Source organism: Thermus sp. NEB1569 (assembly GCF_022385295.1).
GTDB lineage: Bacteria > Deinococcota > Deinococci > Deinococcales > Thermaceae > Thermus > Thermus scotoductus.
Window position 1 is genome coordinate 2,007,236 of record NZ_CP092445.1, and the last position, 55,003, is coordinate 2,062,238.

A 55,003-nucleotide genomic window follows, 5' to 3' on the forward strand; every position below is an offset into this window, starting at 1 on the left:
GGTGGAGGGGTTCCTGGCGGATCGGGAGTTCATAGGGGAGGCGTGGTTCCGGTACCTGGAGGAGAAGGGCATCCCCCGGTGCATCCGAATCAAGGCCAACACCCGGATGTGGCGGTTGGGCTCGGGCCCTCGGGCCTGGGAGCTCTTTGCCTCCCTGAAGGTGGGAGAGAGCCGGGTGCCCAGGCGGCGGTACTGGGTCTACGGGCGGCGCATGTGGGTGGTGGGGTTGCGCCTTGGGGTCCGGGAGTGGCTGATTGTGGCTACGGACCTGGACCCTCACCGGGTGCTGGAGGTGTACGGGCTCAGGTGGGGGATAGAGCGGCTCTTTGGGGCCCTGAAGGGGCGGGGATTTGACCTGGAGGCCACGCACGTGACGCGGGGGGAGAGGCTTTCGCGGCTTTTGGTCCCCTTGAGCCTGGCCTTCGTGTGGGCGTTTCGGACGGGGCTTGTGCTGCACCGGGTGCGTCCGGTGAGGCCCAAGAAGCACGGGAGGCTGGGACAGAGCCTCTTCCGGGCGGGGCTGGACCTGCTCACCCTTTGGGCGCTTGCCCTCTGGGGTGCAGGGGGAGGAAGGCGCGGAAGTCCCTTGGGGTTATGCCCTATGGAGGTTTTGACGTGTACATAGGACTGGGCCAAAAGCTGCGCTGGCCGCTACGCCGATACCTGCCTTCTTCAAGAAGTCACGCCGCTTCATTGTTGACCTCCTTAGCGGTCCGGGGGGATTATACCCCACCTAGGAGTGGAAAGCGCAAGCCCCCTTGTAAGTTTTTGCGGTCAGCGTATGTAGAAGTAGGTCTCTGCCACCTGGTAACGGCGGGCTCCAGAGGTTTCCAAATAGACCCTTAGCCGGGCATCCCAGTCGGTGTATACTCCTTCCAAGCGCAGGCTCCCGGGATGGGTATCCGTGTAGATGGCCCGCACCCGCTGAAGCCCTCGAGGGGGCGTGACCGTATAGCGGTAGGCCCCCGGGGGAAGCACATGGGTGCCCCGGCCCAGGTAAAAACGGTCAAACTCGTAGGTACGCCCGTCGGGATCTATGGCCACCAGGCTTATCCAACCGGGATCCGCCAGGGTGAGGAAGAAGCGCACCTCCTCCCCCACGTAGTAGGTGGCCCCCGCTCCCCGATCCGGCTCGAAGCGCAGGATGGCCGGAGTGAAGTCCAGGCGGTAGCTTACCGTCACCCCCTCGAGGGTCACGGTGCAGGCGGAAAGTAGCCCCGCCAAAAGAATCCCCAAAAGCCGCATACCCACCTCCTTCTCCTCAAGCTTATCTCCAAGGGGACCTACTCCCCTTCAGGAAACCTTAAGGGAGCCTGGGCCACCGGGGAAAAGCGCCTACGGTGCACGGGGGATGGCCCCAGGGCCTGGAGGGCCCTTTGGTGCTCTGGGGTGCCATAGCCCTTGTGCCGAGCAAAACCGTAGCCCGGGTAAAGGCGGTCCAGCTCCTCCATGAGCCGGTCCCGGTGCACCTTGGCCAGGATGCTGGCAGCAGCCACGCTGGGGCTTTTTTGGTCCGCCTTGGGAGGGGCCAGGAGGGGCAAGAAAGTGGCCACCTGGAGGTAATCGGTGACCAGGGCCTCAGGGGGTGGATCCAGAAGGTCCAAAGCCCTTTGCGCCGCCAGAAGGGTGGCCTTCAAAACCCCAAGCCGGTCCACCTCCCCTACCTCCGCCACCCCCAGGGCATGGGCTAAGGCCACCCGCCGCACTTCCTCCGCCAGGCGCTCGCGTTCCTTTGGCCTTAAGAGCTTGGAATCCCGGAAAGGGTAGCGCCCAGGACGCAGGATCACCGCCCCCACCACGATGGGGCCGGCCCAGGCTCCCCGGCCCGCCTCGTCTATCCCGGCCACCCTAAGCCCCAAGGACCAGAAGGGGGCCTCGAGGTCCATCCCTGCATCCTGCCTAGCCAACCTAGGCCCTTCGGGCCCCTTATCCTCCCCCATCCCCTGGCATTATGCCCCAAGCCCAGGGTTGGCACTCCCGTATATACTCTGGATAGAGTTTGTTTATGCGCCCCCTCGCCCTCCTTAAGGTATCCACACTAGCCCTAGGCCTCGCCCTGGCCCAGGAGGTTGTGGTCCAGACCCCCTTGGGCCTGGCTTTGGGCCAGGTGGAGAAGGGAGCCATTGCCTTCTACGGCCTGCCCTATGCGGAGGCGGGCCGCTTCCAAGCTCCAAAGCCCGTGGCCTCCTGGCCCAAAGGGGTGGGCAGGGAAAGGGTGGCCTGTCCCCAGACTCCAGGAACCACCGCCCGGCTAGGGGGGTACATCCCCCCGCAAAAGGAGGACTGCCTGGTCCTAAACCTCTTCCTGCCCCTAAGGCCCCCGCCCCCAGGGGGGTTTCCCGTCATGGTCTTTCTGCACGGGGGAGGCTTCACCTCAGGAAGTGCCGCCGAGCCCATCTACGGGGGGCACCTCTTGGCCCAGGAAGGGGTGGTGGTCTCGGTGGACTACCGCCTAGGGCCCCTGGGATTTTTAGCCCTCCCCGCTTTGGCCCAGGAAGACCCCAAGGCCGTGGGCAACTACGGGCTTTTAGATGTGATTGAGGCCCTTCGCTTTGTCCAGCGCCATATCGCTTACTTCGGCGGCGACCCGCAAAACGTCACCCTCTTTGGGGAATCGGCAGGGGGCATGCTGGTCTGCACCCTCCTCGCCACACCGGAAGCCCAGGGGCTTTTCCACAGGGCCATCCTCCAGTCGGGTGGATGCCACCAGGTGCGCCCCTTGGAGAAAGACTTCCCTTCCGGGGAACGGTGGGCCAAAGATCTAGGCTGCCCCCCTGAAGACCTCGCCTGCCTTAGGCGTCTTCCCCTAGAACGCCTCTTCCCACCTGGGGAGGCTAAAGGTCTACCCGACATCACCGCTGCAACTCTAAGTTTTCCCCACGCTCCCTTCAAGCCTCACCTGGGAGTCCTCCTTCCAGAAATCCCCTCGGAAGCCCTGAGCCAAGGCAAGGCCCGAGGTATCCCCCTCCTGGTGGGGGCCAACCTCGAGGAGCTTGCCTTTCCCACCCTGGCCTGGCTCCTGGGGCCCAGGACCTGGGAGGAGTTCAGCGGAAGGCTTGCCGCCCAGGGTATTCCCCCAAAGGAGCGGGAGGCTTTAACGAAGGTCTACCAAAAGCGTTTTCCCGACCCCCGAAAGGCCTGGGGAGAGGTCCAGACGGACCTACAACTCCTCTGCCCCTCCCTGAAGGCCGCCAGGCTCCAGGCTCCCTTCGCCCCCACCTACGCCTACCTCTTCACCTTCCGTGTCCCCGGCTTTGAAGGTCTAGGCGCTTTCCACGGTCTGGAGCTCGCCCCCCTATTCGGCCAGCTCCAGGAGATGCCCTTCTTCCCCCTTTTCCTTAGCGCTGAAGCCCGGGAAAAGGCCGAAGCCTTGGGCAAGCGGATGCGCCGCTATTGGACCTCCTTTGCCCGGGAGGGGGAACCCAAGGGCTGGCCCCGCTGGCCCACCTACGAGGAAGGCTACCTCCTCCGGCTGGACGAGCCCCCGGGCCTCCTTCCCGATCCCTATGAGGAGAGGTGCGGTGTCCTCGAGGCCCTGGGGCTACTATAGGGGCATGAAGGCCCGCGCCACCTGCCCCCTGGACTGCCCGGATGCCTGTAGCCTCCTCCTCACCCTGGAGGAAGGAAGGCTTACCCGGGTGGAGGGCGACCCCCGCCACCCCGTCACCCGAGGCTATGCCTGCGCCAAAACCTACCGCTACCCGGAAAGGGTAAGGGAGCGCCTCCTTTACCCCATGCGCCGGGTGGGCAGGAAGGGCGAAGGCCGATTTGAACGGGTTTCCTGGGAGGAGGCCCTGGGGGGGATCGCGGAAAGGCTAAGGACCATCCTGGACACCCACGGGGGGGAGGCCGTCCTCCCCTACCACTACGCGGGCACCATGGGCCTTATTGAAAACCAACATCCCCTGGCCTTCTTCCGGGCCATCGGGGCCAGCGAGCTAGAGGAAACCATCTGCGCCACCGCGGGAAGCGCCGCCTGGGAGATGACCTACGGGGTGAAGCTGGGTCCGGACCCCGAGGAGGTGCCCGAGGCCCGCTACATCCTCCTTTGGGGCATCAACAGCCTCTCCACCAACAGCCACCTCACTCCCTTTCTCAAGGAGGCGAGAAGGCGGGGGGCCAAGGTGGTCCACATCGACCCCTACGAGAACCATACCAGCCGCTTTGCCGACTGGCACATTAAGCTCCGCCCGGGCACCGACGCCGCCTTGGCCTACGCCCTGGCCCACGTGCTCTTCCGGGAAAACCTAGTGGACTGGGAATACCTCAAGGAGGCCGCCACGGGGTTGGAAGCCTTCCAGGAGGAGGCCCGGAAGTGGCCCCCAGAAAGGGCCGAGGCCCTCACCGGGGTGCCCAAGGAAGCCATGGAGCGGCTGGCCCGGGAACTCGGGGAAGCCAAACGGGTCTTCCTCCGGGTGGGCTACGGGATGACCCGGCACCCCGGTGGGGGGAATGCCTTAAGGGCGGTGATCCTCCTCCCCGCCCTCCTGGGAGCCTGGCGCTACCCGGGGTGCGGGGCGCTTCTTTCCACCAGCGGCGCCTTTGCCCTAAACAAGCGTTTCCTTGGGGGAAGGCACCTCCTGGAAGGAAAACACCCCCATGAGGGCTACTTCCGGCCCAACCCCCAGGTGCGACGGGTGAACATGAACCAGCTGGCCAGCGCCCTTACCCGGCTCGACCCCCCCATCCGGGCCCTTTTCGTCTTCAACTCCAACCCCCTGGTGGTGGCCCCCAACACGGCTGGGGTTAAGGAGGGGCTCTTGCGGGAGGACCTCTTCACCGTGGTGCTGGAGCAGGTCTTCACGGAAACCGCCCTTTACGCCGACTACCTCCTTCCCGCCACCTTCTTTTACGAGCACCCCGACCTCTACACCAGCTATGGCCACTACTACCTCTCCTGGAACGAGCCCCTAACCGAGCCCGAAGGGGAGGCCAGGCCCAACACCTGGGTCTTCCGGGAACTGGCCAGGAGGCTTGGCCTAAAGGAACCCACCCTCTACTGGACCGCGGAGGAGGTGGCAGAAAGCCTCCTGGATGTGGACCACCCCTACCTTGCGGGCATCAACCTGAAGAGGCTTAAGGAGGAGGGGTTTGTGAAGCTCAACCTCCCCAAGCCCTTCCTGCCCTTCAGAAACGGCCCCGTACGCTTTAGCCCACCCCCTGAGGTCATCCCCACCCAAACCCTCCCCGGCTACCCCTTGATCCTCCTCACCCCCCCGGCCCACCGCTTCCTGAACACCACCTACGGGAACGTCCAGGCCCTGGTGGAGGCGGAAGGAGGCGAGCCCAGGCTTCTCATCCACCCCAAGGACGCCGAGGAGCGGGGGATCACCGAGGGCATGCTGGTCTACATCCACTCCCCCCAAGGCAGGGTGGTGCGCAAGGCCAAGGTGACGGAGGCCCCCATGCCGGGGACGGTGGTCCTCGAGGGCACCTGGTGGGAAAAGTGGGCCCCCGATGGCAAGGGCATCAACCACCTCACCGCGGAAACCCTCACCGACTTAGGGGGCGGAAGCACCTTCCACAGTACCCCGGTGGAGGTGGAACCCCTCCGCCTGGCCTGATTTGCGCCTGGGCTAGGGTTTTGCTAGGCTGGTTGGGTGCAGACGGCCAAGCCCCTTAAGCGCGCGGTGGCCCTGGCCGCCTGGAGCGAGGAAGGGCTTCTCTTGGTGAAGCGGCCCGAGGAGGACCCCGAGTTCGCCGGGGCCTGGGGCCTGCCGGCGGTGAGCTTAGAGGAAGGGGAAAGCGTGGAGGAAGGGGCCATGAGGGTAGGCGAGGAAAAGCTGGGGGCCGGGGTGGAGGTCCTCCGGCCCGTGGCCTTCGGGGTGGAGGAGCGGACCGCGTACACCCTGGAGCTTTGGGTGGTGGAGGCCAGGCTTCTCGCCAGGCCTGAGCTTCCCGAGCCCAAGCCCGGCAAGACCTACTACCGGGCCTACCGCTTTGGCCGGCCCGAGGAGCTTAGGGAAGCCGCCCGGCAAGGCTCCTTATGCAGCCGCCTTTACCTGGCGGTGAAAGGTCTCTGCCCGTGACCATGGAAACCCTGGTTCTGGTCAACCTGTTCCACGAGCTGGCCCTGAAAGGGGAAAACCGCCCCTTTTTCCTGAGGAAGGCCAAGGCCCATGTAAGGGAGGCCCTTAAGGGCACGGCGGCCCGGTTGGAGGCGGAGTGGCCCATGGCCCTCCTCTTCCGCCTGCCCCAGGAAGCCTGGCCCGAGGCCAAGGAACGCCTGAAGGACACCCTGGGGGTGGAGGGCTTTGCCCGGGTCCTGCGCACTCCCCCGGATCTAAAGGCCCTCGAGGCCGCCCTGGAGGAAACCCTTGCGAGGGAACGCTTCGGAAGCTTCCGCATCACCGCCAAGCGCTCCGATAAGGCCTTTCCCCTCACCTCCCCGGAGATAGAGCGCCTCCTTGGGGCCTTCGTGAAGGAGAAGACGGGAGCCAGGGTGCAGCTCAAGGGAGCGGAAAGGGAGTTCGTGGTGCGCATCCTGCCCCAAGCCGCCCTCCTGGAGGTGGAGCGCCACCCGGGACCGGGAGGGCTTCCCCCCGGGGTTTCCGGAAAGGTGGTGGCCCTCCTTTCCGGGGGGATTGACTCCCCCGTGGCCGTCTACCGCCTCATGCGCCGGGGAGCGGAGGTGGTCTTAGTGCACTTCCACCCCTTCCCCCTTCTCTCGGGCCAGAGCCGGGAAAAGGCCAAGGCCATCGCCGAACGCCTGGCCCGCTTCCAACACCGCATCACCCTCCACCTGGTTCCCTTCAGCGAGGTGCAGCGGCAGATCATCCTCGAGGCCCCCAAGGCCTACCGGGTGGTCCTCTACCGCCGCTACATGCTCCGCATCGCCGAGGCCATCGCCAAGGAGGAAGGGGCCCTGGCCTTGGCCACCGGGGACAGCCTGGGCCAGGTGGCCTCGCAGACCCTGGAGAACCTCCATGTGGTCAACCAGGCGGCCACCCTTCCCGTCTTCCGGCCCTTGATCGGCTTTGACAAGGTGGAGATCAAGGCGGAGGCGGAGCGCATCGGCACCTACGCCATCTCCATCCTCCCCGACGAGGAGTGCTGCACCCTTTTCGCCCCCAAGCACCCCGTGACCCGGGCCCAGCTTTCCGTGGCCTTGGAAACGGAAAGCCGTTTGGATACGGAAAGGCTCATCGCCTTGGCCCTCGAGGGCCGGGAGGTGGTGCGCTACACCTGGCCGGGGCAAAAACCCTTACCAGAGGCTCAGGAGAAGGCCCCTATAATGGAGCATGGACCTCTTGACGGCTAAAGCCCTCCTGGAAAGGGGCGAAACCACTCCCTTGGCCCTTTTGGAGGAAGCCCTGGAAAGGGCCCGGGCCTTCCAGGACCGCAACGCCTTGGCCTACCTGGACGAGGAGGGAGCCAAGGAGGAAGCCCAGCGGCTTACGGAGGAGCTAAGGCAGGGGTACATCCGCGGACCCCTACACGGCATCCCCCTCACGGTAAAGGACCTCTTCCCGGTCAAGGGCATGCCCACCCGGGCAGGAACCCGGGCCCCCCTCCCTCCCCTTCCCGAGGAGGCCCAGGCAGTAAGGCGCCTGAGGGAAGCCGGAGCCCTCATCTTCGCCAAAACCAACATGCACGAGGTGGCCCTGGGCATCACCGGGGAAAACCCTTGGACGGGCCCGGTGCGCAACGCCTTGGACGCAAGCCGCCAAGCCGGGGGAAGCAGCAGCGGAAGCGCCGTGGCCGTGGCCCTGGGGATCGGCCTCGCCTCCCTGGGCTCGGACACGGGAGGGTCCATCCGCATCCCTGCCGCCTTCAACGGGGTGGTGGGCTTCAAGCCCTCCTACGGCCGGGTAAGCCTGGAGGGCGCCTTGCCCCTCTCCCGCTCCACCGATCATGCGGGGCCCATCGCCAAGACGGTGCGGGACGCCCACTTCCTCACGGAGATCCTGGCCGGGGAAAGCATCCCCCTCGAGGGCCCGCAAAACCCCACCTTCGGCGTACCCCTGGACTTCCTGGAGGGCCGTCTGGGGGTGGAGGTGCGCAGGGCTTTCCAGAGGCTTCTAGAGGAACTCCCCTCCTTGAGGGCTGAGGTAAGGGAGGTATCCTTACCCCTACCCGGGGTCTATGAGGTCTACACCCGGCTGGTGCGCTACGAGGCCGCCCGCATCCACGAAAAAGCCTTAAGGGAACATCCAGAAGGCTTCTCTCCCCAGGTGCGGGAGGCCCTTATGGCCGGGCTTTCCCTCACGGAGAAGGATTACCGGGATGCGGTGGCGGAAAGGGAGGCCCTGCGCCTCCAGTTGGTGAAGGCCTTAAGGGGGGTGGACGCCCTCCTCCTCCCCGCCCAGCCCCTTCCTGCCCCCCCCTTGGGCACGGAGGAGGTGGAGTTGGAGTCGGGGAAGAAGAGCCACCGGGAGGCCTTCATCACCCTTACCCTGTCCTTCAGCCTCCTCGGGGTGCCCACCCTCACCCTCCCCTTCGCCCGGGTGGAGGGGATGCCCGTGGGGCTCCAGGTGGTGGGGCCCTACGCGGAGGATGGCCGGGTGCTGGCCATTGGAGGCTGGCTCGAGGCCCGGCTAAAGTAGCGCGTAGAGCAGGCCCAGGGTCAAGAGGGTAAGGGGTAGCCCCAGCCGAAGGTGCTCCATGAATCCTATCCTCACCCCCTCCCTTCCTGCTCCCTCGGCCACGATGAGGTTGGCCACGCTGGCCAAGAGGGTCAGGTTCCCCGCCAAGGTGCTTCCCCCAGCCAGAAGAAGCCAGTCCCTGGGCTCCTGCACCAGGGGCGCCAGGAGCAACACCGCAGGCACATTGGAGATGAGAAGGGAAAGGAGGGTGGCGGCCAGAAGAAGCCCTAAAGGCGTGGTGGCCAAGGGCACAAGAAACTCCGCCAGGCCCAGCCTTCGTACCCCCTCGGTGACCATGAAGAGGGCGGCGAACATCACCAGTAGCTCCCAGTCCACCTGCAAGAAGTAGCGCTCGGAGCGTAGACGGCGGGTGAAAAGGAGGATTCCTGCGGCCACTAAGGCTCCCTGAGCCATGGGGTAGCCCAGGAGGAAGGCCAGGAAAAGCCCAAAGGCCACCCAAAGCCCCTTGGCCAGAAGGGGGCGGTGGAGCCGGTAGCGCAAGGGGGGGATGGGGGGAAGGAGCTTTAAGGAGCGTACCTCGGGGTAGAGGAGGGCCAGGAGAACCACCTGGAGCCCCAGGCCCAGCAGGGCCACGGGCCAGAGGGCCGAAACAAACCCCAGGTAGGAGATGCCGGATAGGCTCGCCACCACGATGTTCTGGGGGTTCCCCGTGGGGGTCATGAGGCTTCCCGTGTTCACCGCCGCCATGAGGGCAAGGAGGTAGGGCACGGGGTTCAGGCCCAGGCTCCAGGTTAGGGAGAGGACCAAGGGGGTAAGGAGAAGGGCCATGGTGTCGTTCAGAAAAAGGGCGGAAAGGAACCCGCTTCCAAAGGTAAGAAGGAGGAGAAGGGCCAAGGGAGTCCTGGCCAGACCCAAAAGCCTCTCCACCGCAAGGCCAAAGAAGCCCGCATAGCCCAGATGGGCGTTCAGGACCATGATGCCGAAGAGGAAGGTGAGGGTTTGGGCGTCCAGGGCCTGCCAGGCCTCCCGGAGGTCCAAGACCCCGAGGAGCACCAGAAAGCTCGCCCCCACCAGGGCCACCCCCGCCCGGTTCATGCGGTAGCCGGGAAGTCCTCCCAGGGCCAGGCCCAGGTAGGTGAGGAGGAGTACCAGGAGGCTAAGCCCCTCCCGTATTTCCTGGGAAAGCTCCATACAGTTTCTCCTCCAGCCGGGCCTTCACACGAGGCCACTCTTCCCGCAGGATGCTGTAGACCACGTCGTCGCGGAAACGGCCATCCGAGAGAAGGCGGTTCCGCCGCAAGACCCCTTCCCGCACCGCCCCCAAGGACTCTAAGGCTCTTTGGCTTCGCAGGTTCAAGGGGTCCACCTTAAACTGCACCCTTTCGGCGAGGAGCACCTCGAAGGCGTGGCGCAGGAGGAGGTACTTGGCCTCCTTGTTGGCGGGGCTTCCCCAGAAGGGTTTGAAGATGAGGGTACCGATCTCCAGCTTGCGGTTTTGCGGATCCGGGGTGATGACGGAGGTCCGCCCGGCCAGCTCCCCTCCCAGGAAAACGGCCCAGTTAACCCGGCCAGGCTCGGAAAGAAGGGCCTCGAGGTGAGCCCTTAGGTCCTCCGGCCCCCTTACCCTATGGCTCATGTGGCGGTAGACCTCGGGGTCGAACTGGGCTTGGAAGCCCGGAAGGTGGGAGAGGGTTAGGGGCTCCAGGCGGACATACCGGCCCTCGAGGTTCTGGGGAAAGGACCACATAGGCTCATTATGCTGGGGTTTGTGGAAACCCTGAAGGAGCTTCTTTCCCTCCTCCACCTCCCCCACCGGGGAAGCGCCACCCCCCTCGAGGCCGAAGCCTTCCGCCGCTTGCGCACCCTTTTGCAAAGGGTCTTCCACGGGGTAAGCTCTTGACAAATGTTCCGCGTGGGCATCCTGACCGTATCCGATAAGGGCTCGAGGGGGGAACGGGAGGACACCACCCACCTGGCCATCCGCGAGGCCCTAAAGGAAGGGCCCTTCGAGGTGGCGGCCTACGAGATCATCCCCGACGAGCCTCCCCTGATCAAGAAGGTCATCCGGCTCTGGGCCGACCGGGAGGGCCTGGACCTCATCCTCACCAATGGGGGCACGGGCCTGGCCCCCCGGGACAAGACCCCCGAGGCCACCCGGGAGCTACTGGACAAGGAGGTGCCGGGCCTTGCCGAGCTCATGCGCCTTAAGGGCCTGGAGAAAACCCCCATGGCCGCCCTTTCCCGGGGCCTCGCGGGGGTAAGGGGAAAAAGCCTCATCCTGAACCTGCCAGGAAGCCCCAAGGGAGCCCGGGAATCCCTCGAGGCGGTGCTTCCCGTGTTGCCCCACGCCCTAAGCCTCATCACCGGCAAGGCCTGGCGGGAGGGGCACCATGAGTAGGGTTCCTGAAGCCTCGGTCTTCCTGGTGGTGGATGAGGCCAAGAGAAAGGCCCGGGAGAAGGGGATCCGCCTCATCGACCTCTCCATCGGCTCCACCGACCTCCTGCCCCCTTCCGAGCCCCTTCAGGCCCTGCGGGAAGCCCTTTCTGACCCCAGCACTTACGGCTACTGCCTGAAAAGCTGCACCCTTCCCTTTTTGGAGGAAGCCTCCCGCTGGTACCAAGGCCGCTATGGGGTACGCCTGGACCCCAGGCGGGAAGCCCTGGCCTTGATCGGCAGCCAGGAGGGCCTGGCCCACCTCCTTCTGGCCCTCACTGAGCCCCAAGACCTCCTCCTCCTGCCCGAGGTGGCCTACCCCAGCTACTTCGGCGCTGCCCGGGTGGCCTCCCTAAGGACCCACCTCATCCCCTTGCGGGAAGACGGCCTGGCGGATCTCTCCCGGGTGCCGGAAAGCATCTGGAAGGAAGCCAAGGTCCTCCTCCTCAACTACCCCAACAACCCCACGGGGGCCCTGGCGGACTGGGGCTACTTTGAGGAGGCCCTGAGCCTCGCCAGGAAACACGGCCTGTGGCTCATCCACGACAACCCCTATGTGGACCAGGTCTACCAGGGGGAGGCCCCCTCCCCCCTGGCCCTTCCCGGGGCCAAGGAACGGGTGGTGGAGCTTTTCAGCCTCTCCAAGAGCTACAACCTGGCGGGCTTCCGCCTGGGCTTCGCCTTGGGCAACGAGGAGGCCATAGCCCGGCTGGAAAGGGTCAAGGGGGACCAGTATGCGGGCATCCTGCGCATGGGGATCGCCGCCCTCAAGACCCCTAGGGAGGTGACCCGGGGCTTCGCCCAGGTCTACCAAAAGCGGGCCCTGGGAATGGCGGAAGCTCTTAAAGGGGCCCTGGACCTCCTTTCCCCCAAGGCCACCATGTACCTCTGGGGGAAGCTTCCCCAGGGGATGGATGACCTGGAGTTCACCCTAAGCCTGGTGGAGCGGGGCGTGGCCGTGGCCCCGGGGAGGGGGTTCGGCCCTGGGGGAAGGGGACACGTGCGGATCGCCCTGGTGCAACCCATGGAAACGCTACAGGAAGCCGCCCGCATCCTGCGGGAGGCCCTGGACTGATACCACCCCGGCTTCGCCCGGTGGTGTTTACTGCCACCTTTCCTCCGGGGGAAGCCCCAAAAGGGCCCGCTTCACCTCCCCCACCAGGTAGAGGCTTCCCGCCACCACCACCCGGTTCTCCAGGGTGAAGGCCCTTTCCACGGCCTTTAAGGGTTCTTCCTCCACCAGGGCCCCCGGGAAGAGGGGGAGGAGGGCCCTGGGGTCCTGGCTTCTGGGAGAGGCGTAGCGGGTGAGGACCACCGGCCCCAACCCCTTAAGGGCCTCGGCCATGGCCCGGTGGTCCTTCTCCCGGCTGAAGCCCAGGACCAAGGCGGCAGGCAGAAGCCCGTGGAAGCGAAGGGCTTGCCGCAAGGCCCAGGCTCCTTCCGGGTTGTGGGCCCCATCCAAAAGAAGCTCCTTTCCCCCAGGCCAAGGAAGGCGCTCCAGCCGCCCCGGGTTCTCCGCCCGAAGGAGGCCCTTTTCCACCGCCTCCCAACCCGCCCCAAGGAGCTTTCCCGATACCGCCGCCAAGGCCAGGTTTTCCGCCTGGTGGGGGCCGAGAAGCCGCGTGCGGAAGGTTCTCTCCTCCCCCCGGATCCGCAGGCGGAAGGCCAGGCCCTCCCCCAAAGCCTCCACCCCGAGAAGGGAAAACTCCTCCCCCAAAACCCAAAGGGGGGTGCCCATAGCCCGGGCCCGCTCCCGAAGCTCCTCTAGCCCCTCCCCCCTGGCGGCGGTGAGGGCCGGCACCCCCTGGCGGAAGATTCCCGCCTTCTCCCGGGCCACATCCCTCAGGGTGGGGCCTAGAATCTCCAAATGGTCGTGGCCGATATTGGTGACCACGGAAAGAAGGGGCTCGGCCACGTTGGTGGCGTCAAAGCGCCCCCCCAGGCCCACCTCGAGGACCGCAAACTCCACTCCCTCCCGGGCAAAGTGGAGAAGGGCGAGGGCGGTGGCCACCTCAAAGAAGGTGGCCTCCAAAGCTTCAGCCTGGGGACGGATCTCCTCCAGAAGGGAAAGAACCACCTCCTGGCCTATGGGCTGGCCCTGGATGGCCACGCGCTCCCGGAAGTCCACCAGGTGGGGGCTGGTGTAAAGCCCCACCCTCAAGCCCGCCTCCTCCAGGATGGCCGCCAGGGCCCGGGCCACGGTCCCCTTACCGTTGGTTCCGCCAACGAGGGCCACAGGGTAAGCCTCCTGGGGATTCCCCAGGCGGGTAAGGAGAGCCAGGATTCGCTCCAGCCCCGGCTTCACCCGGCCCTGCCGGGCGTAAAGCCAGGCCAAGGGCTCCATCAGATGGCCCTCCGGGCCGACCTAGCCCTTAAGGGCTGCCTTGCAGGTGGGGCAAAGGCCCTTATAGGTGACCTCCACCTCCCTTACCCCCAGCTGGGGGTAAGCCTCCTGGACGGGGGTGAGGAGGTCGGGAAGATCCACCTCCAGGTCCACGATGGCCCCGCACCCCTGGCAGACCAGGTGCAGGTGGGGGTGGAGGTTGGCGTCGTAGCGGGTGGCCTCCCCCGCCTTGGTGATGGGGATGAGGTAACCCTCCTCCACCAGGGCCTCGAGGGTACGGTAGATGGTCCCCAGGCTCACCTTGGGCACCACCTTGCGCACCTCCTGGTAGATCCAGGCGGCGTCGGGGTGGTTGTGGGCCCTCTTCACCACCTCCAAAACAGCCTTACGCTGGCGGGTCAAGCGCTTAAGCGCCATCTACCCCACTATACTCTAGGCCGGGGGAAAACTCCAGCAAACCTATCGGCTTTGGGCAAGAATCTCCCGCCCTCCCTGCTCCAACACGTCCTGGGCCAGCTCCAACCCCAGCTCCTCGGCCTCGGAGGCGTCGCCTTCGATCTCCGCCCGGATGAAGCTCTTGCCGTCGGGGGTGAGGACCATCCCCTCGAGGAGGAGGGTGCCGTCCTCCGCCACCTGGGCCAAGGCCCCCACCGGGGCTAGGCACCCAGCCCCAAGGCCCTTCAAAAAGGCCCGCTCCGCCCGCACCCGGTCGTGGGAAGGGTGGTGGTGAAGGGCGTAGCAGAGCTCCTCCGCCAGGTCGTCCCCCTGGCGCACCTCCAGGGCCAAGGCCCCCTGGCCAGGGGCAGGGAGCATCACCTCGGGTTCCAGGAACTGGTCGATGCGGTTGCGCAGATCCAGCCGGATGAGCCCCGCCACCGCCAGGATGATCCCGTCATACTCCCCATTCCCCAAGGCAGCCAGCCGGGTGTCCACGTTGCCCCTCAGGTCCTTCACCACCAGGTCCGGGCGGTGGGCCAGAAGCTGGGCCTTGCGCCTTATGGAGCTCGTTCCCACCACAGCGCCTTCAGGGAGGTCCTCGAGGCGCTTGTACACCTTGCCCAAGAAGGCGTCCCGGGGGTCCTGCCTGCGGGGGATGGCAGCGATCCTAAGCCCCGGGGGTTCCTCCGTGGGGAGGTCCTTCAGGGAGTGCACGGCGATGTCGATTTCCCGGGAAAGAAGCGCCTCCTGCAGCTCCTTGACAAAGATGGCCTGCTCCATAGGGCTCGCCCCCTGGTCCCCCCGGGTCTTGATGGTCTTTACCTTGAACTCCGCCTCGGGCCAGCTTTCCTTAAGACGCTCCACCACAAAGCGGGTCTGGGCCAGGGCCAAGGCGCTGCCCCGGGTTCCCACCACGATGACGCGCATACTTTCCCATACTACACGAGAACCCGGGGCCGGGCACCCCCTATTCCAAGGCCAGACCTAAAGGATCCTCCAGAAGCTGGGCCAGATGGCGGCAGAAGCGGGCTGCCTCAGCCCCGTCTATAAGCCGGTGGTCGTAGGTGAGGCTGTAAGGCATGATGAGCCGGGGCTGGAAGGCTTCCTTCTCCGGATCCCACACCGGCTTCATCTGGGAACGGGAAACCCCTAAAATGGCCACCTCCGGCCAGTTCACGATGGGGGTGAATCCCGTGCCGCCAATCCCCCCCAGGTTGGAGAGGCTGAAGGTGCCTCCCTGCATCTCCTCCGGGGTGAGCTTCCGCTCCCGGGCCCGTTCGGAAACTTCCTGAAGCTCCTTGGCCAGGCGCAGAACCCCTTTTTGGTCCACATTCCGGATCACCGGCACCAGGAGGCCATGGGGGGTGTCCACCGCCACCCCGATGTGCACGTAATCCTTGTAGATGGTCTCTCCCTTTTCCGCATCGATGGAGGCGTTGAACTTGGGGAAGGCCTTCAGGGTTAGGGCCAGGGCCTTGAGGAGGAAGGCGGTGAGGGTAAGCCGAAAACCCCTTTCCTCCGCCCGCTTAGCGTAGCGCTTTCTTAAACCCTCCAGCTCGGTGATGTCCGCCTCGTCAAAGTGGGTGACCATGGGCACCTGGGCCCAGGCCTGGGCCATGGCCCTTAGGGTGGCCTTGCGCACCCCGCTCATGGGCTCGGTGCGCACCGGACCCCAGCGGCTGAAATCGGGGAGCTTGGGGGTCGGGAGAGGGCTTATGGCCTCCGCCGGCAGGGAAGGGGGAACCTGGCCCGCAGCCCGCCTCACATCCTCGGCCGTGATGCGCCCCGCAAGGCCTGTACCCCTCACCTGGCGGATGTCTACCCCGAGCTCCCGGGCCAGGCGCCGCACCGAGGGAGCAGCGGGGATGAGCCGGCCTTCCTCCTGCCCTGCTAAGGCTGGTGAAGGGCTAGAGGCTTTTGAAGGAGGTGCTGCCTGGACCTTCTCCTCCCTGGGTGGGGGGGGCACCTCCTGGGGCGAAGGAACCTCCGCCCCCCCAGCCTCCAGCTCCAGGAAGGGTTGCCCGGGACGCACCTCATCCCCCACCTTCACCAGAACCCGCTTCACCACCCCGCCCGCCTCGGCAGGGACCTCCATCACCGCCTTGTCGGTTTCCAGCTCCAAAAGGGGTTGGCCGGGAGCCACCCGGTCCCCCTCCTTCACCAGCACCCCCACCACGGTGGCCGTACTCACGTTATCGCCCAGTTCGGGAAGCTTCAGCTCCATCTTGCCCTCCAGAATACCCCCTTACCTCCTGTGGGGCGGGGTTTCCAAAAGCTCGAGCCCAAGCTCCTTCCGTGCCTTGGCCAAGGTCTTAGCCGGCACCTGGCCTTCCTCGGCCAAAAGGGCAAGGGCGGCGTAGGCGATGTGCCGGGCATCCACTTCAAAGAAATCCCTCAAGGCCTCCCGGGTGTCCGAGCGGCCAAAACCATCGGTGCCCAGGGCGCAGAAGGGCCGGTCCAGATACCCCCTTATGAGGTTGGGCAAGGCTTTGAGGTAGTCGCTGGCGGCCACCACCGGGCCCTCGTGCCCCTCCAAAGCCTCGGCCACATAGGGCTTACGGGCCTTCCCCAGAAGCCTCCTTTCCCTTTCCGCCTCTATGCCATCGTAGTAGAGGGCCTTATAGCTGGTGGCACTCCAGACATCCGCCACCACCCCGTAGCCCTTAAGAAGCTCCTGGGCCTTCACCGTCTGGGGCAGGATGGGCCCCGAGCCCAGAAGCTGCACCCTGGGGCCCTTTCCCTCCCCCGGGCGGAAGAGGTAAAGGCCCTTGAGAATCCCCTCCTTCACCTTCTCCCTGGGCTCGGGCATGGGGGGGTGGGGGTAGTTCTCGTTCTCGATGGTGATGTAGTAGAAGACATCCTCCCCCTCCCGGTACATGCGCCTGAGGCCGTCCTCGAGGATCACGGCGAACTCGTAGGCAAAGGCGGGGTCGTAGGCCAAGAGGTTGGGGGCGGCCAAGGCGTAGATGTGGCTCTGCCCGTCCTGGTGCTGCAAACCCTCCCCCTCCAGGGTGGTCCGCCCGGCGGTGGCCCCAAGGAAGAAGCCCCGGGTACGCTGGTCGGCCGCCGCCCAGACCAGGTCCCCGATGCGCTGGAGGCCGAACATGGAGTAGGTGATGAGGAAGGGAATGGTGGGGATGCCCCAGTGGGCGTAGGCGGTACCGGCGGCGATGAAGTCCGCCATGGCCCCCGCCTCGGTGATGCCCTCCTCCAGGATCTGGCCCTCCTTGCTCTCCTTGTAGGCGGTGAGGGTGCCGGCGTCCACAGGGATGTAAAGCTGCCCCTGGGGGGAGTAGATGCCCACCTGGGCGATCAGGGCCTCCATGCCGAAGGTGCGGGCCTCGTCGGGCACGATGGGGACGATGAGCTTGCCGATCTTGGGATGCCGGAGGAGCTTGGCCAGGATGCGCACGAAGGCCATGGTGGTGGAGATCTCCCGCCCCCCCGTGCCCTCGTAGAACTCCTGGAAGAACTCCTCCCCCGGCACCTCGAGGCCCCCGGTAAACCGCACCCGGCGCTCAGGGACAAAGCCCCCCAGGGCCTTCCTGCGCTCCAGGAGGTACCTCACCTCAGGGGAGTCCGGCCCCGGGTGGTAATAGGGAAGCTCGGAAAGCTTCTCCTCCGGAACGGGAATGCCCAAGAAGGCCCGGGCCTCCTTCAGGTCCTCCTCGGTGAGCTTCTTCACCTGGTGGGCCACGTTTTTGGCCATGGCCGTGGGCCCCATACCGTAGCCCTTGATGGTGCGGGCCAGGATGACCACGGGGCTTCCCCGGTGCTCCACCGCCGCCTTGTAGGCGGCATGGATCTTCACCAGGTCGTGCCCACCCCGGCTCCGGGTTAGCTCATCCAGCTCCTCGTCGCTCATGCCCTCGATGAGCCGCTTGAGCTCGGGGGTGTTGAAGAAGCGCTCCTTGAGCTCCTTGGCCCCGAAGGCGGCGTACCGCTGGGACTCCCCGTCCACCAGGGCCTCAAACCGCCTCAGGAGGTGGCCCTCCTTATCCTTGGCCAAAAGCCGGTCCCAGGCGGAGCCCCAGACGATCTTGATCACCCGCCAGCCCGCACCCCTATAGAGCCTTTCCAGCTCCTGGATGACCTTGGAGTTCCCCCGCACGGGCCCGTCCAGGCGCTGCAGGTTGGCGTTCACCACAAAGATGAGGTTATCCAGGTTCTCCCGGGCCGCCAGGTGTAAGGCCCCCACGGTTTCCGGCTCGTCGTGTTCCCCGTCCCCCAGGAAGGCCCAGACCTTGGCGGTGCTTTTGGGCTTCAGGCCCCGGTCCTCGAGGTAGCGCATGAAGCGGGCCTGGTAGATGGCCTGGATGGGGCCAAGGCCCATGCTGACCGTGGGAAACTCCCAAAAATCCGGCATCAGCCAGGGATGGGGGTAACTGGAAAGCCCCCGGCCACCCGGCACAGGGGGATGCACCTCCCGGCGGAAGTTCTCCAGGTCAGCCTCGCTTAACCTTCCCTCCAAAAAAGCCCGGGCGTAGATGCCAGGGGAGGAGTGCCCCTGGAAGAAGACCAGGTCCCGGTCCAGCCCCGCCTCGGGCCCGCGGAAGAAGTGGTTGAACCCCACCTCGTAAAGCTCCGCGATGGAGGCGTAGGTGGAGATATGCCCCCCGATGCCGTCCGCCTTCTTGTTGGCCCGGGTAACCATCATGGCCACATTCCAGCGCAGGATGTTGGCGATGCGCCTTTCCAACCCCAGATCCCCTGGGTAAGGAGGCTCCTTATGCTGGGGAATGGTGTTCAGGTAGGGGGTGGAAAGGCGGTTTTGCGGGAAGAAGCCCTCTAGGTAAAGGTACTCGTCCAGAAGGCGCAAAAGCTCCTCCACCCTGGCAAAGCCCTCCACCCGGAGCACGTACTCCAAGGACTCCCGCCACTCCCGGTTTTCCTCCTCCCTGAACCGGGCCATTTCCTCTGGGGAAAGGGCCTCTAGGGCCTGCTTGAGCACTTCCTCCACTGCGGTCATCCTCCCCCCTTGCATGCAAAACTACACTACACCGACTCCTCATTTCAGTCTGGGTCAAGGGGAGCCTTTTGTCCAATAGAAAAGCCTGGAGCGGTGTGATAAGTTTATTTTATCATGGATCTGCGCCGCCTGCGGCTTTTCCTCCTCCTGGCCGAGGAACGGAACTTCCACCGGGCAGCGGAGAAGGCCTATCTTTCCCAGCCTGCCCTCTCCCAGCAGATCAAGGCCCTGGAGAAGGCGCTGGGAATAAGGCTTCTCGAGCGCAGACCTTTCCGCCTGACCCCTGCGGGGGAGGTGCTGAAGCAGGAGGGCAAGCGGCTTTTAGAGGAGGCGGAAGCGCTTAAAGAACGGGTGCGCCGGGCTGGGCGGCAGGAGCTTCGCTTCGGGGTGCCGGAGAACCTCCTTCCCGACCTCATGCCCCTCCTGGACCATCTGCGCCGGGGCCTAGGCCAGCCGGTGGAGATCCTGGAAATGCACACCCCCGAGCAGGTGAAGGCCCTAAGGGAGGGGAAGCTGGACTATGGGCTTGCGGGGCTAAGGGTGGAGGACCCCGCCATCGGCCAGGAACCCCTTTTGCAGGTGCCCATCGTGGTGGCCCTGCCCGAAGGGCACCCCTTGGCCCACCGGGAACGGGTGCCCCTCAAAGCCCTTAAGGAAGCTCCCTTCCTCCTTCTCCCCAAGGAAACCCTGCCCCCCCTTTACGAGGCCTTCATGGAGGTGTTCCGCCGGGCGGGTTTCACGCCCCGGGTGGCCCGGGAGGTGGCCCGGTTTTCCCAAGCGGTGAGCCTGGTGGCCGCCGGGGTTGGGGTTTACCTTACCCTGGCCCCCTACCGGGTCTTCCCCCACCCCGGGGTGGTGCTCAAACCCCTCGAGGAGGAGGCCGCCTTACAGGTCTCCCTCATCTACCGCCTCACTCCCCCTCCCCCCAGGCTTTCCGAGGTGCGGGAGCTCTTAAAGGCCCTGGTCCTTTAGGCCTCTAGACCCGGGGCCTCGGCCCCGCCCCAGGCCAGTTCCACCAGGCCGATGAGCTCCTCCACCGGCAGGCCATAGTCGCGGGAAAGGCGGGTGATCTCGTGCCCCAGCCTTCTCAGATGGGCCAGCTCTTGAGGGGTGGCCTCCCGCGCCAGGTCCAAAAGCCAGGAAAGAAGGGTTTCCGCTTCCTCATCGGTGAGGCCGTCGGTGAGGGCCTCATCCTCCAGAAAGAGTGCCGCCGGGTCTTCCCTCATCGCCTCCTTAGTATCTCCTCTTGCCGCACAAAACCCAACCTGCGGACCAGGGCTTCCAGGTAAGCGGGATCCTTGACCGCCTTCACCTCGGCCTCGAGGCGGGCCACCCGGGCCTCCGCCTGGCGCAGGGCTTCCTCCAGCCTAGCCCGCTCCCGAGCGAGCTCATACGCCCTGACCCCCTCCTGCCCCAAAAGGAAAAGGGCATGGGCCAAACCCAGGGCGAAGACCAGGTGGAGGATGCGGTAGACGGGCCGCTCCAAGATGGGTCCATTATACCGCGGACAACCCGTGGCCTTGGAAGGGTATGGCATAATGGAAGAACCTGGAACTTTACCTAAACTTGGGGAACACTCCCTGAGCTCAGTACACGTCAAAACGTGGGACCACCCCTTTAGGATGGACCTGCGCCCACGTGGATGGGCAGGTACCCATAGGAGGTGGTCCCCATGGAACAGCTTACCCCACTCATCAACGCCTTGAAGCGATACTGGAAGGCCGACCTCAGGCGCCTCACCTTCCTGGCCGCCCTGGTGATGGCTCTGGTCACCGCCCGCACCACAAGCGGCCCCAGACTCGCTCTTTCCCTCGGCTCCATAGCCAGCCCTGACCCCCGCTCCGCCTACCGAAGGTTCCAGCGGTTCTTGGCCTGGCCGGGGCTGGACGGGGAGGGCTATGCCCGCTTCATCTTCGCCCTCCTCCGACCCCAAGGGCTCCTCCTGGTCATGGACCGGACCGAGTGGGAGCTGGGGAAGAGCAAGGTCAACCTCCTGATGCTGGCCTTCCTGTACCAAGGCCTGGCCGTCCCCCTGTTCTGGAGCTTCCTTCCCCACGACGGCAACTCCTCCACCCCCGAACGCATCGCCCTGATGGAGAGGGCCTTGGCTTTCCTGAGGGCCCACTTCCCCCACCTCCGGGTGGAGGGGTTCCTGGCGGATCGGGAGTTCATAGGGGAGGCGTGGTTCCGGTACCTGGAGGAGAAGGGCATCCCCCGGTGCATCCGAATCAAGGCCAACACCCGGATGTGGCGGTTGGGCTCGGGCCCTCGGGCCTGGGAGCTCTTTGCCTCCCTGAAGGTGGGAGAGAGCCGGGTGCCCAGGCGGCGGTACTGGGTCTACGGGCGGCGCATGTGGGTGGTGGGGTTGCGCCTTGGGGTCCGGGAGTGGCTGATTGTGGCTACGGACCTGGACCCTCACCGGGTGCTGGAGGTGTACGGGCTCAGGTGGGGGATAGAGCGGCTCTTTGGGGCCCTGAAGGGGCGGGGATTTGACCTGGAGGCCACGCACGTGACGCGGGGGGAGAGGCTTTCGCGGCTTTTGGTCCCCTTGAGCCTGGCCTTCGTGTGGGCGTTTCGGACGGGGCTTGTGCTGCACCGGGTGCGTCCGGTGAGGCCCAAGAAGCACGGGAGGCTGGGACAGAGCCTCTTCCGGGCGGGGCTGGACCTGCTCACCCTTTGGGCGCTTGCCCTCTGGGGTGCAGGGGGAGGAAGGCGCGGAAGTCCCTTGGGGTTATGCCCTATGGAGGTTTTGACGTGTACATAGCTCCCTGAGAAAAACCCTTCCCAAAAAGAGAGGGAAAGTCTATACCACCTTTTACCCAATTTGGGTGTTGCATTTGTACACAGCCTGTGTATACTGGAATGGAAAGGAAGGAGGAGCTATGCCAAGGATGAGGGAAAAGGAAAACTACCGGGCGCGGCTAAAGGCGGTTGGGCTCAGGCACACCCTGCCTCGCGAGCGGATCCTCAGCTACCTGGATCGCAAGAACGTCCACCCCACCCCGGAGGAGCTTTACAACGGCCTTAAGAAGCGGGGTTACGACATCGGCCTCTCCACGGTATACCTGAACCTCCACGTCCTCAGGGAACACGGCCTCATCTACGAGTTCCGCGACCCCAAGGGCCTGACCCGCTACGACGGCTACACCGAACCCCACGTGCACCTGGTCTGCACCTCCTGCGGGAAGGTGGAGGACCTGCTCTTGAAGAACCTGCCGGAGTTGGACCTTTCCCAGGCACAAAAGGCCGCCGCCGAGAAGTCCGGCTGGGCTCTGGAGAACTTCCGCTTGGAGTTCAGGGGGCTCTGCCCCAACTGCCAGGAGTAATACCTTCTCACCGGGGCCCATCCCGGGAAAGTTTCCCCACCCCGCTTTTCTCGCAGGGTGGGGAAACCTTATGGCGCACAACCGGGGCCAGCCTGCCGCAAGGCAGGCTGGGGTGGTTTACCGGGGCTTCCAGCCTGACCAAGTCAGGCTGGGGTGGTATCGGTGAGCCCCCGGGCCACCTCGAGGACCGTCCTCACCCCAAACCCCGTGCCTCCTTCCGGGCCCAGGGCATGGGCCTTTTTGGTGAAGGCGGGCCCGGCGATATCCAGGTGCACCAAGGGCACCGTCACGAACTCCGCCAGGAAGAGGGCGGCCGTGATGGCGCCGCCATTCCGGTCCCCCACGTTCTTAAGGTCGGCCACGGGGCTTTTCAGCTTCTCCCGGTAGGCCCTTTCCAAGGGAAGGGGCCAGACCTTCTCCCCAGCCCGCCTTGCGGCATCTTCCACCCGCCTTCCCCAAGCCTCCTCGGTGGCGAACAGGGCAGCCACCTCCTCCCCTAAGGCCACCACCGCCGAACCGGTAAGGGTGGAAAGTTCCAGAATGCGCCTGGCCCCTTGCCTTTCCGCATAGGCCAGAGCATCGGCCAAGGTAAGCCTTCCCTCGGCGTCGGTGTTCATCACCTCCACCGTTTTGCCGGTCAAGGTCTTGAGGACATCCCCAAGCCGGTAGGCCCGGCCCGAGACCATGTTCTCGCAGGCGGCGATGTAGCCCCGGATCTCCACGGGCAGGCCCAGGAGGGCGGCGCTCTTCATGGCCCCGAGGACCGCTGCTCCCCCGGCCATATCCCCCTTCATGGTGGCCATGCTCTCGGTGGGCTTGAGGGAGTAGCCCCCCGAGTCAAAGGTGAGCCCCTTACCCACCAGGTCCAGCCTTTCCTCGGCGCCTTCGGGAGCATAGCGCAAGGCGATGAAACGGGGTGGGTTTTCCGAGCCCTGGGCCACCGCCAAAAAGGCCCCCATGCCCAAAGCCTGGATGGCCTCCTCGTCCAGAACCTCCACCTCTACCCCGAAGGCCTTAAGGGAAAGGGCCGCCTCCGCCAGGGCCTCCGGGGTGAGGACGTTGGGGGGCTCGTTCACCAGGTCCCGGGCCCAGTAAACGCCTTCCACCACCTTCTTCGCCCTTTCCACCTCCTCCGGGTTAGCTCCGGAAAGCTGGATGGCCACGGGCTTTTCCTCCCTGGAGCCCTTGTAGCGGTCAAAGCGGTACGCCCCCAAGAGAATCCCTTCCGCCAGGGGGTAGGCCTCGAGGGCCTCCACCAGAACCTCGGGGAAGGATAGCTTGGCGAGCGCCTGGGCCAGCCTTCCCCCCGTGGCCCGGGGATCCTCGTCCAGGCCGAAGAGGAGGAAATGCCCCTCGGGGGTGGAAAGCAAGAGGTGCTCCCCCGCCTCCCCCTTGAACCCTGCCCCGGCCATGGCCCGCCTTAGAACTCCTCCCAGACGGACATCCAGGGCCTCTCCCTGGGGGGTAAGCTCCCCCTTCTTCACCCACACCACCTTCAAAGGAGCCTTTCCCTCCGCCAACGTGGCCTCTAAAGCATGCAAGGTGATCACGCCTGGAAGATACCACGCCCCCGTGGCAGAATGGGAGGGATGCGGCTTCTCTTGCTTCTCGCCAAGCAGGTGGCCCTAGGGGGTTCGGCGGCCCTCGAGGGGTGATGATGAAGGCTCCCTGGGCCTGGGCCCTGGCGGTACGCCTTCCCGACGGCCAAATCCACGTGGAGCGCCACGAGGAGCCCGCCCTAAGCCAGCGCTACCCCCGGGCCAAGCTCCCCCTGATCCGGGGGGTGGTGGCCCTTTGGGATGCCCTTTCCGTGAGCTACCGGGCCCTGGCCAGAAGCGCCGAGCTGGTGGGGGGTGAGGAAGAAATGCCCAAGGGGGCCCTGTGGGGCACGGTGGCGGTGAGCCTCCTTCTGGGCATCGCCCTCTTCATCGTGCTGCCGGGGTTCCTGGCCGGCCTCCTCCTGGATGCCGCCCGCTTCCCCCTTCTCTACAACCTCCTGGCCGGCCTCCTCAAGGTGGGAATTCTGGTGGGCTACCTCCTCTTCATCGGGCGGATGCCGGAGATCAGGCGCTTCTTCATGTACCACGGGGCGGAGCACAAGGCCATCCACGCCTTTGAAAAGGGGCTTCCCCTCACCGTGGAAAACGTCATGGCCCAGCCCCGCTTCCACCCCCGGTGCGGCACCACCTTCCTCGCCTTCGTCATCGTGGTTTCCATCTTGGTCTACAGCCTCATCCCCGCCCCGGAGGTACTCTGGTGGCGGCTCCTGGCCCGGGTCCTCTTCCTGCCGGTGGTGGCGGCCTTGGCCTTTGAGCTCCTCTACTTCTCCGCCCGGCACAACGACCCCGTTTCCCTGTTCTTGAGGGAGCTTGGCTTCCGCTTCCAGGCCCTCACCGTGGCCGAGCCCACCCCGGAGATGGCGGAGGTGGCCATAAGGAGCACGGAGGCCGCCCTGGGCGAACGGGTGGTGGCATGAGCAAGAAGGTTCTGGTGGCCATGTCTGGGGGCGTGGACTCCTCCGTCTCCGCTTACCTCCTGAAGGAGGCGGGGTACGAGGTGGTGGGGGCCATGATGCGCTTCTGGCCCGAGGAGCCCCCAAGGCCCACCCTGGATATCCCCCCCAAGGGGCGGGCCTGGGAAAGCTGCTGCACCCCCGAGGCCGCCTACGAGGCCCGCAGGGTGGCGGAAACCCTGGGCATCCCCTTCTACCTCTTGGACTACCGGGAGACCTTTGAGGAGGAGATCATAAAGCCCTTCCTGAAGGACTACGCCAGGGGCCGCACCCCCAACCCCTGTGCCCGCTGCAACACCTTCGTCAAGTTCGGGGCCCTCCTCAAGCAGGCCCAGCGCCTGGGCCTGGACTATGTGGCCACGGGGCACTACGTGCGCCGGGAGGGGGAAAGCCTTCTCCGGGGAATAGACCCCCTGAAGGACCAGAGCTACTTCCTCTGGGGAACCCCCAAGGAGGCCCTGCCCCACCTCCTCTTCCCCGTGGGGGGGATGACCAAGGCTGAGGTGCGGGCCCTGGCGGAAAGGGCCGGGCTTCCCACCGCCAGGAAGCCGGAAAGCCAGAACCTCTGCTTCGTGGCCGGGGACCTGAAGGAGTTCCTGAGGGAAAGGCTCAAGGTCCGCCCCGGTCCCCTGGTGGACGCCCTCACCGGGGAGGTGGTGGGAGAACACCAAGGAGCAAGCCTCTACACCATCGGCCAGCGAAAGGGCCTCGGCCTGTTCAAGCCCCACCTGGAGCGGTACGTGGTGGGCGTGGACCCCTTGGCCAACGTGGTCTACGTGGGGCCAAGGGAGGCTACCCTTTGGCTTGGACTTGAGGGGGAGGAAGCCAACCTCCTGGCCGAGCTTCCCGAGGAAGTGGAGGTCCAGGTGCGCTACCGCACCCCTCCCGTAAGGGCCAAGGTGGAGTCCTTAAACCCCTTGCGCCTCCGCTTCGCCACCCCGGTCTTCGCCGTGACCCCAGGGCAAAGCGCCGTGTTCTACCAGGGGGAGAGGCTTTTGGGGGGCGCGGTAATCCGCCAGGGGCTTTACAACCTGGCGGGCCTCGAGGGGAAGCCCCAGGCAAACGCCTTGACCTTCTCCTGACAAAGGGCTGCCAGAGTACAGGTGGGAGGTTTCGGATGCGACGGCTAACGGCAACGGTTTTGGGAGCATTGGCACTTGCAGCGTCAGCGTGGGCGCAAAGCACCATTACCCTGGTGGGGGCAGGGGCCACCTTCCCTTACCCCCTGATGGCCAAGTACGGGGACGAGTACACCCGGCTCACCGGGGGTAAGGTGCGCATCAACTACCAGTCCATCGGCTCCGGCGGGGGTATCCGTCAGTTCCTGGAGCAGACGGTGCACTTCGGTGCCAGCGACGCTCCCTTAAGCGACCAGGTGATGAAGGATGTGAAGACCCGCTTCAAAACCAACGCCCTCAACATCGCTTATGCCCTGGGGGCGGTGGTCCCGGTCTATAACCTTCCTGGGGTGCGGGAACCCCTGCGCTTCACCGGACCCGTGCTGGCGGACATCTACCTGGGCAAGATCAAGACGTGGAATGACCCTGCTCTCAAGGACCTCAACCCCAATGTGAAGCTTCCTCCCCTGCCCATCACTGTGGTGCACCGCTCCGACGGCTCCGGCACCACCTACGTCTGGGTGGATTACCTTTCCAAGGTTTCCCCCGAGTGGGCCAGCAAGGTGGGGCGGGGCACCAGCGTCCAGTGGCCTGTGGGCGTGGGAGGCAAGGGCAACGAGGGCGTGGCCGGGGTGGTCAAACAGACCCCTGGGGCCATCGGCTACGTGGAGGTCACCTATGCCAAGCAGAACAACCTGAGCTACGGGGCGGTGCAGAATAAGTCGGGACGGTTCATCCTGGCGGACCTCCCCAGCATCAAGGCCGCCGCCAACGTGCCCCTCCCCGGGGACATGCGGGTCTCCATCACCGACACCGCAGCTCCCGACGGCTACCCCATCGCCAGCTTCACCTACCTCCTCCTTTACGAGGACCTCTCCGTCAATAAGGCGGTGAAGAGCGAGGCTGAGGCCCGGGCCCTGGTGGAGTTCGTGAAGTGGATCCTCACCGACGGGCAGAAGTACAACGAGCCCCTCACCTACGGGGCCCTGGCCTCCGTGCCCCAACAGCGGGCCCTGGCCCTCCTTTCCCGGGTCACCTACCAGGGCAAGCCCATCGGCAAAGAGATCACGGGGCGCTAGAAACACCCTTGCCCCAGGGGTGGCCTTTTCCCGGGCCACTCCTTATCTTGAAAAGGGGTTGTCCATGAAGCGGCTGTACACCCATTCTGGCGACCGGATCTTTGCCTGGGCCCTCCTTCTCCTGGCTCTGGGCGTGGTGGCCTTGGCCCTGCTCATGGCCTACGAGCTCTACCAAGGGGGAAGCCTGGCCCTGAAGCGCTTTGGGCTTTTGGGGTTTGCCCTGGGTAGGGAGTGGGACCCCGTGATCCAGAAGTCCTTCGGGGCCTGGCCGTACATCTTGGGCACGGTGATCGTGAGCCTTTCGGCTCTTTTGCTCTCCTTTTTCCCCGCCCTGGCCGCAGCCATCTTCGCCGCCGAGTATGCCCCCAGGTGGCTCGCCCAGGTGATCAACTTTCTCCTGGACCTCATGGCCGCGGTGCCCAGCGTGGTCTACGGCCTTTGGGGTATCTTCGTCTTAGCCCCGTGGATCCGGGACCAGGTACAGCTTCCCCTCTACATGTGGGCGGCGGAGCATGCGCCCTGGTTGGTGCCCATTCTGGGGGTACCCACGGGATATGGGCTGATGACCGCCGTTTTGATCCTGGCCTCCATGATCGTCCCCTACACCGCCGCCTTAGCCCGGGATGCCATCGCCCTGGTGCCCAAGGAGCATCGGGAAGCCGCCTACGCCTTGGGGGCTACCCGCTGGGAAGTGATGCGCATGGCCATCCTTCCTTTGGCCCGGGGCGGGATCATCGCCGGGGCCTTTTTGGCCCTGGCCCGGGCGGTGGGGGAAACCATGGCGGTCACCATGGTCATCGGCAACTCCCACAAGCTCCCCTACACCCTCTTCGGCGGGGCGGCCACCATGCCCAGCGTGATCGCCAACGAGTTCACCGAGGCCGTGGAGGACCTGCACCTTTCCGCCTTGATCGCCGTGGGCTTCCTTCTCTTCTGGGTTTCCATGGCGGTGAACTTCGCGGCGGCCTACGTCCTCCGGCGCCAGGAGCGCCTGGTCAAGGGGGTGCTGTGATGCTTCCTGCCGGCAACCTGAGGAGCCTGGAAAAGAACCTGGCCCTTCGAGCCCGCTACCGCAAGGAGCGCTTCATGATGGCCCTGGTGGGCCTGGGTACGGGGCTTGCCTTCCTCATCCTGCTTTTGGTGCTGGCCTACGCCTTAAGCCAAGGGGCAGGCGCCCTTAACCTGGATTTCTTCCTTAAGGATATGCGCCCCCCCGGGGAAACCGGAGGGGGGCTCAGGCAAGCCATCGTGGGTACCTTGATCGTGGACGGACTGGGACTTCTCATTGCCCTGCCCTTTGGCTTGGCCGCCGGGATCCTCCTGGCCGAGTATCCCGACCATCCGGTAAACCCGTACCTCCGCCTCCTCTCCGACACCTTAAACGGCATGCCCGCCATCCTCTTTGGGCTTTTGGCCTTCATCCTCATCGTAAAGCCCATGGGGGGGTTTTCGGGCCTCTCGGGGGCCTTCGCCTTGGGCTTCCTCATGATCCCCATCCTGGCCCGGAGTACCGAGGGCGTCCTCGCCCTGGTACCCAAGGAGATCCGTGAAGCCGGCCTGGCCCTGGGGCTTCCCCGCTGGCGGGTGATCCTTTCCCTGGTCCTGCCCACGGCCCGGGCCGGGCTCATCACGGGGGTTCTTCTGGCCTTCGCCCGGGCGGCGGGGGAAGCAGCACCCCTCCTCTTCACCGCCTTTGGCAGTCCCCTCTTGGAGCTAAACCCCCTTAAGCCCATGGACACCCTTCCCCTGCGGCTTTTCGCCTTTGCCATCAGCCCCTACGAGGACTGGCACCGCCAGGCCTGGGCTGCGGGGCTGGTGCTCTTCGGGCTCATCACCCTGACGAGCCTGCTGGCCCGCTGGGCCTCGAGGAGGAGGTTCTAAATGTTACCGGAAACCAAGGAAACCGTGGGCACCCACATGGAATCCAAAGGGCTAGTGGTCCGCTACGGAAACCGGGTGGGCGTGGGGGTCGGGGGCGGGGTAAACCTCCCCATCTACCGCCACCGGATCACCGCCCTCATCGGGCCCTCCGGGTGCGGCAAGACCACATTCCTAAGGGCCCTAAACCGCATGCATGACCTCACCCCCATCGCCCGAGTGGAAGGGGAGGTCCTCCTGGACGGGGAAAACATCTACGCCCCCGGAGTGGACCCGGTTCTGGTGCGGAGGCGGGTGGGGATGGTCTTCCAAAAACCCACGGCCTTCCCCACCATGTCCATCTACGACAACGTGGCGGCGGGTCTTAAGCTGGTGGGTATAAGGGATAAGCGGCGCCTGGACGAGGCCGTGGAAAGGGCCCTGCGGGGCGCTGCCCTGTGGGACGAGGTTAAGGATCGCCTGCGCACCCCGGCGAGCGGCCTTTCCGGAGGACAGCAACAACGCCTCACCATCGCCCGGGCCCTGGCGGTGGAGCCGGAGGTCCTGCTTATGGACGAGCCCACCGCCAGCCTGGATCCCATCTCCACCCAGGCCATAGAGGACCTCCTCCTCTCCCTGAAGGAGCAGGTGACCATCGTCATCGTGACCCACAACATGCAACAGGCCGCCCGGGTTTCCGACTACACTGCCTTCTTCCTCAACGGGGAGATGGTGGAGTTCGGCCCCACCGAGTCCATCTTCACCAAACCCAAGGACCCCCGCACCGAGGCCTACATCACCGGCCGCTTCGGATAAACTCTAGGGCATGTCCCCTGTAGGCCTCCTCTTCCTGACCCTTTTCAACAGCATCCTGGGGCTTTCCATCCTCTTCCCCATCCTGGGGCCTTTGGGCCGGGAGCTCGGGCTCACCGAGGTCCAGGTGGGTCTTTTCTCCACTGGCTACGCCCTCATGCAGTTCCTCCTTTCGCCTCTCTGGGGAAGGCTGAGCGAGAAGGGCAGGAAGCCCATCCTCCTCCTGGGCATCCTGGGCTTTGCCGTGAGTTTCCTCCTCTTTGGCCTCTTTGCCCTTTTGGGCCAAAGGGGGCTGGTTTCCGCGGGACTCCTCTTCCCTCTCCTCCTCCTGGCCCGGCTTCTTGGCGGGGCCTTCAGCTCCGCCACCCTACCCACCGCCCAGGCCTACGTGGCCGATATCACCGGGCGGGAACACCGCACCGCAGGCATGGCCCTCTTGGGGGCTGCCTTCGGCCTGGCGGTCATCCTGGGGCCCGCCTTGGGGGCGGGGCTTGCCGCATGGTTTGGCCTCCTGGCCCCGGTGTTCTTCTCCTCCGGCATCGCCTTCCTCAACGCCCTCTTCGTGGCCCTGGTCCTGCCGGAATCCAGGCCCCAGGGATCGCAGGAGGCAGGGCGGCTTTCCCCCTGGGATGGACGGGTTTTTCCCCTTCTCCTCCTGGGGTTCTCCCTGAACCTTTCCGGGGTGGCCCTCGAGCAGACCATCGCCTTCTACTTCCAAGACCGCCTCGGGCTTTCGGGGGTGGAAACCGCCAGGAGCGTGGGGCTTGCCCTGGTGCTTTACGGCTTTGTGGCGGTCTTCATCCAGGGTTTCCTGGTGCGGCGCTTCTCCTGGCCGCCTAGGACCCTCCTCCTCCTTGGGCTACCCGTGGGCATCCTGGGCTTTCTCCTTTTGGTGGTGGCCCATGGCTTTCCCCTTTTGGCCCTGGGCCTGGCCCTGCAGGGGGCGGGGGCGGCCATGGCGGGGCCGGGGGTCACCGCCGCCCTCTCCCTGGCCGTGGGGGAAGGGGAACAAGGCCTGGTGGCAGGCTTGAACGCCTCCGCCCAGGCCCTGGGCCGGATGCTCGGGCCTGTTCTGGGTACAGGCCTCTACCGCCTTTCCCCTGAGGCCCCCTACCTCCTGGGGGCTATCCTCCTCCTCGTGGCCCTCCTGGCCCTTCCCTTCCTCTTTCGCCGGGCAAGGATCTAGATGCGGCTCCTCGTCTTCCGCCAGCGGAACTTCCGCAACCTGGCCCTCTCGGCCTTCCAGCCCCCTCAGGGCCTTTTCGCCCTGGTGGGAGGGAACGCCCAGGGGAAGACCAGCCTCCTCCTCGGCATCCACCTGGCCCTTGGAGGCGAGGTCCGGGCTTCCTTGGCCGACCTGATCCGTTTCGGAGAGGAGGAAGCCTGGCTGCAGGCGGAGGTGGAAACCGAGCTGGGTCTATACCGGATCGAGCAACGGCTGAGGCCGGAGGGAAGGGAGATCGTGCTGAACGAGAAGGCGGTGAGCCTAAGGGCTCTTCACGAGCTTCCGGGCTCGGTCCTGGTCCTGCCTGAGGACGTGGAGGTGGTGCTGGGAAGCCGGGAGGAGAGGCGGGCCTTTCTGGATCGCCTGATCGGGCGCTTCTCCCGCCGGTACGCCGCCCTTCTTTCCGCCTACGAAAAGGCCCTGCGCCAGCGAAACGTCCTTTTGAAGGCTGGGGGGAACGGGCTTTCCGTATGGGATCAGGAGCTGGCCCGCTACGGCACGGAGATCATGGCCTTTAGAAGGCGCTTCTTAAAGCGATTCTTGCCCATATTCCAATCCGTCCACCGGAGCCTGGCCCCGGGGGAGGTGGGGCTTCTTCTGGAGGAAACCGCCCCGGGGGATCTCCTCGAGGCCCTAAGGACCCGGAGGGAGGAGGAGCTGGCCCGGGGGCAGACCCTGGTGGGCCCCCACCGCGACGACCTGGTCTTCCTGCTCTCAGGACGGCCGGTCCACCGCTTTGGAAGCCGGGGGGAAGCCAAAGGGGTGGCCCTGGCCCTGCGCCTGGCCGAGCACCGCCTGCTTTCCGAGCACCATGGGGAAGCCCCCCTTCTCCTGGTGGACGAGTGGAGCGAGGAGCTGGACGAGGGCAAACGGCAGGCGGTTCTGGCCTATACCCGCACCCTACCCCAGGCCATCCTGGCGGGGCTTTGGGCCCCCGAGGGGGTGCCGGTATGCTGGGTGGAAGGAGGGGTGGTCCTATGCTGACCCTCCCGGGAGGGTGGGCATGCCCTGGCGGCTTAAGGAGGTGATCCCCGAGGCCCTCAAGAAGGCCGGGGGGAAGGAAAAGCTGAAGCGGGGTCTGGTGCTGGCCGCCTGGCGGGAGGTGGTGGGCAGGGAGCTTGCCCAGCTCAGCGAGCCCCTGGCCCTCGATGGGAGTGCCCTCACCGTGCGGGTGGCGGACCCCGTCACCGCCCACCAGCTCACCTATAGCCGCCTGGCCCTTTTGCGACGCTACGAGGAGCGGTTTCCAGGGGTGGTGAAGGAGATCCGCTTTGTGGTGGGGCCCCTGGAAAAGGAGCCAGAGACCCCCAAAACCCCGGAAAACCCCGAGCGCCTCCTATGGGCAAGCCGCCGGGCGTTGGAGCTTTCGGAAAAAGCCCCCCTGGAGCTACGGGAAAAGGTAGCCCGGGCCGCCCTGGCCCTTTTGCAAAAGGATCGAGGCGAGCCCTGCCCCATCTGCGGAAGCCCCAGCCCCAAGCATCCCTGCCCCACCTGCCGCCGCCTTCTGGAAAGCCCCTGGGTGCGCAAGGAGGCGGAGCGCCTCAAGCGGGGCCGGCCCACGGGCCTCGAGGGGGAAGCCCTCCTGGTGGCTCGGCACCTGGCCAGACAATCCCTTCTCAGCGAGATGGAAGCCCTTTACCCCCAGGCCTTACGGGACGAAACCCTACGTCCTCTGCTCCGGGACCTGGCCCAGCGCTTCCGGACCCTCTTTCCTGGGGAAACCCTCCCCGAGGCGGTGCGGAGCCTCCTCGCCAAGGAGGCCTAAAGCCCTCAAAACATCTTCCCCCTCGCTACCGAGGGGGGAAGTTTTGTGTTCCCATCGTGGTGGGCGGCAGAGGATTTGAACCTCTGACCTCTCGCTTGTAAGGCGAGCGCTCTGACCAGCTGAGCTAGCCGCCCGTGGTGACCCCAGGGGGAATCGAACCCCCGTTTCGGCCTTGAGAGGGCCGCGTCCTGACCGCTAGACGATGGGGCCCTGGCTTGGTGGGCCGTGCAGGATTCGAACCTGCGACCTACCGATTAAAAGTCGGTTGCTCTGCCAGCTGAGCTAACGGCCCAACAGCCTTAGTGATTATAGGGGAAGGGCAAGGGCTTGTCCAGGGCAAAGGCTAAAAGAGCCCCCTTAGGCGCTCCATGATCCTAAGGCCAAGGGCTTCCTCCTCTGACCGCCTTAGGAGGCCCACGAGGTCGAATGGCCTCCTCGCCACCGCCTCCAGGGCCACCTTGGGCAGGGAAGCTGCCTCCAAGAAGGCGAAAAAGGCCTCGTCGGCCCAAGGGGGTACCCAGGCTCCGCTGCGGCACAGGAACACCCGGTGGAAAACCCCTTCCACTGGCCCCCCAGGATCCTTGACCCTCTCCACGGGAACCGCAGGCACGGGTTCCAGGGAAGGATCGCGCCAGGAAGGGTAGAAAACCCTAAGCCTGGCCCCTTGGCGGGCGTAATAGACCATCCAGTCGTCGCAGGCGGGTTCCACGCCCAAAGGGCGGTAGCCCGCATCATGATGGGCATCAAAGAGCATTACCTCCCGCACTCCCTGGTGCACGTCTGAATGGAAGGCCAAGGCGTTGGAATCCGCATAGTAAAGGCGGGCCTCCGGGGCGAAGGCAAAGCGCTCCCAGAATCCCTCCCATCCCCGGGCCTGGGGCAAGGGAAGCCCCCTTAGGAGGAAGGCCAAGGCCCGCTCCTCCCAAACCTCCCCCAGGTAGTAGGGGGTTTCAAAGTGGGCCCAGGCGTAAAGGGGAGCCAAAGGGTCTTGGGGATCCTGGGGCACGGGGAAAAAGTAATCAAAATCCACCACCAAAAGGCGCATCCCTTCCCATAGATAGCAAAGCCCCCGCCTTTTGGGCGGGGGCTAAGGCCCAGCGTGCTTTCCCGTAGGGAAACACCTCGAGGCTTACCAAACGTAGAAGATGGTGACGATTACCAGCCAGACCGCATCCACCAGGTGCCAGTACATGCTGGCCGCCTCGAGGGTACCGTGGTGGTGCTGGCTGACCTTACCCCTTAGGGCTTGCAGGTAGGCCAGGATCAGGCCAAAGCCACCGATGACCACGTGCAGGCCGTGGAGGCCCACAATGGTGAAGAAGGTGGCGGTCCACAGATTCTCCTGCCAGCTGGAGTGGCGGTGGAATTCGTAGAACTCGTAGGACTGCACCAGGAAGAAGAGAACCCCCAGGATGATGGTGACCAAAAGGCCAAAGCGGAAGGGGCTGAAGCGGCCCCGCCTCAGGTCGTGGTGGGCGAAGTGCACGGTGAAGGAGGAGCTCACCAGGAAGAAGGTGTTGAGGAGAGCAAGCCAAAGGGCAGGCCGTTCCTCCGGGGGTACCGCCGCCCCGGTAAGGCGCAGGTAGAGGTAGCCGGCGATGAGGATGGCGAAGAGGCCCACTTCCGAAACCATGAACCAGGCCATCCCCATCCAGGCGTTGGACTTGCCGGTGACGGTATGGTGCTCCACCGGGTGGCTGTACTCGTCCTCGAGGGCCCACCTGATCAGGCCGTAAGCAAAAAGGGCCAGGAAGACCCACATCCACACGTTGGGCACAGGCAGGGCCGCCACGGAAACAAAGAAGGCGAAGAGGGTAGCGGCGGAGTAAAAGGGCCAGAAGGAGCTATTGGGCAGGTGGATGTGGCTGGGGTCTTCGGGCTTCAGCTCCACCCCCTTCTTGGCCCAGTCGTAGAGAGGCCGCTCAGAGGGGAAGTCCTTGGGCAGGACCACGTCAAAGTTATGGGCCTTGGGCGGGGAGCTGGTGAGCCACTCCAGGGTGTAGCCACCCCAGGGGTTATCCGGAGCCTTCTCCCCGGAGCGCAGGCTCTTCCACATAACGTAGATCCAGACCAGACCCCCGAGGCCCAGGATGAAGGCCCCAATGGTGGAGATCAGGTTAAGCTCCGGCCAGCCGGCGATGTCCGCATTGTAGGTGTAGTACCGGCGGGGCATCCCCAGGAAGCCCAGGGCGTACTGGGGTAGGAAGACCGTCAGGTAGCCCACCAGGAAGAGCCAGAAGTGGAGCCGCCCCAGGCGCTCGTCGTACATGCGGCCCGTCATCTTGGGCCACCAGTAGTAAAGACCGGCGAAGGCCCCGAAGCCCGACCCCGCCATCAAGACGTTGTGGAAGTGGGCCACCACGAAGTAGGAGTCGTGGAATTGGTAGTCCAGGGGAACCATGGAGAGCATGACCCCGGTAATGCCCCCCAATAGGAAGTTGAAGATAAAACCCAACACCCAAAGGAGGGGGGTTTTCATCTGCAGATGCCCGCCCCAAAGGGTGCCGATGAGGTTAAAGAGCTTCACCCCCGTGGGCACGGCGATGAGGGCGGTAAAGAAGGCGAAGGCGATCTGGAAGATGGTGGACTCCCCCACGGCGAACATGTGGTGGGCCCAGACCATGGTCCCCAGCACCACGATGCCCATCTGGGCCCAGACCATCTGCTTGTAGCCGAAAAGGGGCTTGCGGGCAAAGGTGGAGGCCACCTCAGCGAGGATCCCCAGGTAGGGCAAAAGCATCACGTACACCGTGGGGTGGGAGTAGAACCAGAAGAACTGCTGGAAGAGGACGGGGTCCCCCCCGATCTCCGGGTTGAACCAGGAGAGGCCGATCTTCCTCTCCAAAAGGACAAGGAGGGTCGCCGAGGTGAGCCCGGCGAGGCTAAAGAGGTTGAGGACGCTGGCGGCGAAGACGCTCCACACGTACATGGGCATCTTCCACATGCTCATCCCTTGGGCCCTGAGGTTGTAGATGGTGGCGATGAAGTTGGCGTTGCCCAAGAGGCTGGAAAAGCCCAGGAGCAGGATGGCGGCCATGTAGAAGTCCACCCCGCTACCCGACTGCACGGAGAAGGGGTAGTAGAAGGTCCAGCCCACGCTGGGAGCTCCACCGGGGAAGAGGTAGCTCATCAGGGCCAGGATGATGGCTCCCAAAAAGGCCCAGTAGCTGAAGGCGTTGACCCGCGGCAGGGCTACGTCCCTGGCCCCTAACATGAGGGGCACCACGAAGTTACCAAAGCCGGTGAGCCCGGCCTGGATGATGAAGAAGAAGAGCATGGTGGCCCCGTGGAGGGTGAGAATCTGGTTGTACTGCTCCCCCGTAAGGAGGTTGTTGTTGGGCACCGCCAGCTGCGCCCGGATCAGGAGGGAAAATACCCCGGCCAAAGCGAAGGCGAAGAAGGCGGTGGCCGTGTACAAGAGCCCGATCTTCTTATGGTCTACCGTGGTCAGGAGATCCCAAAGGATCGCCCAGAAACCGGCTTTTGGCTTGGTTGCGATGGCCATCTGCCCATACCTCCTTAGAACTTAGGCAACGCCTTGAAGTCAAAACCCTCCACCTTAAGCCCATCCAGGTAGCGGACCAAAGCGTTCAGGTCCTCCTCGGAAAGCTGGGGGAAGCCCGGCATCTTGACCCCAGGCTTCATGGCCGCAGGATCTCTGATCCAGGCCTTCATATTCTCGGGGGTGTAGTCCACGATCCCCGCCCCCAGGCTCACCCGGTTACCCACGAAGGCCAGCTCCGGGCCGATGACCGCAGGAGGCATCTTGGCCTGCACCGAGTGGCAGGCCGTGCAGTTCTGCTGGAAAACCTGCTGGCCCCGGGCGTCGGCCACGGGCGGCGCGTAATCTTTGGCCGCCGCCACGAAGCGGTCAAACTCTTCCTTAGGCAGGACGATGGCCCGGAAGAGCATGCGGGAGTGGCTGGAACCGCAGAGCTCGGCACAGAAGCCGTAGTAGTTGCCCGGTTTTTCCGGTGTAAAGGAGAGAAGGGTCTTTTGTCCCGGAATGGCGTCCCTTTTTCCTGCAAGGCCCGGCACCCAGAAGGAGTGAATCACGTCCTTGGAGGTGACCTCCAGCACCACCGGCACCCCTGCGGGCAGAATAAGCTCGTTGGAGTTGCGGAAGCCAAGCTCAGGGTAGTTGAAGTCCCACCAGAACTGGTAGCCCGTCACCTCCACCTTCAGGGCCCCGGCGGGAAGCTGGTTTACCTGGATGAGACTGCGGGCAGTCAAGCTAAATAAGACAAATACAATAAGTAGGGGGATTACCGTCCAGATGACCTCGAGGCGGTCGTTGCCATGGACCTGGGGAGGCTCCCCCTGCTGCCCCGGCTTAGCCCGGAACTTCCACGTCACGTAGGCCAAAGCCCCTGCCACCACCCCAAAGACGAGGATGGAAAAGATCAAAACCCAGACCAGGAGAAAGTTGGTCTCCCGGTTGAAGGGGGAGACGGGGTGGGTAATGGCCACCCGGTGGGCCTCCTGGGCCAGGGTCAAACCTAGAAGACTGAAAGCCGCCACAACTCTTTTCATCCGCTTCCCTCCCTAAAGCACCCGATCCACCGCCATGGCCACGAACAAGAGGGCCAGGTAAAGCATGGAGTATTTATACAGCGAAACCGCCGTCCTCCGCTCGGGCTGGCGGTAGAGGGCAAGGCTCTTAAGGATAAGCAAAGCATTAAGGGCGAGGCTCAAGAAGAAGTAAACCAGGCCGAGTTCCCCCAAAAGGAGGGGCATGAGGGAAATCAAGGCAGTGAGCACGGCATAAAGGGCGATCTGCATCACCGTCACCCTTTCCCCCAACACCACGGGCAGCATGGGCACCCCCACGGCCCGGTAGTCGTCCTGGATCATGAGGGCTAAGGCCCAGAAGTGCACCGGGGTCCAGAAGAAGATGAGGGCAAAGAGGTACCAGGCAAAGAGGCTTAGCTCGCCCGTCACCGCCGCCCAGCCCACCAGGGGGGGAAAGGCTCCCGCCGCCCCACCGATGACGATGTTCTGCCAGGTGCGCCGCTTCAGGTAGAGGGTGTAGACCAGCACGTACCAGATAAGGCCCATGAGGGCCAGGGTGGCGGAAAGAAGGTTCGCCCCCCACCAGAGGAGAAGGAAGGCAGAAAGGGCAAGGCCAAAGGCGAAGAGAAGGGCATCCCGGCTGGAAATGCGCTGGGTCACGGTGGGACGCTTGGCGGTGCGGCGCATGCGGGCGTCGATGTCCCGGTCCACCACCATGTTGATGGCGTTAGCCGCTCCCGCCATCATGTAGCCTCCCAGGGCCACCACCAGGAAGAGGCCCGTGCCAGGCCAGCCCTTGGCGGCGATGAGCATGGCCAAAAGGGTGGTGAAGAGAAGGAGGCTGATCACCCGGGGTTTGGTGAGGGCCAGGTAGTCCTTCCAGGTGGCTCCCCCAGTGCCCCGGTGCACCTGCCCCGCCTCCGTACCCTCCCCCAGCTCCACCCGCCTAGCCCCCTGGACCAACGCCGCCGCCGAAAGCAGGATGAAAAGAAGCCACACGGCGTAAGCCAAAAGAAGGTGCAGGATCTGCATCCAGACCGGGGCCTTGAGCCACACGTTCACCAGGCCCACGAGAAGCTGCACTCCATAGAGGTATGCGAGGGCATGGGCGAAGCGGCGGGTATGGGAGGAAGGCCGCAGATGGGCCACCAGGTAGCCAGCAAAAACCACATAAAGCCCCACGCTCACGGCGATGAGGGGGTGAAGCACCCTGAGGCGCACCAGGAAGTGCTCGCCTGGGGTCAGGGAGCGCTCCAGGGCCTCGAGGGTGTTCCGCACGGGGAAGAGAAGGTCCCCCAAGGCGGTCACCGCCCCGCTCATCCCCAGGAAGAGCAAGGCGATAAGCCCCAGGAGCAAGGCCGCCCCCACCGCACCCTGCCCCCTAAGGCGCAAGGGAGCACCCCCAGAGGCCCACCAGGCGGTGAGGACCAGGAAGGCCAGGAGGAAATAGGTGTTGGCCAGGTGCACCATCTGCACCACAGCCCTGGCAGCGCTCACGTTATGGGCTGTCCAGCCGAACAGGACCAGGGAAGCCCCCACCAGGCTCTCGGTGATCATGAAGAGAAAGGCCAGCCCGGAGCCCAGCCGCGCCGGGTGGCCCTTGGGAAAGAGGCGAAAGGCGAGAAGGGCCAAAAAAAGCACGGAAAGAAAGGCGAGGCCCGAGGTAGCCCGGTGGGTGAACTCGATGAGGGTCTCCACCTGCGGAGCTCGGGGGATAATCTCCCCGTTGCAGGTGGGCCAGTGGGCACCGCACCCCGCCCCCGACCCCGTGGCCCGCACGTAGGCACCCCAGAGGGCCACCAGGATGTTCCACACCAGGACGCCCCAGGCGTAACGGCTAAACCAGGCTTGGCTCATAACAGACCCGTCCCCCAGACGGCAGTAGCCATCATTTTGCCAGAAGTACCTAGGCGGGGGTGAAGTACATTTGTCCCTTCCATTACCTGCCACCTGAGAGACTAATACCCCCGGGCCCTACTTGGCAAGGGGCTGGGCAGAAGGCCCATCCCCACAAAGGATAAGGGCTACCCCACCTTTGGTCCTGCCCGGCGTATGGCTTCCTCCACCCCGTCCGCGTACTTCTGGAAGTTTTCCTGGAACAAGGTAGCTAGCTTCCTGGCCTGGCGATCGTAGGCCTCCTTGTCCTCCCAGGTTTCTCGCGGGTCCAAAAGCTCCTTGGGCACCCCGGGAACCTCCAGGGGGACCTCAAAGCCGAAGACGGGATCCTGGCGATAGGGAACCCCCTCGAGGGCCCCGCTTAGCGCCGCCTGCAAAAGGGCCCGGGTCACGGGCAGGGGGAAGCGCCTACCCACCCCGTAAGGCCCCCCGGTCCAGCCGGTGTTCACCAGGTACACCCTGGGACCATGCTTCTTGATCTTCTCCCCCAGCATGCGGGCATAGACCCCGGGATGGAGGGGAAGAAAGGGCGCCCCGAAGCAGGCGGAGAAGGTGGCCTTGGGCTCGGTGACGCCCCTTTCCGTGCCCGCCACCCGGGCGGTGTAGCCGGAGAGGAAGTAGTACATGGCCTGCTCCGGGGAAAGGCGGGCGATGGGGGGCAGGACCCCGTAGGCGTCGGCGGAGAGGAAGAAGATGGCCCTGGGGTGTCCGGCCACGCCAGACTCCACCACGTTTTCCAGGTGGCCCAAGGGGTAGGAGGCGCGGGTATTTTCCGTCTTGGTGTCGTCGTCCCACTCCACCCGACGGCTTTCCGGGTTCACCACCACGTTCTCCAGGATGGCCTCAAACTGATTGGACGCCTTATAGATAAGGGGCTCATACTCTGGAGAAAGGCGGATGACCTTGGCGTAACACCCCCCTTCAAAGTTGAACACCCCCTCCTCGCTCCAACCGTGCTCGTCGTCACCGATAAGAGGCCTCTCCGGATCGGTGGAAAGGGTGGTCTTGCCCGTCCCGGAAAGACCAAAGAAGATGGCCACATCCCCCTCCTTCCCCACGTTGGCCGAGGCGTGCATGGGGAAAACCCCCCGCTTGGGCATGAGGTAGTTCATCACGGTGAAGATGCTCTTCTTGATCTCCCCGGCGTACTTGGTACCCACGATGAGGACGAGCTTTCTCTGGAAGCTGATGCCCACGAACACCTCGCTCCGGGTTCCATCCCGCTCCGGGTCGGCCAGGAAGTAGGGAGCGTGGACCACGGTAAAGCCTGGGGAAAAGGGCTCCACCTCGTCGTCCTCGGGGAACCGGCGCGGGAGGATGAACATGTTGCGGGCAAAAAGGGCATGCCAGGGGCTTTCCGTAATCACCCTTACCGCCAGACGGTAGCGTTTATCGGCTCCGGCATAAAGGTCCTGAACATACAGGTCCCGCTCGGAAAGGTAGGCGACCACCCTTTCCCAAAGGGCCTGGAAGGCCTCCGGGGAGAAGGGCTGGTTCACCTCCCCCCACCAGACCTCCTCCTCCACCCCAGGCTCCCGCACCACGAACTTGTCGCGGGGGCTTCTCCCCGTGTAAGGGGTGGTGTCCACCACCAAGGCCCCCTTGTGGGCCAGAATCCCCTCGCCCCGGGCCAGGGTGTGCTCCACCAGGATGGGGGAAACCGTGTTCCAAAAAACCTGCTTTTTCGGTTTGATGCCCAAAGGCTCCAGTCGGTCCATAGAGACCCCCTTATGCCTAGGGCATCATACACTTATTTCCACGCTTCCAAGGTTAAGAGCCATATCCGGGACGCCCAAGAAGGGCAAAGGTCAAGCGCTTGCCCAGCTCCACCCCGGGCTGGTCAAAGGCGTTCACCCCCCAGAGCTCCCCCAGGAAGGCGGTTTGCCACATGAGGTGCTGCAAGAGCCAGCCCACGGCGTAGGGGGAAACCTCCGAGAGGTAGAGGGTATAGACCCTCTGTCCCGCTTCCGCCAAGGCCTGGTAGGTGGCCTCGGCCTCGGCTTTGAGGAGCTGGAATAATCCCTTGCCGAAGAGGTAGGCCGCCTCCGTTAGGCCCTCCACCTGGGGTAAGGTAAGGTCCTCTGTGGGCCTTTCCGGCACCACCAGAACGATGAGCTTGTCCAAGGGGCCTTCCCGGAAGAGCTGCACCTGGGCGTGCTGGTCCTGGGGACCCAGGGCGGGCACGGCGGTGGTGCCCACCCGGTTGCCCTCCCCATCCCGCTTGCCCAAGGACTCGTCGTGGAGCTGGACAAACCAGGCGGGAAGGTATTTCAGCCTTTCCGAGTACACCATAAAGACCGTGATGGGCAGGTGGCGGTGGAGGTGCTGGAGCAAGGCGGTTTTCAGGGGGAGGTTTTCCTCCAGCGGGGCCAGGGCCAGCTCGTTCGCCTTCCTCGCCCCCATGAGGAGGGCCTCCAGGTCCATCCCGGCAAAGGCCAAGGGAAGGAGCCCCACCGGGGAGAGCACGGAGAAGCGCCCTCCCACGTTGTCGGGAATGGAAAAGGCCTCGAGGCCCTCCTTTTCCGCCAAGGCCCTTAGCGCCCCCCGCCGGGGATCCGTGGTGAGAACCAGGTGCCGCCGCCAGTCCTCCCCCAGGTTCTCCCGAAGCCAGTTCAGAAAAACCAGAAGAGCGGCCAGGGTTTCCGCGGTGGCCCCCGACTTGGAAACCGCATTCACCAGGGTCTTCCGGGGGTCTAGGCCCCGAAGGAGCCGAAGCACGGGCTCCGGCTCCACGTGGTCCACGTAGTGGAAGCGCACGCCGCTTTCGTTGAAGGCACTCTCCAGGGCCTTAGGCCCCAAGGCGCTTCCCCCGATGCCCAGGAGGACGAAGTCCTCCACCCAGGGGTTAGCCTCCCGATAGCGGCGGATCCGCCTCAGGGTTTCCGTGTCCTCGGGGAGGTCCATCCAGCCCAGCATGCTTTGGGGATCCTTCCGCTTGGCCAAAAGGGCCTCCCGGGCCTGAAGAAGGAGGGGCCCGTGCTCCTTAAAAGCCTGGGGGAAATCCGGGAGGAAGCGGGTATCCAGGCGCAGCATGCTTCCATGCTACCCGGATGTAGGCTAAAGGCATGGGCTACGTGCCCCCACCCACCCCCCAGCATGGCCTCGAGGAGGGTCCCGTCCTCCTCAAGGACGGGCGCACCGCCTTCCTGAGGCGGGCAGGCCCCAAGGACCTTCCCCTTTTCGTGGAGTTCCTGAGGCGGCTATCCCCGGAGTCCTTGCGCATGCGCTTCTTCTCCCCCATCTCCCCGGAAAAGGCGGCGGAGCTTCTCCTTTCCGCCAAACCGGAAGAGGAAAAGGTGATCCTCATGGTCCTGGCGGGAGACCCCCCCAGGATGGTGGCCACGGGGGAGTACGTGCGCCTGAAGGGGGAGGGCACCGCCGAGGTGGCCTTTCTGGTGGACGATGCCTTCCAGGGCAAGGGCCTGGGCACCCTCCTTCTGGAGCGCCTGGCCTTGATCGCCGCCAAGCGGGGGGTAAGGCGGTTTCAGGCCTTCGTCCTGGCGGAGAACCAGAAAATGCTCAACGTCTTCATGGAAAGCGGCTTCCAGGTACGGGCCCGCAGGGATAGCGGGGAGGTGGAGGTGGAGTTTGAGATCCTCCTGGAGGAGAAGGCGGCGGAGCGGTTTGAGTGGCGGGAAAAGGTTTCCACCCTTGCGAGCCTTCACCCCTTCTTCTTTCCCCGGGGCGTGGCGGTGGTGGGAGCAAGCCGCGACCCGGAAAGCATCGGCTACCGGGCCCTGGAAAACCTCATCTTTGGCCGCTTCCAAGGCCCCGTCTACCCGGTGAACGAGGCCATCGGCAAGGAAGGAGGTACGGTGGGGCCCCTTCTCGCCTACCCCAGGGTGGAGAGCATCCCCAGCCCCGTGGACCTGGCGGTGATCGCCGTGCCCAAGGAGCGGGTTTGGGAGGCCCTCGAGGCCTCGGGAAGACGAGGGGTGCGAGCCAGCGTGGTCCTCACCACCGGCTTCCAGGACCAAGAGGCCAAAGAGCTAGCCGACAAGGCCAGGCGTTTGGGGATGCGCCTTCTGGGCCCGGGTTCCTTGGGCCTGGTCCACACCCACCCCGAGGTGCGCCTGGCGGCGGGCCTGGCCCCCCTCCCCAAACCCGGACCCCTGGCCATCTCCAGCCAATCCGGCACCCTGGGCCGGGCGGTGATGGCCTATGCGGAGGGCATGGGACTCGGCATCTCCTCCTTTGTCTCCTTGGGGGCCAAGGCGGACATCTCCTCCAACGACCTTTTGCAGTTCTGGGAAGAGGACGAGCGAACCCGGGTGATCCTCCTTTACCTGGAGAGCTTCGGCAACCCCCGGCGCTTCTCCCGCCTAGCCCGCAGGATCGGCAAGAAAAAGCCCATCCTGGCGGTGCATCCCTCCCGGGATCCCTTGGTGCGCACCCTCTTCGCCCAGGCCGGGGTGATCCGGGCCAACAGCCTGGAGGAAGCCTTTGACGTGGCCGCCCTTCTGGCCCTGGGGCGCCTTCCGGAAAACAACCGGGTGCGACTCATCTCCAACGCCTCCGGTCCCTCCAACCTGGCCCTCGAGGCCCTCAGGGAAGGAGGGCTTTTCGTGGAGCACGTGGACCTGGGCTCCACCGCCAAGGCGGAGGAGTTCGCCCGCGCCCTGGAAGAAGCCCTGGAAGGCGAGGCGGGAAGCGTGTTTCTCCTCTTCGTGCCCATGGGCTTTACCAGCGAGGAGGAGTTCCTGGCTCTTTTGGAGAAGGCAGAAGGGAACAAGCTCCTTTTGGCCTGCGTGATGGGCTCCCCGGGAGTGCGGGCCCGGGTTATGGGCCAGGTGGCCCTCTACCGCTTCCCCGAATCCGCGGCCATCGCCTTGAGCCGGGCCTGGGCTTACAAGGCCTGGCGGGAAGAGCCCCTCCACTTCCCCGACTTTCCCGACCTGCGCCTGGAGGAGGCGAGGAAGCTCCTAGAAGGGAAAGAGACCCTGAGCCAGGCGGAGGGGGCCGCCCTCTTGGAGTGCTTCGGCCTGCCCTTGGGGAAGGGGGAAGGGCTTTCCCTCAAGCTCACCGCCAAGCCCCACCCCCTCTTCGGCCCCGTCCTCACCCTGGTCCTGCCCACCCCCCTGGGGGACCAGGTGCTGGGCCAGCGGCTTTCCCCCCTCACCCAGAAGGACGCCCAGGAGCTGGTAAGACCCCTAAGCCACGGGCAAAGCCCGGATCTTTCGGGTCCTCTCGACCCCGCCCCCTACCAGGAAATCGTCCTCAGGCTTTCCCGGCTTCTGGAGGAACTGCCTCAGGTGGAAGAAGTTTCCCTGGAGCTTTCCGGACCCCGGATCGCCAGCTTTGAAGTGCGCCTCGGGGGAAACCCCGAACCGAGGAACCGCCATGCGCATTCAAAGCCCCGCTAACCCCAAGGTGAAGGCCTTGGCCGCCCTGAAGGAACGAAGGGAGCGGGAAAGGACTGGCCTTTTCCTGGTGGAAGGCCGGCGGGAGGTGGAAAGGGCCCTAAGGGCCGGTTTCCACCTGGAAACCCTCCTTCTCGGCCCCAAGGCCACCCCGGAGGACCAAACCCTGGCGGGATCGGCCCCCACCCTGGAGCTTTCCCAGGAGGCGATGGAGCGGGTTTCCGTAAGGGAGAACCCGCCTCCCGTCATCGGGGTCTTCCGCCTGCCCCACAAAACCCTAAAGGAGGTCCGGCTCCCGCAAAACCCCCTGGTCCTGGTCCTTCTGGGCCTGGAAAAACCCGGCAACCTGGGGGCCATTCTGCGCTCGGCGGATGGGGCGGGGGTGGATCTGATCCTGGTGGCGGAAGGGGTGGACCTCTATAGCCCCCAGGTGATCCGGAACTCCACGGGGGTGGTCTTCTCCCTGCCCGTCTTCCCCGTGGCCGAGGAGGAAGCCGCCCGCTTCCTGGAGGAAAAAGGGCTTTTTTTGGTGGCCGCCACCCCCAGAGGGGAAAAGGTTTACTGGGAAGAGAACTACCAAAGGGGAGTGGCCTTCCTCCTGGGCACCGAGGACGAAGGCCTTTCCGAGGCCTGGCTTTCCCGGGCAAGCGTGCGGGTGCGCATCCCCATGCGGGGGGTGGCGGATAGCCTCAACGTGGCGGTGAGCGCCGCTCTTCTCCTCTACGAAGCTCTACGCCAGCGCTCCTTATAAAACCCCCCTCAACCCCCTTGACAAAGAAGCACGGGGGCAAAATAATAACCCTTGGTTTGACACTCTCGCCCTTTGAGCGTCAAAGGAGGGAGTGAATATGGCTGCGGAGGTGAAGACGGTGATCAAGCCCCTAGGCGACAGGGTTGTGGTGAAGCGGATTGAGGAGGAGCCCAAGACCAAGGGCGGCATCGTGCTCCCCGACACCGCCAAGGAGAAGCCCCAGAAGGGCAAGGTGATCGCGGTGGGCTCGGGCCGCGTCTTGGAGAATGGGCAGAAGGTGCCCCTCGAGGTCAAGGAGGGGGACATCGTGGTCTTCGCCAAGTACGGCGGCACCGAGATTGAGATCGACGGCGAGGAGTACGTGATCCTCTCCGAGCGCGACCTTTTGGCGGTTCTGCAGTAAAGGGAGGTGAGGTATGGCGAAGATCCTGGTGTTTGACGAAGCAGCCCGCCGGGCCTTGGAGCGCGGCGTGAACGCGGTAGCCGATGCGGTGAAGGTAACCCTGGGCCCCCGGGGCCGGAACGTGGTCCTGGAGAAGAAGTTCGGCTCCCCCACCATCACCAAGGACGGGGTGACGGTGGCCAAGGAGATCGAGCTGGAGAACCACCTGGAGAACATCGGGGCCCAGCTCCTCAAGGAGGTGGCCTCCAAGACCAACGACGTGGCCGGTGACGGGACCACCACCGCCACCGTCTTGGCCCAGGCCATCGTGCGGGAGGGCCTCAAGAACGTGGCCGCCGGCGCCAACCCCTTGGCCCTCAAGCGGGGCATTGAGAAGGCGGTGGAGGCGGCGGTGGAGAAGATCCGCTCCCTGGCCATCCCCGTGGAGGACCGCAAGGCCATCGAGGAGGTGGCCACCATCTCCGCCAACGACCCTGACGTGGGCAAGCTGATCGCCGACGCCATGGAGAAGGTGGGGAAGGAGGGGATCATCACCGTCGAGGAGTCCAAGAGCCTGGAGACCGAGCTGAAGTTCGTGGAGGGGTACCAGTTTGATAAGGGGTACATCTCCCCCTACTTCGTCACCAACCCCGAGGCCATGGAGGCGGTCCTCGAGGACGCCTTCATCCTCATCGTGGAGAAGAAGGTCTCCAACGTGCGCGAACTCCTCCCCATCCTGGAGCAGGTGGCCCAGACCGGCAAGCCCCTCCTCCTCATCGCCGAGGACGTGGAGGGCGAGGCCCTGGCCACCCTGGTGGTCAACAAGCTCCGGGGCACCCTGAACGTGGCTGCGGTGAAGGCTCCCGGCTTCGGTGATCGCCGCAAGGAGATGCTTAAGGATATCGCCGCCGTCACCGGTGGTACCGTCATCTCCGAGGAGCTTGGCTTCAAGCTGGAGAACGCCACCCTCTCCATGCTGGGCCGGGCCGAAAGGGTGCGGATCACCAAGGACGAGACCACCATCGTGGGTGGCAAGGGCAAGAAGGAGGACATCGAGGCCCGCATCAACGCCATTAAGAAGGAGCTGGAGACCACCGACAGCGAGTACGCCAAGGAGAAGCTCCAGGAGCGTCTGGCCAAGCTGGCGGGGGGCGTGGCGGTAATCCGGGTGGGGGCTGCCACCGAAACCGAGCTCAAGGAGAAGAAGCACCGCTTTGAGGACGCCCTGAACGCCACCCGGGCCGCGGTGGAGGAGGGCATCGTCCCGGGCGGTGGCGTGGCGCTCCTCAGGGCCATCAGCGCCGTGGACGAGCTCCTTAAGAAGCTGGACGGGGACGAGGCCACCGGGGCCAAGATCGTGCGTCGGGCCCTGGAGGAGCCTGCCCGTCAGATCGCCGAGAACGCTGGCTACGAGGGCTCCGTGGTGGTCCAGAGGATCCTCTCCGAGACCAAGAACCTCCGCCTGGGCTTCAACGCCGCCACCGGGGAGTACGTGGACATGGTGGAGGCAGGCATCGTGGACCCCGCCAAGGTGACCCGCTCCGCCCTGCAGAACGCCGCCTCCATCGGCTCCCTCATCCTCACCACCGAGGCGGTGGTGGCCGAGAAGCCCGAGAAGAAGGAGTCCACCCCCGCTCCCACGGGCGGCGACATGGACTTCTAAAGCCACCCCAACCTGGCAAAGCCAGGTTGGGGCCCCGGCAAAGGGGCAAAAGAGGCTGGGCCTACGCCCAGCCTCTTTTCTCTAAAAGGGCACCACTTCCTCCTTGGGCCCTCCTCCACCGTTCCCCTGGAGGAAGGCCTCCCGATCCGGGATCAAGTAGGCGCGGAAGCCTTCGGCCTCGAGGGCCTCGAAAACACCTTCCCCGACCCGGGCTTCCCGTAGGGAGAGGATGGCTTCTCCAAAGGGCCCCTGCACCCTCAGGTAGAGGGGGAGGTTCCCGGGGTGCTCATCCAGGATGCTCTTCAGAAGGGCAACACCCCCTTCGTCCAAAAGGGCATGGTCCACCTCCACCTCCAGGGCCTTGGGGGCCTCGGCCACCTCCTCGTGGGTCCAGGCAGCCTGGGCCATGACCCTAAGCCCCCCTTCCTCCCGCTCCACCTCCGCCAGGACCAGGAGAGGGGTGTCCTCCTTGAGCTTGGGAGAAACCCCCTCGTAAGCCCGGCCGAAAACCACCACCTCGAGGGCCCCTGTCTCATCGGAAAGGGTAAAACGGGCCATCATGCCCCCGCTTTTGGTGGGCTTGCGCGCCACCTCCTCCACCATGCCCGCGAGGAGCACCCTGGGCCTTGGGGGAAGGCCCCGGATGAAGTCGGAAAGCTCCTCCAGGGTGCAGCTCGCCACCTCCCTCAGGCCCGGGTAGCGCAGCACCGGGTGGCCGGAAACGTAGATGCCCAAGGCCTCCTTCTCGTAGCGGAGCCGGGTGATCTCGTCCAGGGGCAAGGCTTCCGCCAGGGGAGGTTCTTCCACCTCGGCGAACAGGCCCATCATGCCGGATCGCTCCCGCTCCCGGCTTTCCGCCGCCCACCGGAGGAGGGGGTCCAAGGAAGCCAGCAACCGGGCCCTGTCCCCAAAGGCGTCAAAGGCCCCCGCCTTGATAAGGGACTCCAGGGTGCGCTTGTTCACCACCCTCTCGTCCAGGCGCTTGAGGAAGTCCCCGAGGCTCTTAAAGGGACCACGGCGCTCCCTTTCCGCCAGGATGGCCTGGGCTGCCCCTTCCCCCACGTTCTTCACCGCGGAGAGGCCAAAAAGGATCTCCTCCCCCACCACCTTGAAGTCAAAGCCTGAGCGGTTGATGTCGGGGGGAAGGACCTCTATGCCCATGGCCCGGGCGTCGCGGATGTACTCCGCCACCTTGTCGGAATCGTGCCGCTCCACGGTGAGGAGGGCGGCCATAAACTCCACCGGGTAGTGGGCCTTCACGTAGGCGGTCTGGTAGGAAAGGAGGCTGTAGGCGGCTGCGTGGGACTTGTTGAAGCCGTAGTTGGCAAAGGCCTCCAGCATGTCGAAAAGCCGGTTGGCCTCCTCCTCGGGCACGCCCCGTTCCCTGGCCCCCCGCACGAAGCGCTCTCGGTGCTTTTGCATCTCCTCCACCTTCTTCTTGCCCATGGCCCGCCTCAAGAGGTCGGCCTCCCCCAGGGAGTAGCCCGCCACCTGGGAGGCGATCTGCATGATCTGCTCCTGGTAAACGGGGATGCCGTAGGTTTCCTCCAGGATGGGCCTCAGGTACTTCTCCGCATGGGGGAATTCCACGTAGCTCACGGGCTCCTGGCCGTGGTGGCGGCGGATGTAGGTGGGGATGTGCTCCATGGGCCCCGGGCGGTAGAGGGAAACCAGGGCGATGATGTCCTCGAGGCGCCTGGGCTTTAGCCCCCGCACCGTGGCGGTCATTCCTCCCGATTCCAGCTGGAAAACCCCCTTGGTCTCTCCCCGCGCCAAGAGGGCGAAGGTCTTGGGGTCGTCCAAAGGCAAGCGGTCGTAGTCCAGCTCCACCCCCTTGGACTCCTTCACGATCTTCTTGGCCTCGTCCAGGAAGGTGAGGGTGCGCAGGCCCAGGAAGTCCATCTTCAAAAGCCCCAGGGCCTCCACCGCTCCCATGTCGTACTGGGTCACGGGCCGCCCCTCCTGGTCCCGCATGAGGGGCACCAGGTCCGTGAGGGGCTCGGCGGCGATGACCACCCCGGCGGCGTGCACGGAAGCATGGCGGTTCAGGCCCTCGAGGCGCATGGCCACCTCGATCACCTCCCGCACCCGCGGGTCCTTTTCCATCTCCGCCCTTAGCTCCGGCACCAGCTCTATGGCCTCGGCCAGGGGCTTGGGCTTGCCGAACTGCACGGGAATCAGCTTGGCCAGCTCCTCCGCCTTCTTGTGGGGGATGCCGTAGACCCGGGCCACATCCTTGAGGGCTGCCTTGGAGGCCAGGCTACCGAAGGTGCCGATCTGGGCCACCTTGTCCTCCCCGTAGCGCCCGCGCACGTACTGGATCACCCGGTCCCGCTCCCGGTCGGAAAAGTCCGTGTCGATGTCGGGCATGGAAACCCGCTCGGGGTTCAGGAAGCGCTCAAAGAGGAGGCCGAAGCGCAGGGGGTCGATGTTGGTGATGCCCACGGCATAGGCCACCAGGCTCCCGGCGGCGCTTCCCCGGCCCGGCCCCACGGATACCCCATTCCGCCTGGCCCAGTTGATGTAGTCCTGGACGATGAGGAAGTATCCGGGAAAACCCATCCGCTCGATCACGGAAAGCTCGTAGAGGGCCCGGTGCAAGATGGCCTCCGCCGTCCACTCCCTCACCCCCTCCAACGGGGGTAGCTTGGGCAGAAGGGCTTCCCAGGCCTTCCCTTCCACCTGGGCCAAGGCCTCCGCCAGGGCGTTCCCATCGCCATGGGGCGGTATCCTCCCGAGAAGCCGGAAAACCTCCCGGTAAAACCCCTCGGTGATGCGGTCCGGATAGCGGGAAAGAAGCCCCTTAAAGGTGAGTTCCCTCAGGTACTGGGCCTCGGTCCTGCCCTCGGGAAGGGGAAAGCGAGGGATGCGGTAGACCATCTTGCCCCCGATGGGAAGGTCCACCTCGCACATGCGGGCGATCTCCACCGTGTTGTCAAAGGGTTCGTCGCCCCACTCCTCCTCCGGGAGCATGGCCCGCATCTCCTCTGGGGTCTTCACGTAAAACTCGTCGCAGGGGAAACGCCAGCGCTCGGGGTCATCCAGGGTGCTCTTGGACTGGATGGCGAGAAGCACCTCGTGGGCCCGGGCGTCCTCCTTGCGCACGTAGTGGCCGTCGTTGGTGGCCACCATCCCCAGGCCGTACTTCCGGGCGAACTCCCTCAGGACCTGGTTAACCTTCCTTTGCTCGGGCAGGCCGTGGTTCTGGATCTCTATGAAAAAGCGGTCACCGAAGATGGAGAGGTACTCGTTCAGCCGGGCCTCCGCCAGGTCCAGGCGGTCCTGCAGGATGAACTGGGGAATCTCCGCCCCCAGGCACCCCGAAAGGGCGATAAGACCCTCGGCATGCTCCCGTAGAATCTCCCGGTCAATACGGGGTTTTTCGTAAAAACCCTCCAGGTATGCCCGGCTCGCCAGGCGCACCAGGTTCTGGTAGCCCTTGAAGTCCTTGGCAAGAAGGGTGAGGTGGAAGTACCCCCCGTCCAGGCCCTTCCCCCTTTTGCGGTCAAAGCGGCTTTCCGCGGCCACGTAGGCCTCGTAGCCGATGATGGGCTTGATCCCCATGGCGGTGGCCTTCTTGTAGAACTCCACCGCCCCGAAGAGGTTGCCGTGGTCGGTCATGGCCAGGGCAGGGTCCTCGGGGGAAACCGTCTTCACCCACTCAAGAAGGTCAGAAAGCTTTGCCGCCCCGTCCAGGAGGGAGAACTGGGTGTGCTGGTGCAGGTGGGCGAACTTAAGGCGGCCCATAGGGTCCAGTCTAGCAAGGGCCTTGCCTCCCTTAGTTGGGTATACTGATTAATGTAATGATTGAGGACACCGGCACCCCCATCTCCGCCACCGAGGCCCGGGTTCACTTTGGGGAGGTCCTCCAACGCGTGGCCCAGGGAGAAACCCTGGTGGTGGAACGGGGAGGAAGAGCCGTAGCGGTCATCCTGTCCGTGGAAGAATACGAGCGGCTCCGGAAAGCGCCTAAGCAACAAGAGATCCTCGATGCGCTTTGGAGGCTGGGCCAGGAGATCCGAAGCCACCTACAAGGACCCATCTCTTCCCCAGAGGAAGTCATACGGGCGATGCGGGAGGAACGCACCCTTGAACTGGGCGGTTCTTGACGCAAGCTTCCTCATGACCCTGGGCCAACTTAGGGAAGAAGTCTGGAACACCTTAGCCCGCTACGACCTGGCCCTTCACCCCACGCCTCCCCACGGCCACCACCCCAACTTCCTGGGAGCCAAAAAGGCAGCGGGGCTCCTCCTCCGCACCCCGGAGTTTCAAAGGGCCAGGCTCATCCTGGCGGGCATGGATGCGGTGCTGAAACCCTTGCGGGAAGAGGCCCTGAAGGCAGGAAAGGCCCTGATCCTCCCCCACCCCGACCGGCCGGGGGAGTTCGTGCTCCTTAAGGACCTGGACCCAAGAAAGCTCAAGCGGGTGCGGGAGGCCTACCGCTACGGGGTGAAGGTGGACCTAAAGGAGCAGCCCATAGACCTGGTCCTCATCGGGGCCGTGGCCGTGGATGAAGAGGGGGGCTGGGTGGGGAAGGGCTATGGCTTTCCCCAGGCCTGGCTTGCCGTGGAGGCCCCCTTCGCCACCCTGGCCCACGCCCTCATGGTCTACCCCAAGCTTCCGGTGGAGCCGGAGCGCCGGGTGGACCTCATCGCCACCCCGGCGCGGCTCATCCGGCCTTAAAGGGCGAACTCCTTAAGGAGGCCCTCGAGGTCCAGGGGTTCCTGTTGCCCTAAGGCAGGGTAGACCTCAGGGTAGCGGGGCAGATAGGCCTTGAGGCGCTCCTCAAAGGTGGGCACCTCCGCCTTCCAGAAGACCCCTATGGGGATCCGCTCCCCCCATTCCGCCGCCTTCTCCTGGAACTGAGCCATCTTTTTGTCCAGCTCCTCAGGAGGAAGCCCCTCGGGAACATGGGGATCGTACCCCTCGTCCTGGAGCCTATAGATCCTAGGGGCAAACCACTCCTTGGTGTGCAGGTCGTTGTAGGTGGGGCAGGGCTGGAGGACATGCAGAAAGGCCAGGCCCTTGTGGCTAAGGCCCTCCTTGATGAGCTCCTTCAGGCTCTTCACGTCGTAGGCGTAGCCCCGGGCGATCCAGGTGTAGCCCGAGGCGAAGGCCAGAAGCAGGGGGTTGACGCGCCCCTGGGGGTTGGGCTTGGGAAGGCTTTTGGTCTTCTCCCCTAGGCCCAAGGTGGGCCCCGCCTGCCCCTTGGTGAGACCGTAGACCTCGTTGTCGTAGAGGATGTAGAGCATGTCCACGTTGCGGCGGCCTGCCGCCACGAAGTGCCCGGCCCCGATCCCCAGACCGTCCCCGTCCCCCCCCACCGCCACCACGGTGAGGTGGGGGTTGGCCAGCTTGGCCCCTTGGGCGATGGGGAGGACGCGGCCGTGGAGGGTGTGGACCCCGTAGACATTGAGGTAATGGGGGGTCTTGGCCGAGCAGCCGATCCCCGAGAAGACCACCGTCTGGCTTGGGTCCAGCCTGAGCTCAAAGAGGGCCATCTGCAGGGCCGAGAGGATGCCGAAGTCCCCACAGCCCGGGCACCAGTCCGGATGCTTGTCCGCCTTGTAGTCGGTAAGCTTGAGCTCTACCACGCTACACCCCTTTCCTGAGCACGATCCTCCCCGGGGCCTGGCCCTTCTTGACGGCCTTCAGGGCCTCCACGGCCTCCTCCAGGGTGATGGGCCGGCCGTTGTACTTCACCACCCGATGGTGAACCTTCTTCAGGGTCTCCTGCTGGACCAAATCGGCGAGCTGCCCCGAGTAGTTGTGCTCCACGGTGACGAGCCTTTTCCCCTCCAGGAGGTGGGCGATCTCCGGGAAGGGCCAGAGGAGCCTTAGGTGCAGGTACCCCACCCCCTCGAGGTGGTCCAGGGCCTCGAGGAGGGTGCTCTTCACCGAGCCGAAGCCCAGGACCAGGACCTCCCCATCCCGGAAGAGGGTGTACTGGTCGGCGAGGGGGATCTCCTTCCGGGCGGTGAGGAGCTTCTGCATGCGCTTTTCCATCTGGGCCTCCCGGAGGACGGGGTCCTCGGTGATGTGCCCCAGGGGGTCGTGCTCGTCCGAGGTCATCCAGTAGAAGACCCCGGGCGTGCCCAGGGGGGCGAAGGGAGAGATGCCGTCCTCCGTGGGGGCGTAGCGGGCATAGGGGGCGGGCTTTCCCTCCTTTGGGGCAAGGCGCCTTGCCCCGTCCAAGGCCAGGGGCTTCAGGGTCTCCTGGGGGAGGATCTGTCCAGTGCTCGCCAGGAACTTGTCCAGGAGGTGGACCACCACCGTCTGGTACCGCCAGGCCCAGGCCAAAGCCTTCTGGGCATCCAAGAAGGCGTCCAGGAGGTCCCCCGAGGCCAGGACGATCCTGGGATACTCCCCGTGCCCGCCCCGGATGGCGAACATCAAGTCGCCCTGCTCGGTGCGGGTGGGAAGGCCGGTGCTCGGGCCACCCCGCTGGTAGAGGGTCACCACCAAGGGGGCCTCGATCATGCCGGCAAAGCCCATGCCCTCGGCCATGAGGCTGAAGCCGGGCCCGCTGGTGGCGGTGGCCGCCTTCGCCCCAGCGAGGGCCGCCCCCACGGCCATGGTCACGGCGGCGATCTCGTCTTCCGTTTGGACCACGGCCACGTCGGCCCCCGTGAAAGCGGTGTGGGCCTCGAGGTAGGTGGACTCGTCCGTGGCCGGGCTTATGGGGTAGTAGGTCTGGAAGCGAAGCCCGCCCGCCAGCTTGCCCAAGGCCGCCGCCTGGGCCCCGGTGAGGTAGACCCGGCCTGGCTCGTACCCGTTTAGGTGGAGCTGGAAGGAAAGCTTGGGGACCTCCTCCCGGTAGACCGCCTGGGCCACACTTTGGTTCAGCTCCAGCACCTTGCCCCTAAACTGAAGGGCCAAGGCCTCCAGCAAGGGCTCTAAGGGAAAGCCCAGAAAGTGAAGGCTTGCCGCCACGGCGATGGTGTTCAGGGTGCGCCGGGCTTGAAGGGAAGGGACACCCAGCTCCGCCCCGATCCGGTCCGCCACCTCCTCAAAGGGGTAGGGCAGGGGCTGGACCCCGGCCTCCACGTACGCCTGAAGGATCTCCCTAAGGCTCGGGTCCTCCCGGCCCAGGCGCTCCCTGAGGTCCTCGGCCACCCGGTGGTCCAGCATGGGGAGCTTGTGGACCGTGAGGTCCAAGACCTTGGGGTCGTAGAGGAGCACCCCCCCTTCCCGCACCTCCCCCAGGTGGCGGGCCAAGGTCTCCCCGTCCAGGGCCACCAGGAAGTCCACCCGGTCCCGGAAAGAGGCCACGGGTTTTCGCGCAAGCCGCACGTCCAGGTAGGAGTGCCGCCCCATGATGTTGGAGTGGTACTCCCGCTTGGTGGCCACCCACCAGCCGCCCTTGGCCACGGCCCGGGCAAACAAGGTGGCCGCCGTCTCTATCCCGCCCCCTTGGGGGCCGCCCACGCGCCAGGTGAAGTCATCCATAAGCCCTCCTTCGCTCATTGATACCCTACTCCTTAAGGGTCCAGCTTGGCTAGGGGCATTTGCCCAAAGGGGGCTATTCCTCCTGGTCCGCCTGGTGGAGCCTTTGGCCCCAGAGGCTTTGCGGGCGGTGGTGCTCCAGGACCAAAGCCCGCACCTCGGGGTCCTGAATGCGCTCCGCAGCGTACAGGGGGTGGTGGCGGCGCACCTGGAAGGCCCCCAAGATCCCCTTGCGCAGGGGATAAGGGGGTACGGGGAGGGCGTAAAGCCCGGTGAGGATGCGCTCCAGGGGACGGTAGGGCCTCAGGGCCTTTCCCGCATCGTGAAGAAGGGCAGCCCGGATGGCGAAGGCAGGGGCCTCAGGGTAGTGCTTCAGGAGCCGGCGGGCCACCCGCACCGCATGGGCCCGGTCCCTGGGGTCCATGGAAAGGTAAAGGGTGCGCTCCTCCTCCTGCAGAAAGGCCAGGGCGAAGGCATCGTCCGGCTCCTCGCCTCGAGGGAAAAAAGCCTGAAAGAGGCGCCTGAGCCTCTTCGGCACCTTCCCAAACCCTCGTCCTAAGCCCGGGC

The 55,003-nt window shown here is 65.0% G+C and carries 47 protein-coding genes, 3 tRNA genes and 3 pseudogenes (1 of these 53 only partly in view); 27 read left to right on the top strand and 26 right to left on the bottom strand.

The features are described 5' to 3' along the window. On the top strand, window positions 1-625 hold the 3' portion of the coding sequence (locus tag MI302_RS11455) for an IS4 family transposase (RefSeq protein ID WP_014514485.1). The gene continues 467 nt to the left of window position 1, outside the view; 625 of the gene's 1,092 nt are visible here — the last part of the coding sequence; the start codon falls outside the window, past its left edge; its stop codon occupies window positions 623-625. Here MI302_RS11455 and MI302_RS12265 read toward each other — a convergent pair. The 3 genes and pseudogenes from MI302_RS12265 to MI302_RS11465 all read right to left on the bottom strand — a co-directional run. Next, window positions 626-694 (bottom strand): annotated as a pseudogene (locus MI302_RS12265) (twin-arginine translocation signal domain-containing protein); the annotation flags it as partial. An 80-nt stretch (window positions 695-774) separates the two neighbouring features. After that, complete coding sequence (locus MI302_RS11460) at window positions 775-1,245, bottom strand: DUF4384 domain-containing protein (RefSeq protein WP_019550571.1); 471 nt, start codon at window positions 1,243-1,245, stop codon at window positions 775-777. A gap of 38 nt (window positions 1,246-1,283) precedes the next feature. After that, window positions 1,284-1,886, bottom strand: coding sequence for a ribonuclease HII (locus MI302_RS11465; protein WP_126199818.1), 603 nt, complete (start codon window positions 1,884-1,886; stop codon window positions 1,284-1,286). Between the two features lie 119 nt (window positions 1,887-2,005). Between MI302_RS11465 and MI302_RS11470 the strand changes: the two genes are divergently transcribed. From MI302_RS11470 to MI302_RS11490, 5 genes are read left to right on the top strand one after another with little or no spacing between them, the layout of a single operon-like run. Continuing rightward, the gene (locus MI302_RS11470) at window positions 2,006-3,550 is read left to right on the top strand and encodes a carboxylesterase/lipase family protein (RefSeq protein ID WP_239725843.1); all 1,545 of its coding nucleotides are present in this window, start codon (window positions 2,006-2,008) and stop codon (window positions 3,548-3,550) included. Window positions 3,551-3,554: 4 nt separating this feature from the next. Continuing rightward, entirely contained in the window at window positions 3,555-5,564 is a 2,010-nt protein-coding gene (locus MI302_RS11475; protein ID WP_239725844.1) for a molybdopterin oxidoreductase family protein, read from the top strand. 36 nt (window positions 5,565-5,600) lie between these two features. Beyond that, window positions 5,601-6,029, top strand: a complete 429-nt coding sequence (locus MI302_RS11480; protein ID WP_126164696.1) for an NUDIX hydrolase — start codon at window positions 5,601-5,603, stop codon at window positions 6,027-6,029. A 2-nt stretch (window positions 6,030-6,031) separates the two neighbouring features. Continuing rightward, window positions 6,032-7,261, top strand: coding sequence for a tRNA uracil 4-sulfurtransferase ThiI (gene thiI, locus MI302_RS11485; protein ID WP_239726531.1), 1,230 nt, complete (start codon window positions 6,032-6,034; stop codon window positions 7,259-7,261). Next, entirely contained in the window at window positions 7,242-8,546 is a 1,305-nt protein-coding gene (locus MI302_RS11490; protein ID WP_239725845.1) for an amidase, read from the top strand. Before thiI ends, MI302_RS11490 begins: the two co-directional genes overlap by 20 nt. On the opposite strand, the gene MI302_RS11495 is transcribed toward MI302_RS11490, so the two are convergent. After that, entirely contained in the window at window positions 8,538-9,737 is a 1,200-nt protein-coding gene (locus tag MI302_RS11495; protein ID WP_239725846.1) for an SLC13 family permease, read from the bottom strand. The two genes, MI302_RS11490 and MI302_RS11495, sit on opposite strands and share 9 nt — an antisense overlap. Continuing rightward, complete coding sequence (locus MI302_RS11500; protein ID WP_038031820.1) at window positions 9,703-10,293, bottom strand: GNAT family N-acetyltransferase; 591 nt, start codon at window positions 10,291-10,293, stop codon at window positions 9,703-9,705. The genes MI302_RS11495 and MI302_RS11500 overlap by 35 nt, the downstream gene beginning before the upstream one ends. A 9-nt stretch (window positions 10,294-10,302) precedes the next feature. On the opposite strand from MI302_RS11500, the pseudogene MI302_RS11505 reads away from it, so the two are divergent. The 3 genes and pseudogenes from MI302_RS11505 to MI302_RS11515 form a co-directional block, all read left to right on the top strand. Beyond that, window positions 10,303-10,419 (top strand): annotated as a pseudogene (locus MI302_RS11505) (aminopeptidase); the annotation flags it as partial. A 30-nt stretch (window positions 10,420-10,449) separates the two neighbouring features. Beyond that, window positions 10,450-10,944 (top strand): MogA/MoaB family molybdenum cofactor biosynthesis protein, encoded by a 495-nt coding sequence (locus tag MI302_RS11510; protein ID WP_239725847.1) that lies wholly within the window; start codon window positions 10,450-10,452, stop codon window positions 10,942-10,944. Beyond that, window positions 10,937-12,055, top strand: coding sequence for an aminotransferase class I/II-fold pyridoxal phosphate-dependent enzyme (locus MI302_RS11515; protein ID WP_239725848.1), 1,119 nt, complete (start codon window positions 10,937-10,939; stop codon window positions 12,053-12,055). Before MI302_RS11510 ends, MI302_RS11515 begins: the two co-directional genes overlap by 8 nt. 27 nt (window positions 12,056-12,082) lie before the next feature. Here MI302_RS11515 and MI302_RS11520 read toward each other — a convergent pair whose 3' ends face one another. Genes MI302_RS11520 through aceE form a run of 5 tightly spaced genes read right to left on the bottom strand, consistent with a single transcriptional unit; the run spans window position 12,083 to window position 18,731 of the window. Continuing rightward, window positions 12,083-13,324, bottom strand: a complete 1,242-nt coding sequence (locus MI302_RS11520; protein ID WP_239725849.1) for a folylpolyglutamate synthase/dihydrofolate synthase family protein — start codon at window positions 13,322-13,324, stop codon at window positions 12,083-12,085. 21 nt (window positions 13,325-13,345) lie between these two features. After that, window positions 13,346-13,741, bottom strand: coding sequence for a manganese-dependent transcriptional regulator PerR (perR, locus tag MI302_RS11525; protein WP_038031806.1), 396 nt, complete (start codon window positions 13,739-13,741; stop codon window positions 13,346-13,348). Between the two features lie 42 nt (window positions 13,742-13,783). Then, window positions 13,784-14,689, bottom strand: coding sequence for a hydroxymethylbilane synthase (gene hemC, locus MI302_RS11530; protein ID WP_239725850.1), 906 nt, complete (start codon window positions 14,687-14,689; stop codon window positions 13,784-13,786). A 40-nt stretch (window positions 14,690-14,729) separates the two neighbouring features. Then, window positions 14,730-15,986: a 2-oxo acid dehydrogenase subunit E2 gene (locus tag MI302_RS11535; RefSeq protein WP_239725851.1), complete on the bottom strand. Its 1,257-nt coding sequence runs from the start codon at window positions 15,984-15,986 to the stop codon at window positions 14,730-14,732. Window positions 15,987-16,007: 21 nt separating this feature from the next. Further along, complete coding sequence (gene aceE, locus MI302_RS11540) at window positions 16,008-18,731, bottom strand: pyruvate dehydrogenase (acetyl-transferring), homodimeric type (RefSeq protein WP_370687349.1); 2,724 nt, start codon at window positions 18,729-18,731, stop codon at window positions 16,008-16,010. 114 nt (window positions 18,732-18,845) lie between these two features. Between aceE and MI302_RS11545 the strand changes: the two genes are divergently transcribed. After that, the gene (locus MI302_RS11545) at window positions 18,846-19,703 is read left to right on the top strand and encodes a LysR family transcriptional regulator (protein ID WP_019550586.1); all 858 of its coding nucleotides are present in this window, start codon (window positions 18,846-18,848) and stop codon (window positions 19,701-19,703) included. On the opposite strand, the gene MI302_RS11550 is transcribed toward MI302_RS11545, so the two are convergent. Then, on the bottom strand, window positions 19,700-19,957 hold the full coding sequence (locus MI302_RS11550; protein ID WP_019550587.1) for a hypothetical protein: 258 nt from the start codon (window positions 19,955-19,957) through the stop codon (window positions 19,700-19,702). The genes MI302_RS11545 and MI302_RS11550 overlap by 4 nt on opposite strands. Beyond that, the gene (locus MI302_RS11555) at window positions 19,954-20,268 is read right to left on the bottom strand and encodes a septum formation initiator family protein (RefSeq protein WP_015716055.1); all 315 of its coding nucleotides are present in this window, start codon (window positions 20,266-20,268) and stop codon (window positions 19,954-19,956) included. Before MI302_RS11555 ends, MI302_RS11550 begins: the two co-directional genes overlap by 4 nt. A 135-nt stretch (window positions 20,269-20,403) precedes the next feature. Here MI302_RS11555 and MI302_RS11560 point away from each other — a divergent pair, with 135 nt between their 5' ends. Both MI302_RS11560 and MI302_RS11565 read left to right on the top strand, forming a co-directional pair. After that, a complete protein-coding gene (locus MI302_RS11560) occupies window positions 20,404-21,495 on the top strand; it encodes an IS4 family transposase (protein WP_014514485.1) in 1,092 nt (363 codons plus the stop codon). Between the two features lie 118 nt (window positions 21,496-21,613). Then, the gene (locus MI302_RS11565; RefSeq protein WP_126164438.1) at window positions 21,614-22,057 is read left to right on the top strand and encodes a Fur family transcriptional regulator; all 444 of its coding nucleotides are present in this window, start codon (window positions 21,614-21,616) and stop codon (window positions 22,055-22,057) included. Between the two features lie 143 nt (window positions 22,058-22,200). Here the strand turns inward: MI302_RS11565 and MI302_RS11570 are convergent, their stop codons facing one another. Further along, window positions 22,201-23,607 (bottom strand): leucyl aminopeptidase, encoded by a 1,407-nt coding sequence (locus tag MI302_RS11570; protein ID WP_239725852.1) that lies wholly within the window; start codon window positions 23,605-23,607, stop codon window positions 22,201-22,203. Between the two features lie 30 nt (window positions 23,608-23,637). On the opposite strand from MI302_RS11570, the pseudogene MI302_RS11575 reads away from it, so the two are divergent. The 9 genes and pseudogenes from MI302_RS11575 to MI302_RS11615 all read left to right on the top strand — a co-directional run bounded on the left by MI302_RS11575 (window position 23,638) and on the right by MI302_RS11615 (window position 32,426). Then, a pseudogene (locus MI302_RS11575) lies at window positions 23,638-24,533 on the top strand (DUF1385 domain-containing protein). After that, window positions 24,530-25,651 (top strand): tRNA 2-thiouridine(34) synthase MnmA, encoded by a 1,122-nt coding sequence (mnmA, locus tag MI302_RS11580; RefSeq protein ID WP_239725853.1) that lies wholly within the window; start codon window positions 24,530-24,532, stop codon window positions 25,649-25,651. The pseudogene MI302_RS11575 and the gene mnmA overlap by 4 nt, the downstream one beginning before the upstream one ends. A gap of 35 nt (window positions 25,652-25,686) precedes the next feature. Beyond that, on the top strand, window positions 25,687-26,766 hold the full coding sequence (gene pstS, locus MI302_RS11585) for a phosphate ABC transporter substrate-binding protein PstS (protein WP_239725854.1): 1,080 nt from the start codon (window positions 25,687-25,689) through the stop codon (window positions 26,764-26,766). 64 nt (window positions 26,767-26,830) lie between these two features. Continuing rightward, on the top strand, window positions 26,831-27,778 hold the full coding sequence (gene pstC / locus MI302_RS11590) for a phosphate ABC transporter permease subunit PstC (protein WP_234944432.1): 948 nt from the start codon (window positions 26,831-26,833) through the stop codon (window positions 27,776-27,778). Beyond that, the gene (pstA, locus tag MI302_RS11595; protein WP_015716046.1) at window positions 27,778-28,647 is read left to right on the top strand and encodes a phosphate ABC transporter permease PstA; all 870 of its coding nucleotides are present in this window, start codon (window positions 27,778-27,780) and stop codon (window positions 28,645-28,647) included. Before pstC ends, pstA begins: the two co-directional genes overlap by 1 nt. 24 nt (window positions 28,648-28,671) lie before the next feature. Further along, on the top strand, window positions 28,672-29,439 hold the full coding sequence (pstB, locus tag MI302_RS11600; protein WP_370687363.1) for a phosphate ABC transporter ATP-binding protein PstB: 768 nt from the start codon (window positions 28,672-28,674) through the stop codon (window positions 29,437-29,439). A gap of 10 nt (window positions 29,440-29,449) precedes the next feature. Next, window positions 29,450-30,622 carry an MFS transporter gene (locus tag MI302_RS11605; RefSeq protein ID WP_239725855.1) on the top strand — a complete coding sequence of 391 codons (1,173 nt, stop codon included), beginning with the start codon at window positions 29,450-29,452 and terminating at the stop codon, window positions 30,620-30,622. Continuing rightward, the gene (gene recF / locus MI302_RS11610; RefSeq protein ID WP_239725856.1) at window positions 30,623-31,645 is read left to right on the top strand and encodes a DNA replication and repair protein RecF; all 1,023 of its coding nucleotides are present in this window, start codon (window positions 30,623-30,625) and stop codon (window positions 31,643-31,645) included. Between the two features lie 19 nt (window positions 31,646-31,664). Next, window positions 31,665-32,426 (top strand): DUF721 domain-containing protein, encoded by a 762-nt coding sequence (locus MI302_RS11615; protein WP_239725857.1) that lies wholly within the window; start codon window positions 31,665-31,667, stop codon window positions 32,424-32,426. A gap of 57 nt (window positions 32,427-32,483) precedes the next feature. Here the strand turns inward: MI302_RS11615 and MI302_RS11620 are convergent. The 9 genes from MI302_RS11620 to pgi form a co-directional block, all read right to left on the bottom strand. Next, a tRNA-Val gene (locus MI302_RS11620) sits at window positions 32,484-32,560 on the bottom strand. Between the two features lies 1 nt (window position 32,561). Then, window positions 32,562-32,636: transfer RNA gene (locus MI302_RS11625), tRNA-Glu, on the bottom strand. A gap of 6 nt (window positions 32,637-32,642) precedes the next feature. Continuing rightward, window positions 32,643-32,718 (bottom strand) — tRNA-Lys (locus MI302_RS11630). A gap of 51 nt (window positions 32,719-32,769) precedes the next feature. Continuing rightward, window positions 32,770-33,471 (bottom strand): hypothetical protein, encoded by a 702-nt coding sequence (locus tag MI302_RS11635; RefSeq protein WP_239725858.1) that lies wholly within the window; start codon window positions 33,469-33,471, stop codon window positions 32,770-32,772. An 84-nt stretch (window positions 33,472-33,555) separates the two neighbouring features. Beyond that, entirely contained in the window at window positions 33,556-35,931 is a 2,376-nt protein-coding gene (gene ctaD, locus MI302_RS11640) for a cytochrome c oxidase subunit I (protein WP_239725859.1), read from the bottom strand. 14 nt (window positions 35,932-35,945) lie between these two features. Further along, window positions 35,946-36,959 (bottom strand): cytochrome c oxidase subunit II, encoded by a 1,014-nt coding sequence (gene coxB, locus MI302_RS11645; protein WP_239725860.1) that lies wholly within the window; start codon window positions 36,957-36,959, stop codon window positions 35,946-35,948. A gap of 12 nt (window positions 36,960-36,971) precedes the next feature. Further along, a complete protein-coding gene (locus MI302_RS11650) occupies window positions 36,972-38,795 on the bottom strand; it encodes a heme o synthase (protein ID WP_239725861.1) in 1,824 nt (607 codons plus the stop codon). A gap of 167 nt (window positions 38,796-38,962) precedes the next feature. Continuing rightward, window positions 38,963-40,552, bottom strand: a complete 1,590-nt coding sequence (gene pckA, locus MI302_RS11655; RefSeq protein ID WP_239725862.1) for a phosphoenolpyruvate carboxykinase (ATP) — start codon at window positions 40,550-40,552, stop codon at window positions 38,963-38,965. A gap of 52 nt (window positions 40,553-40,604) precedes the next feature. Beyond that, a complete protein-coding gene (gene pgi, locus MI302_RS11660; RefSeq protein ID WP_239725863.1) occupies window positions 40,605-41,867 on the bottom strand; it encodes a glucose-6-phosphate isomerase in 1,263 nt (420 codons plus the stop codon). A 32-nt stretch (window positions 41,868-41,899) separates the two neighbouring features. On the opposite strand from pgi, the gene MI302_RS11665 reads away from it, so the two are divergent. The 4 genes from MI302_RS11665 (at window position 41,900) to groL (ending at window position 46,990) form a co-directional block, all read left to right on the top strand. Beyond that, window positions 41,900-44,197, top strand: coding sequence for a GNAT family N-acetyltransferase (locus MI302_RS11665; protein ID WP_239725864.1), 2,298 nt, complete (start codon window positions 41,900-41,902; stop codon window positions 44,195-44,197). Next, a complete protein-coding gene (locus MI302_RS11670) occupies window positions 44,175-44,945 on the top strand; it encodes an RNA methyltransferase (RefSeq protein WP_239725865.1) in 771 nt (256 codons plus the stop codon). Before MI302_RS11665 ends, MI302_RS11670 begins: the two co-directional genes overlap by 23 nt. 97 nt (window positions 44,946-45,042) lie before the next feature. Continuing rightward, window positions 45,043-45,348, top strand: coding sequence for a co-chaperone GroES (gene groES, locus MI302_RS11675; protein ID WP_038055202.1), 306 nt, complete (start codon window positions 45,043-45,045; stop codon window positions 45,346-45,348). A 13-nt stretch (window positions 45,349-45,361) separates the two neighbouring features. Beyond that, window positions 45,362-46,990, top strand: a complete 1,629-nt coding sequence (groL, locus tag MI302_RS11680) for a chaperonin GroEL (RefSeq protein ID WP_019550604.1) — start codon at window positions 45,362-45,364, stop codon at window positions 46,988-46,990. Window positions 46,991-47,071: 81 nt separating this feature from the next. On the opposite strand, the gene dnaE is transcribed toward groL, so the two are convergent. After that, window positions 47,072-50,737 (bottom strand): DNA polymerase III subunit alpha, encoded by a 3,666-nt coding sequence (dnaE, locus tag MI302_RS11685; protein WP_126170811.1) that lies wholly within the window; start codon window positions 50,735-50,737, stop codon window positions 47,072-47,074. A 56-nt stretch (window positions 50,738-50,793) separates the two neighbouring features. Between dnaE and MI302_RS11690 the strand changes: the two genes are divergently transcribed. After that, complete coding sequence (locus MI302_RS11690) at window positions 50,794-51,099, top strand: type II toxin-antitoxin system Phd/YefM family antitoxin (protein WP_126164253.1); 306 nt, start codon at window positions 50,794-50,796, stop codon at window positions 51,097-51,099. Window positions 51,100-51,112: 13 nt separating this feature from the next. Next, complete coding sequence (locus MI302_RS11695; protein ID WP_026328974.1) at window positions 51,113-51,673, top strand: 5-formyltetrahydrofolate cyclo-ligase; 561 nt, start codon at window positions 51,113-51,115, stop codon at window positions 51,671-51,673. Here MI302_RS11695 and MI302_RS11700 read toward each other — a convergent pair. From MI302_RS11700 to MI302_RS11710, 3 genes are all read right to left on the bottom strand, one after another. Next, a complete protein-coding gene (locus MI302_RS11700; protein WP_239725866.1) occupies window positions 51,670-52,584 on the bottom strand; it encodes a 2-oxoacid:ferredoxin oxidoreductase subunit beta in 915 nt (304 codons plus the stop codon). The two genes, MI302_RS11695 and MI302_RS11700, sit on opposite strands and share 4 nt — an antisense overlap. Window position 52,585: 1 nt before the next feature. Beyond that, a complete protein-coding gene (locus MI302_RS11705; RefSeq protein WP_239725867.1) occupies window positions 52,586-54,439 on the bottom strand; it encodes a 2-oxoacid:acceptor oxidoreductase subunit alpha in 1,854 nt (617 codons plus the stop codon). 73 nt (window positions 54,440-54,512) lie between these two features. Then, a complete protein-coding gene (locus tag MI302_RS11710; RefSeq protein ID WP_126164475.1) occupies window positions 54,513-54,974 on the bottom strand; it encodes an HD domain-containing protein in 462 nt (153 codons plus the stop codon). Window positions 54,975-55,003 lie beyond the last annotated feature (29 nt).

Excerpts from the sequence above, each read along its gene's own strand:
- MI302_RS11460 (WP_019550571.1), bottom strand. The coding sequence starts at position 1,245 with ATGCGGCTTTTGGGGATTCTTTTGGCGGGGCTACTTTCCGCCTGCACC.
- MI302_RS11465 (WP_126199818.1), bottom strand. The coding sequence starts at position 1,886 with ATGGACCTCGAGGCCCCCTTCTGGTCCTTGGGGCTTAGGGTGGCCGGG.
- MI302_RS11470 (WP_239725843.1), top strand. The coding sequence starts at position 2,006 with ATGCGCCCCCTCGCCCTCCTTAAGGTATCCACACTAGCCCTAGGCCTC.
- MI302_RS11475 (WP_239725844.1), top strand. The coding sequence starts at position 3,555 with ATGAAGGCCCGCGCCACCTGCCCCCTGGACTGCCCGGATGCCTGTAGC.
- thiI (WP_239726531.1), top strand. The coding sequence starts at position 6,032 with ATGGAAACCCTGGTTCTGGTCAACCTGTTCCACGAGCTGGCCCTGAAA.
- MI302_RS11490 (WP_239725845.1), top strand. The coding sequence starts at position 7,242 with ATGGACCTCTTGACGGCTAAAGCCCTCCTGGAAAGGGGCGAAACCACT.
- MI302_RS11495 (WP_239725846.1), bottom strand. The coding sequence starts at position 9,737 with ATGGAGCTTTCCCAGGAAATACGGGAGGGGCTTAGCCTCCTGGTACTC.
- MI302_RS11500 (WP_038031820.1), bottom strand. The coding sequence starts at position 10,293 with ATGTGGTCCTTTCCCCAGAACCTCGAGGGCCGGTATGTCCGCCTGGAG.
- MI302_RS11510 (WP_239725847.1), top strand. The coding sequence starts at position 10,450 with ATGTTCCGCGTGGGCATCCTGACCGTATCCGATAAGGGCTCGAGGGGG.
- MI302_RS11515 (WP_239725848.1), top strand. The coding sequence starts at position 10,937 with ATGAGTAGGGTTCCTGAAGCCTCGGTCTTCCTGGTGGTGGATGAGGCC.
- MI302_RS11520 (WP_239725849.1), bottom strand. The coding sequence starts at position 13,324 with ATGGAGCCCTTGGCCTGGCTTTACGCCCGGCAGGGCCGGGTGAAGCCG.
- perR (WP_038031806.1), bottom strand. The coding sequence starts at position 13,741 with ATGGCGCTTAAGCGCTTGACCCGCCAGCGTAAGGCTGTTTTGGAGGTG.
- hemC (WP_239725850.1), bottom strand. The coding sequence starts at position 14,689 with ATGCGCGTCATCGTGGTGGGAACCCGGGGCAGCGCCTTGGCCCTGGCC.
- MI302_RS11535 (WP_239725851.1), bottom strand. The coding sequence starts at position 15,986 with ATGGAGCTGAAGCTTCCCGAACTGGGCGATAACGTGAGTACGGCCACC.
- aceE (WP_370687349.1), bottom strand. The coding sequence starts at position 18,731 with ATGACCGCAGTGGAGGAAGTGCTCAAGCAGGCCCTAGAGGCCCTTTCC.
- MI302_RS11545 (WP_019550586.1), top strand. The coding sequence starts at position 18,846 with ATGGATCTGCGCCGCCTGCGGCTTTTCCTCCTCCTGGCCGAGGAACGG.
- MI302_RS11550 (WP_019550587.1), bottom strand. The coding sequence starts at position 19,957 with ATGAGGGAAGACCCGGCGGCACTCTTTCTGGAGGATGAGGCCCTCACC.
- MI302_RS11555 (WP_015716055.1), bottom strand. The coding sequence starts at position 20,268 with ATGCCATACCCTTCCAAGGCCACGGGTTGTCCGCGGTATAATGGACCC.
- MI302_RS11560 (WP_014514485.1), top strand. The coding sequence starts at position 20,404 with ATGGAACAGCTTACCCCACTCATCAACGCCTTGAAGCGATACTGGAAG.
- MI302_RS11565 (WP_126164438.1), top strand. The coding sequence starts at position 21,614 with ATGCCAAGGATGAGGGAAAAGGAAAACTACCGGGCGCGGCTAAAGGCG.
- mnmA (WP_239725853.1), top strand. The coding sequence starts at position 24,530 with ATGAGCAAGAAGGTTCTGGTGGCCATGTCTGGGGGCGTGGACTCCTCC.
- pstS (WP_239725854.1), top strand. The coding sequence starts at position 25,687 with ATGCGACGGCTAACGGCAACGGTTTTGGGAGCATTGGCACTTGCAGCG.
- pstC (WP_234944432.1), top strand. The coding sequence starts at position 26,831 with ATGAAGCGGCTGTACACCCATTCTGGCGACCGGATCTTTGCCTGGGCC.
- pstA (WP_015716046.1), top strand. The coding sequence starts at position 27,778 with ATGCTTCCTGCCGGCAACCTGAGGAGCCTGGAAAAGAACCTGGCCCTT.
- MI302_RS11605 (WP_239725855.1), top strand. The coding sequence starts at position 29,450 with ATGTCCCCTGTAGGCCTCCTCTTCCTGACCCTTTTCAACAGCATCCTG.
- recF (WP_239725856.1), top strand. The coding sequence starts at position 30,623 with ATGCGGCTCCTCGTCTTCCGCCAGCGGAACTTCCGCAACCTGGCCCTC.
- MI302_RS11615 (WP_239725857.1), top strand. The coding sequence starts at position 31,665 with ATGCCCTGGCGGCTTAAGGAGGTGATCCCCGAGGCCCTCAAGAAGGCC.
- MI302_RS11635 (WP_239725858.1), bottom strand. The coding sequence starts at position 33,471 with ATGCGCCTTTTGGTGGTGGATTTTGATTACTTTTTCCCCGTGCCCCAG.
- ctaD (WP_239725859.1), bottom strand. The coding sequence starts at position 35,931 with ATGGCCATCGCAACCAAGCCAAAAGCCGGTTTCTGGGCGATCCTTTGG.
- coxB (WP_239725860.1), bottom strand. The coding sequence starts at position 36,959 with ATGAAAAGAGTTGTGGCGGCTTTCAGTCTTCTAGGTTTGACCCTGGCC.
- MI302_RS11650 (WP_239725861.1), bottom strand. The coding sequence starts at position 38,795 with ATGAGCCAAGCCTGGTTTAGCCGTTACGCCTGGGGCGTCCTGGTGTGG.
- pckA (WP_239725862.1), bottom strand. The coding sequence starts at position 40,552 with ATGGACCGACTGGAGCCTTTGGGCATCAAACCGAAAAAGCAGGTTTTT.
- pgi (WP_239725863.1), bottom strand. The coding sequence starts at position 41,867 with ATGCTGCGCCTGGATACCCGCTTCCTCCCGGATTTCCCCCAGGCTTTT.
- MI302_RS11665 (WP_239725864.1), top strand. The coding sequence starts at position 41,900 with ATGGGCTACGTGCCCCCACCCACCCCCCAGCATGGCCTCGAGGAGGGT.
- MI302_RS11670 (WP_239725865.1), top strand. The coding sequence starts at position 44,175 with ATGCGCATTCAAAGCCCCGCTAACCCCAAGGTGAAGGCCTTGGCCGCC.
- groES (WP_038055202.1), top strand. The coding sequence starts at position 45,043 with ATGGCTGCGGAGGTGAAGACGGTGATCAAGCCCCTAGGCGACAGGGTT.
- groL (WP_019550604.1), top strand. The coding sequence starts at position 45,362 with ATGGCGAAGATCCTGGTGTTTGACGAAGCAGCCCGCCGGGCCTTGGAG.
- dnaE (WP_126170811.1), bottom strand. The coding sequence starts at position 50,737 with ATGGGCCGCCTTAAGTTCGCCCACCTGCACCAGCACACCCAGTTCTCC.
- MI302_RS11690 (WP_126164253.1), top strand. The coding sequence starts at position 50,794 with ATGATTGAGGACACCGGCACCCCCATCTCCGCCACCGAGGCCCGGGTT.
- MI302_RS11695 (WP_026328974.1), top strand. The coding sequence starts at position 51,113 with ATGACCCTGGGCCAACTTAGGGAAGAAGTCTGGAACACCTTAGCCCGC.
- MI302_RS11705 (WP_239725867.1), bottom strand. The coding sequence starts at position 54,439 with ATGGATGACTTCACCTGGCGCGTGGGCGGCCCCCAAGGGGGCGGGATA.